We start from the raw sequence: 57,671 nt of genomic DNA, 5'->3' as shown, positions 1-57,671 counted from the left end.
ACCTCGTGCTCGCTACCGGTTCATCAGCTTTTGTGCCCGATATACCTGGGGTGGAGAAAGACGGCGTGTTCGTGTACCGCACCATTGAAGACCTTGACCTGATTCAGAATTATGCCAAAGCAGCCAGAAAAGGAGCTGTATTGGGTGGTGGCCTGCTAGGCCTCGAGGCGGCAAAAGCACTTATCGATCTGGGCCTGGAAGAAACACATGTGATAGAGTTCGCCCCACGCCTGATGCCCCGGCAAATAGACTCCGCCGGTAGCGCCATGCTGCAGGCTAAACTCGAGACGCTGGACCTGAAGGTGCACATGAACAAGAGCACCAGCAGCATTTTAGGAGACAGTAACATCAAAGGGCTTCAGTTCAATGATGACACCTCGCTGGAAGTGGATATGCTGGTGATTTCAGCAGGCATACGCCCGCGTGACGAACTGGCAAAACTGGCGGGCCTGGAAACCGGAACCCGTGGCGGCATTGTCGTGAACCAGAAAATGCAGACCAGCGACGACAGCATCTTTGCTATCGGTGAGTGCGCCCTCTACGACGGGATGATATATGGCCTGGTGGCGCCAGGCTATGAGATGGCCGAGGTAGTTGCCGCGCACCTGTGCGCTGGGGAGCGCACTTTCAACGGCTACGACATGAGCACCAAACTCAAACTGATCGGTGTGGATGTCGCCAGCTTCGGAGACCCTTTCGTGACGGAGCCAGACAGCAGATCCATCGTATTTGAAGACTCCCACAAAGGCGTATACAAGCGCATCAACATCAGCAACGATGGCAAATACCTGCTGGGTGGCGTGCTGATAGGCGATGCTGACGCTTATAACATCCTGCTGCAGACAGTAAACAACAACATCCTGCTGCCGCCAAACCCCGAAGACCTTATTTTGGGAGCCAGGGGAGGCGAAGCCAGTGCAGGAGCGGGTGTCGTGACGCTGCCGGACGAAGCCTTGATTTGTTCTTGCGAGGCAGTATCAAAAGGGGATATCTGCGGAGCCGTAACGGACCTAAATGTGACGACGGTGGAGGGAATGAAGAAGTGCAACAAAGCCGGTACCGGCTGTGGTGGCTGCGTTCCGCTTGTAAAAGACCTGATTCATGAGACGCTGAAAGCAAACGGTACTTACATCAAGAACGTTGTTTGCGAGCACTTCGACTACTCCCGTCAGGAGCTGTTCGACCTGATGAAGCTGAACAAGATTAAAACCTACGATGCTGCCTTAGACCATTTCGGGAAAGGCGATGGCTGTGAACTCTGTAAGCCTACCGTTGCCAGCATACTGGCCAGTTTATGGAACGACGTGATTGTGAAGCAGCATACTATCCAGGACAGCAACGACCGTTACCTGGCCAACATACAAAAAGGCGGTACTTATTCTGTTGTGCCGCGCATACCAGGCGGGGAGATTACACCAGATAAACTAATTGTGATTGGGCAGGTGGCGAAGAAGTATAACCTGTACACCAAAATTACCGGAGGCCAGCGCATCGACCTGTTCGGGGCGCACCTCTCGGAACTGCCCGACATCTGGAGCGAATTAATAGATGCCGGATTTGAAAGCGGCCATGCCTACGGAAAGGCGCTTCGCACAGTGAAGAGCTGTGTCGGCAGCACTTGGTGCCGCTTTGGCCTCCACGACAGCGTGTCTTTTGCCATTGAGATAGAAGAGCGCTACCGGGGCATCCGGGCACCGCACAAAATAAAAGGAGGCGTGAGTGGCTGCGTGCGGGAGTGTGCCGAGGCGCAGTCAAAAGACTTCGGTATCATCGCCACCGAAAAAGGCTGGAACCTGTACGTGGCCGGAAACGGCGGTTCCAAGCCCCAGCATGCACAGCTGTTGGCCACCGACATCGACAAGGAAACCTGCGTCAAATACCTCGACAGGTTCCTGATGTTCTACATCAATACTGCTGATTCCCTTACCCGCACCGCTACCTGGCTGAACAAAATGGAAGGTGGCCTGAGCTACTTGAAAAATGTGGTGATCAACGACAGCCTCGGCATCAACGCGCAACTGGAAGCAGAGATGCAAGGCTTGGTAGACAGCTATCACTGCGAGTGGAAAGAGGCAGTTGAAAACCCGGACCTGCGCAAGCAGTTCGCGCACTTCGTGAATGCCCCGAAAGAGAAAGATCCGCTGGTTGCTTTCGATACCATGCGCGAGCAGGTGAAAGCGAAGGAATGGTGATACCTGAATAACAAGCCTTAAATCAAACATTAACCGAAAATAAAGAAGCATATGGAAGCAGTAATAGACATAGCAGTTGAATGGGTGTTTGTTTGTAAAACAGATGATGTCCCTCAGAACGGGGGCGGATGCGTGAAAGTGGGAGATGAGCAGATTGCGCTCTATAACTTCAGCCGCCGCGGAGAGTGGTATGCCACACAGAACCTATGCCCGCACAAGCAGCAGATGGTGCTCTCAAGAGGTATGATTGGCAGCACCGGTGACACCTGTGAACCGAAAGTTGCCTGTCCTTTCCACAAGAAAACCTTCTCTCTTCTTTCCGGCGAATGCCTCACAGGCGAAGAATATCAACTAAAAACCTATCCTGTAAAAGTGGAGGGAGACAGGGTGTACGTGGGAATAGAGTAAGGGCACAGTTGGTATACCAAAATCCAGACCGTACGGAATTCATCCTCATCCCATACTACACTACCCCTTATATCCTGAATACTCACAGGTCAGATGACATCAGAAAGCTTACAATTCTGATGTAGTTCATAGCGGTTCTGAAAGTATGACAGCACTTGGCAGCAGAACAATTTCCTGTCAGCGCTTCTTCATTTCATGGAATACTCGTGAACTGTGGCTACTGAGATATTGTGCAGCAAACTCAAAGACCTCGCAGCGTGCGCAGCTCCTGCGAGCGTCTGAAGCAAAGGAAGCATGATGCGTCCTCAGTTGAAAAGAACGCCAAAATTTACACCATTTAATCAGCATACATGACAGGAAGCTTTACCCGCCTTATTTTACTTGCAACAAGTCTGCTGCTGGTCAGTGCACAGGCTTCCCTTGCACAGTTCTCTTTATCAGCGGAGGTAAGACCAAGGGCAGAATTCCGCGACGGCTTTAAAACAGTGCAGGCAGAAGGAGAGACCCCGGCTTTCTTTATTGAGCAGCGGTCCCGGCTCTACACGAACTACCAGACGGAGAAGCTGCGGTTGCAGCTGACGTTGCAGGATGTACGGGTATGGGGCAATACCAGTCAAATCTACAAAGCAGACCCAAGCCTGTTTAATGTGTATGAAGCCTACGGCGAATACCAGTTCACGCCGCGCTTGGCTGTAAGGGTGGGCCGGCAGGAGCTTAACTATGACAATACACGCTTTTTAGGCAACCTGGACTGGTCGCAGCAGGGCCGTAGCCACGATGCTACCCTGCTGCTATATGCCGACACTTCCGGCTTTGCCGTGCATGCAGGAGCAGCTTTCAACCAGCAGGTGCCTTTTGAGCCCGGTAAGCTGGAAGGCACCTTCTATGGCGGAGTGGATAACTATAAGACCATGCAGTATCTGTGGCTCCACAAAGAAATTGGAGGAGCTAAATTCTCAGGTCTGTTCTTTAACGACGGGCGCCAGCGAACTTCAGACTCCACCGTTTTCTTTCGCCAGACTTACGGCATACTGGGTGAGCAAAGTCTGGGAGCCATAAAACTGGGAGGAGAGTTCTACTACCAGGGCGGCAAAGATCCGGCAGGCAGAACAGTGCGTGCTTACCTGGCTGCGCTCAATGCTACGCTTTCGACCAAACTTACTCCGATAACAATAGGGGTCGACTATTTGTCAGGGTCCGATGCCAACGACACCCGCAACAGCGCCTTTATACCCTTGTATGGCACCAACCACGCCTTCTACGGTTTCATGGACTACTTTTATGTAGGAAACAACCACGGCCAGGCGGGGCGTACGGCAGGCCTGGCTGATATTTATCTTAAAACAAATTTCAAACTGGGAGAGAGAAGTTCACTCCTGGCACACCTGCATCACTTTGAATCTCCGGCAACAGTGTATGCTCCGGTAGAGGGTGCCGGTACGTTATCATCGCGGCTAGGCGAGGAGATTGACCTCATGTATAACCTGAATGTGAGATCTGATTTCAATCTCAAAATCGGTTACTCGCAACTATACGCCACAGAATCGATGGAGGCCCTGAAAGGCAAACCCGGAGAGACCTTCAACCAGTGGGCCTGGGTGATGCTGACTTTCAAGCCTGTCTTATTTAAGCAGTAAGACCCCCTACTTCACCCGAACTAACTTTCATTCATACATCTCACATTATATTTGACACATCATGAAAGCATCAAAAGGAAAAGCAACCTCCATTAACCTGTTTAGTCTGAAGTCGATACCAATGCGGACGTTTCACCTTTCGTGGCTCGCTTTCTTTCTTTGCTTCTTTGGGTGGTTCGGCATTGCGCCACTGATGGCGGTGGTGCGCGAAGAGCTCAATCTCACAAAAGACCAGATTGGCAATATCATCATCTCATCGGTGGCTATCACAGTGATTGCCCGCCTTGCCATCGGCTGGCTCTGCGATAAAATCGGGCCGCGTATTTCCTACACTGCCTTGCTGATTTTAGGTGCGTTCCCGGTCATGTTCATCGGGTTCAGCAACAGTTATGAGTCGTTCCTGCTTTTCAGACTGGCGATAGGTGTTATCGGAGCTTCTTTTGTGATTACGCAGTACCATACCACGGTGATGTTTGCGCCGAACGTAGTGGGTACGGCCAATGCCACGACAGCCGGTTGGGGTAACCTGGGTGGTGGCGTTACGCAAATGGTGATGCCGCTGATATTTGCCGCTTTTGTAGGGGCAGGCTATGCGCAAGGCTTTGCCTGGCGCTATGCCATGGTCGTGCCGGGCATAGCCATGATTCTGTGCGGTATTGCGTACTATTTTTATACCAAAGACACGCCTACGGGCAATGTGTCTGACTTATCAAAAGCAGCGGCAGCGGCGAAGAGGAATGACACGGTGTCTTTCTGGAAAGCAGCAGCTGACAAAAGAGTGTGGGCACTGTTCGTGCTTTACGGAGCGTGCTTCGGCATTGAACTTACCATCAATAACATTGCCGCCATTTATTACCACGACTATTTCTCCCTCGACTTGGCAACTGCTGGTCTGATTGCTGGTTTGTTCGGCCTGATGAACATTTTTGCCCGTACCCTTGGTGGCTTCTTCGGAGATAAAGCTGGCATACGCTGGGGCCTTTCCGGCAGAGTATGGTTCCTGGGTGCTGTGATATTGGTAGAGGGGCTTGCGCTGCTTTTATTTTCACGCATGACTGTTTTGCCGCTGTCTATTATCGCCATGATTGTCTTCAGCCTGTTCGTGCAGATGTCAGAAGGAGCTACTTTCTCGGTGGTGCCTTTCATCAACAAAAAAGGAATGGGTGCTGTGGCAGGCATCGTGGGTGCCGGTGGTAACGCGGGTGCCGTGGCAGCAGGCTTCCTGTTTAAGGTAGAGAACCTATCGTACCCGGACGCTTTGTTTATCATCGGTTTGGTGGTGGCCGGTACATCCGCTCTGACGCTGCTGGTAAGATTCTCACCAGAGATGGAGCGCGAAGCACAGGAAGAAATGGATTCGCTATTAGCGGAAAAAGAAAGTGACAGAGTAGCAGAGCCAGCTTATATGATGGAAGAAGCCAGAAAATAAGCGGACTATCCGAAAAAATGATGGACGATAAATAGTAGGTCGTGTGAAAAAGTTCCCCTTTGAAGGGGCAGGGGGATGATTTATTCATTCAGATACACAAAGTTTAATCTATGGCGCGAGGGTCCTCCCTCGTGTCTACTATTCCTGGGCCTCTGGCCCAGTTGAGTCAGAGACTCAACATTTACCCTACGTCACGAATCTGGAGATTCGCGCCAGTAAAAGAGCAGCGAATGATTATCCGCAGGTGTAATCATCCCCCCACCCCCTTCAAAGGGGGACTTTTTAGAACCTGCGCAGAAACAGTAAAAAAAGGAAACAATGCCAGTAGATACTCAACATAGGAATTCCTTTACCAGCACGTGTTGCTATTGTGGTGTGGGATGCGGTGTAGTGGTGAACAGGGAGAAGAACGGCACTGTTACCGTGGAAGGAGACAAAGCGCACCCTGTAAATAAAGGGATGTTGTGCAGCAAAGGCATGAACCTGCAGTACACGGTGAACGACAAAAGCGACCGGCTGCTTTACCCGGAGATGCGCTACAATAAAAACATGCCCCGGCAGCGCGTATCCTGGGATACAGCACTCGAGCGCACGGCCGCAGTTTTCAGCACTTTCATCAAGAAGTACGGCCCGGAGTCTGTGGCCTTCTATGCTTCAGGGCAGTGCCTGACGGAGGAGTATTATGTTATCAACAAACTGATAAAGGGCTTTATCGGGAGCAATAACATCGACACTAATTCGCGGCTGTGTATGAGCAGTGCGGTGGCCGGTTATAAAATGGCGCTCGGCGAAGACAGTGTGCCGATTTGCTATGATGACATTGAGCTGGCAGACTGTTTCTATGTAACTGGTGCCAACCCAGCCTGGTGCCACCCGATACTTTGGAGAAGAGTAGAGGCGCACAAGGCAGAAAATCCGGATGTGAAAATTATTGTGGTGGACCCGCGGGTAACCGATACCTGCGCCATCGCCGACCTGCACCTGCAACTCAACCCGGGTACTGATGTAACGCTGAACCACGCCATTGGCAGGGTACTGATTGAGAATGGCGATATTGACCTGGACTTCGTCCGGAATCATGCCCAGGGTTTTGAGCAGTACCGGGAAGTGGTGTTTCAGAAAACGCTGGCAAAGTCTGCCCAGATTTGCGGTGTAACAGAAGAGGACATTCGCCTGGCAGCGTCCTACATCGGAAACGCCAAAGGTTTTATCTCGATGTGGACGATGGGCCTGAACCAGAGTTCCAACGGAGTAAACAAGAACCTGAGCCTTTTGAACCTGAACCTGATTACGGGGCACATCGGCAAGTCTGGTTCTGGTCCCTTTTCCTTAACCGGCCAGCCCAACGCCATGGGAGGCAGGGAAGTGGGCGGCTTGTCGAACCTGCTGGCAGCGCACCGCAACCTGAATGACCCGGCACACCGCAAAGAGGTGCAGAAATTCTGGGGCGGTACAGTTATCTCAGAGAAACCCGGGCTGACGGCCACTGAAATGTTTGAGGCTCTAAACGACGGCCGCCTGAAAGCCATCTGGATTTTGTGCACTAACCCGCTCACTAGCTTGCCAAACGTGCGCATGGCCGAAGAAGGCCTGAAGAAAGCTAAGTTTGTGGTGGTGCAGGAAATAAGCAATAAGCCGGAGACGCTGCAATATGCGGATGTGGTACTTCCTGCCGCCGCCTGGGCAGAAAAGGAAGGCACCATGACAAACTCAGAACGGCGTGTGAGTTACCTGCACAAGGTCATAGACCCGCCGGGAGAAGCGCTGCCGGATGCCGAAATCATTTGCCGTTTCGCCCAGAAGATGGGCTACCGTGGTTTCGACTATCCCGGCTTTGCCGACATATATAAAGAGCATACGCAGTTAACTGCCGGCACTAACATTGATGTGAGCGGACTGAGCTACGAGTTGCTGAAAGGAAACAGAACAGTGCAGTGGCCTTATAAAGCCGGCGAAATTGGCGATGGCACCGCAAGGCTTTTCACTGATAAAGTATTTTATACCCCCTCCACCAAAGCCATCATCCATTCGCCTTCTGATGAAGTTAGCAGCGAACAACCGGATGAAGACTTTCCGCTAATACTCACCACCGGCCGTATCCGCGACCAGTGGCACACCATGAGCAAGACCGGCAAGGTAAATAAGCTGAAAAAGCATATCCCGCAGGCTTTCCTGGAGATAAACCCTGCCGATGCGGAGCGCCTGAAAATAGCAGATGGCGATATAGTAGAAGTGAAGTCGAGAAGGGGAGAAGTGCGCGTGAAATCGAAGCTGTCTCCTGGTATAAAAAAAGGCGTGGTATTTCTGCCGATGCACTGGGGCAAGATATTGGGCAGCGACCTGAACCGTGCCAACAACGTGACCAGCGATTTGCTCGACCCCATTTCAAAAGAGCCGGACTTTAAATTCTGTGCTGTAGAAGTGCAGAAGTACCAGAAGCCGTTCCAGCGCATCGTGGTGATAGGAGCGGGAGCGGGTGCCTATGGCTTTGTTAAGTCTTACCGAGAAATCAACGAGAACGACGAGATTACCATTTTCAGCAAAGAAGACTTTCCGTTCTATAACCGGGTAATGCTGCCCGACTATATCAGCGGCATGCAGAGCTGGCAGCAGCTGGTGAAGATGAAAGACTCTGAGGAGTCGGCTTATAATATCCAGTTGCTCAGAGGCGTGAGCGTGGAGCATATAGACCGCGAAAACAAGTTTGTCATCGACTCACGTGGTATCCAGACAGGCTATGATGTGCTGCTGATGGCTACCGGCAGCCGGGCAGCGGTGCCAAGGCATCTGCCGTCCTTGCCCGGCATCTTTACCATGCGCAGCCGCACCGATGCCGATAACTTCCGGAACCACGTGCCGGAAAACGCGCATGTAGTGATTGTGGGCGGTGGCTTATTAGGCCTGGAAATGGCGGCCTCCCTGCGTGAGATGGGCGTGAAGATTACTATTATCCAGCGGGTGTCGCGCTTCCTCGACCGGCAGTTGGACCCGCTGGGTAGCCAGCTGCTGCACGAGGAAATGATAGACCAGGGCTGTGACATTTATTATAACGATGAGGTGCAGCTATACTATGGCCGGTCGAAACTGACGGGGGTGGGCCTGAAGAGCGGCCACCGCATTGACTGCGATGCTATGATAATTGCCATCGGCACGGTGCCGAACCTGGAGCTGGCCAAGGCCTGCGGACTGGAATGCAAGCGCGGTGTGCTGGTAAATGAGCGGCTGGAAACAAGTGACCCTAACATTTATGCCATTGGTGAGATAGCTGAGTTCAACGGGGTGCTGTACGGCATCACCGCTGCCGCCGAGCAGCAGGCAGATGTGGTGGCGCAGCACCTGAACGGGAACATCGCCAGCTACTACGAAGGCAGCACCTTCATGAACATCATTAAAATACATGGCTTCGATTTGTGCAGCATCGGCCTGGCGGAGAGCCCGGATGAGGAGCACTATGAGGAGATTGTATTCATAGACAAGGCCAAACGTTATTACAAGAAGTGCATCATTCACCAGGACAGGCTGGTGGGCACGATCCTGATAGGTGATAAAACAGAGTTCCAGGAGTACAGGGAGTTAATCTCCAACAGAATTGAACTGAGTGAAAAGCGCCTGCAGCTTTTGCGAAGTGGCCAGAAGGCGGAACCGGTGCTGGGTAAACTGGTGTGCAGCTGCAACAACGTGGGCAGCGAAAATATCCGGCAGAAAATAGCAGAAGGGTGCAGCGATTTAAAACAGCTGTGTGCCCAGACAGGTGCCGGTACAGGTTGCGGCTCCTGCAGACCGGAGGTAAAACAGATTTTAGATGAAGCGCTGAAATTAGAGGTCCTGCAGGTACAGGAGATTGCCAGCTAAAACAATAAACAGATGATAGTGAAGAAGAACTTAGTGAAGATAAACCTGCCCGGTGGGATGGTGTCTGCCGGGGACTTATACCGTATGCTGGAAGCCGCCGAGAAAGCGGGTGTGGAAAACGTACGGTTTGGAAACAGGCAGCAGGTCATCTTCGATGTGGCGCAGGATAAGTTAGAAGTTCTGAAACAGGATTTGATGGCGGCTGCTATTATGTTTGAGCTGGATGCAGACATCCATCCGAACATCATCAGTTCTTATGCTATTGAGGATGTTTTTTACCATGCCGACTGGCTGCGGGAGGGGGTATATAAAGACATTCTGGACCTGTTTGATTACAGGCCCCAGCTAAAGATAAACCTGGTAGATAACAACCAGACTTTTTTCCCATTCTTTACCGGTAACCTCAACTTCATTGCCTCCGACACCAGTAATTACTGGTACCTGTACATCCGCTTTCCTAAAACTAACATCATCTATGCTTGGCCTTCGCTGGTGTACTCTGAGGATATCCCCAGCCTTAGCAGCGCCATTGAAAGCACCATCTTCGCAAACAAAGATCAGTTCTACGACCAGCCTGCTATAGATGGGAATGTGCTGCACGGGCTTGTGAATGCTAGTGGTAACTTTGTGGTGCAGCCGGTAACCAAGGCCCTGAAGTTGCCCGATTTCAAGCTTCCGTACTATGAAGGGTTTAACAGGTATGGCAATAAGCTGTGGCTCGGCATTTACCGCCGCGATGAACTATTTTCAGTGGCTTTTCTGAAGGATGTTTGCAGAATATGCCTCAAAACAAGGGTGGGGCAGCTGTATACCACACCATGGAAGTCCATCATTGTGAAAGGCATCGAATTAATAGATCGTGACTCTTGGGATGTTGTGTTGTGCAAACACCGCATTAATGTACGGCATGCCTCTAATGAGCTGAACTGGCAGGTGGAGGACCTGTGCGACTATGGCCTTGACCTAAAGAACTATCTTGTCAGGATATTCAATGAAGAGGACGTGCGAACATACCGCTTGTGCTTTGCCATAAAAACGCAGCCCAAAACTGGGCTGTTCGGCTCCATCATCATCCGCACACAGCAACAGGACTTGCAGGGCATAGACCCTGCCAACGAACGTTTCGAGGTTTTGCATACCCGGGAGTTTAACCCTAACTCTAAAGAATTCGTCAGTTACCGTAAAGATGTGACCAGGCAGGAGCTGAGTTCTTGCCTTATAGAGTTATGTAACCTTTTCTACGAGTTACAAAGTGAACCGGAGTTGATGGCAGGTGCTGTATACCTGGAAGAAGAAGTGCCAGGCGAGCCGGAGGAGCAGACCACGCATCAGGTGTATCAATGCAAAAACTGCTTTACGGTGTATGACGAAGCATTTGGCGATGAGTTAAATCAAGTAGTTGCAGGCACTCCCTTTGCAGCTGTTGCAAACTATAGCTGCCCAACCTGTGAGGCTCCGAAAGAAGATTTTATGCCGGTAGAGCTGCAGGCCTTAACCGTGGGTAGTTCCTGAAGTAGTGCTGTGCCTGTGTCACGGTATTCTGTTTCAGGCGAAGCTACAGTTTAGCTGCATTAAATAAAGTCAAAAGCCCCTGCCTGTGAGGTACACCGGAAGGGGCTTTTGCCTTTATGCTGTCTTTACTCAAAAATGATGGTCTTGTTCCGGTACACAAACACCTGCTCATTCAAAACAAGCTTTAAAGACTTCGCCAATACGTTTTTCTCCACATCACGTCCGGCCTGCGTCATTTCCCTGGCGCTGTGCGTGTGGTCCACCGGGATAACACTCTGGGCAATGATGGGGCCTTGGTCCAGGTCGTTGTTTACAAAATGTGCGGTGGCCCCGATAATCTTCACGCCACGCTCATAGGCTTGCGCATAGGGGTTAGCACCTACAAAGGCAGGTAGAAACGAGTGGTGAATGTTGACAATCCGGTTTGCGAACTGCGATACAAAATCGCCTGACAGGATGCGCATGTATTTGGCCAGCACCACAAATTCCGGGTCATACTGCTGCACTGTCTGCAGCACGGCTATCTCATGTGCTTCCCTGCTTATCCCTTCATGACTGATATAATGGAAGGGCACATCAAATTTTTTGGTCAGCTCTTCTAGCACATTATAGTTGCTGATAACACAGAGAATGTTTGCATTCAGCTCATTGAAAGCATGCCGTATGAGGAGGTCGCTCAGGCAGTGGTGTTCTTTCGTGGCCAGTAAGACAATGCTTTTCTTCCTTTTGTCTGTGAGTTTTAGCTCCACGCCTTCCGGTAACACTTCATACAAATCCTTCAGCAGCTCCTCCCGGTCAAATTCTCCTGAAAACTCTGTGCGCATAAAAAAATGATTGAAGTTTCTTTCCACGAATTCGCCATTGCGGATAATGTTCAAATCGTACTTGTTATACAAAATACTGGTGACCTTGAAGACAAGTCCGTTTTCGTCCGGGCAGTTGATCAGGAGGATGTTTGATGGCATGGGTAGTTGTTTTGTTGCTTTAGCCTTTCTGCTTTGTAGAGATTTCCCTTAAAGTATTCACGTTAATGCCCTTAGAAGCTTTTCGCCTCGCCGGCGGGGCCTCACTTTTCTCCTTGATGAGAAAAGTAAGCAAAAGAATCAAGACGAATTTGAACTCGCTGAACGCTCAAACAAAAATTCGTCAAAAATGCACCTGGCAAGCTTATCTGCTTTGTCGCTTTTCAAGGTCAACTAAATCTGTTTTTCATGTATTCAGGGCAATCTTTAACCGAAGTGCATCCTACTTCAAAGCATCATACAGTACCTCAATTGGATGCAGGGCTTTTCGGCCGGTGCCATCGTGGATTTGGTGGCGGCAGCTGGTGCCGGGGGCGGCGATGATCACCTCCTCCGGTTGTTGCCGTACGGTTGGAAATAACACTAACTCACCTACCTGCATAGAGATGTCATAGTGCTCGGCCTCATAGCCAAAAGAGCCTGCCATGCCGCAGCAGCCGGATGGAATGTTTTCCACTTTGTAGTTGGGAGGCAGGGTGAGCATCTGCTGGGTGTAGAGTACAGAAGAAAGCGCTTTCTGGTGGCAATGCCCGTGGAGCTTTATTTGCCGCGCCTCATCTTTAAACAAACTTTTGTCGATTTTGCCGCTGATGACTTCGCGCGCGATAAACTCATCGAACTGCAGGCAGTGGATAGACAGGCTCTTGGCATCCTCTTCCTGGGCAGCGTCTACCAAGTCGATGTATTCGTCGCGGAAGGAGAGGATGCAGGAAGGTTCTATACCCACCAGTGGGGTGTCGCTGGAGATGAGGTCTTTCAACATCGCCACATTTTTCTGTGCCAGCTTCTTTGCCTCCCGCAGCAGGCCTTTGGACATATAGGTGCGGCCGCTTTCCTCGTGCTTCGGAATCTCTACCTCATAGCCTAGGCGCTCCAGCAGCAGCACGGCTTTTTTTCCGATGTGCGTGTCGTTGTAATTGGTGAATTCGTCGCAGAAAAGGTATACTTTCTTTTTCACTTTTTGCTGCCCGTTGCTGTCTGTCTGCTTTTTGTGCTTTTTAAACCAGCTGCGCAGGGTAGTTTCCTGCAGCAACGGAATGGTGCGTTTTGGCGCAAAGCCCATCATTTTCTTGGCAATGTTAGCCGTTGTGTTATTCTTAAACAGGAAATTATATACACCAGGCGCCATAGCGGCCAGTTGATTGGCCTTGGTAAAATTGCCGACCATGCGGGTGCGGAAAGGTACGCCGTTAGCATCGTAGTAATGCTGCAGAAACTCCGCTTTCAGTTTGGCCACGTCCACGTTAGAGGGGCACTCCGACTTACAGCCTTTGCAGGAAAGGCAGGTGTGCATGGTGTCCATGATTTCTTCGTGGTCGAAACGGTTCGCCTTGTCAGAACGGGTCAGGAACTCACGCATCATGTTGGCCCTGCCGCGGGTAGTATCCTTTTCGTTGCGGGTCACCATATAGCTGGGGCACATGGTGCCGCCTGTCAGGTGCGTTTTGCGGCAGTCGCCGGAGCCGTTGCAAAGTTCTGCTGCCCGCAATACGCCCCCTTGCTGGCTGAAGCGGAAAACAGTGTCGAACTCCGGTGTCTCCTGCCCCGGGTCATAGCGCAGGAAAGTGTTCATGGAGGGCGTGTTTACAATTTTGCCGGGGTTGAAGATATTGCCTGGGTCCCACACGCGTTTCACTTCCTCCACTAACCTGTAATTATCCTCCCCGATCATGAAGGGTATGAACTCACCGCGCAGGCGGCCGTCGCCGTGCTCACCGCTCAGGGAGCCCCGGTACTTTTTCACGAGGTGTGCAATCTCTGTGGCTATGTCGCGGAAGAGCTTGTTGCCTTCTTCTGTTTTCAGGTTGATGATAGGGCGCAGGTGCAGTTCTCCGCTGCCCGCGTGGGCGTAGTGTACGCAGTATAGGTTATACTGCTCCAGCGTGAGGTTGAACTCCCGTATAAACTCCGGAAGGTCTGCTACGTCCACTGCAGTATCCTCAATCACGGCTACTGGTTTGGCATCGCCCGGCACATTGGAGAGCAGGCCGAGGCCAGCTTTGCGCAGGTTCCATACTTTTTTGGTGTCAGGGCCTGTTACCAGCGGGTAATGGTAGCCCAGGTTGTTTTTCTCCAGGTCGCGCACCAGCGCCTGTGCCCGTTCCTGCACTTCCTCCAAGGTTTCGGCTCCAAGTTCTACCACCAGAATGGCTCCAGGATCGCCTTTTACAAAGAAACGGTTCTGGCTGTGCTCAATATTCGTTTTAGTGCACTCCAGTATATAGTGGTCCATCAACTCACTGGCGCTGGGCTTGTAATGCAGCGCCACCAGGTTTGCCCGCAACGACTCATCAATCGTGTTGCAATGGATGCACAGCAAACCGGTTTCCTTTGGCGGAAGCGGGTTTACGTGCAGCTTTATTTCTGTCAGGAAAGCCAGCGTGCCCTCAGAGCCTGCCATCAGCTTGCAGAAGTTAAAGGCTTCAGCACCTGCGGTAAATGGTTCCGACTCCAGCAGCAGGTCGATGGCATAGCCGGTGTTGCGGCGCTGGATGCTGGGCTTCGGGAACTCCCGCCGGATATTCTCCTGCGAAGGCACATGCGACAGCATCGCCTTTGTAGCCTGATAGATGCGGGTTTCAAGTTCTCCGGACGTGTTTTCGCCTCTGCATTTTGCCTCAAACTCCTCCTGGCTCAGAACGCCGAATTCTGTTTCCGTGCCATCACTTAAAATGGCTTTCACCGAAATAGTATGCTCGCGGGTGCTGCCATATACCACTGAGTTGGAGCCACAAGAGTTATTGCCTACCATGCCGCCGACCATGGCCCGGTTTGCGGTGGATGTTTCCGGTCCGAAGTAAAGGCCGTGCTGTCGGAGGAAAAGGTTAAGCTCGTCCCGGATAACACCCGGCTGCACCCGTACCCAGTTTTCTTCCGGGTTTACCTCCAGAATTTGTGTAAAGGTGCGGGACACGTCCACTATAATACCGTTCCCTACTACCTGGCCAGCCAGCGATGTGCCGGCTGTGCGTGGTATAAGGGAGGTGCCTTCCTGACGTGCAAAGTGGATAAGCTTTTTTATATCCGATATCGACTTCGGGAAAGCAACAGCCTGGGGCATTTCACGGTAAGCCGAGGCATCTGTGGCGTACAGCGTACGCATAGTGTTATCGAAATAAAACTCTCCTTCTAACTGCCCGGAAAGTTGCTTCAGTTTTTCTGAATTCATATAGTTCACGTTGCCTGCTGCTGCTTAGAGAGCAGTGCAGACCGGTTAAGACGCTATTTTTTTAAGATGATAGAATATAAGATGTTAAACTTTAAAGCTATTCTTTGACGCTTTGTTTATGAAACAATAGGCGCTTTGCTTTTTTAACAAATATTCTATTCCCGAAGGTAAGCAGCGGTAAGCTAAAGTCAAAGAGAGAAGGACCAGCTTAAGAGAGTATGCGCCTGATTCTGTTTTAACACGCCTGCCACAGCAGCGAATTCAAATAATGTTTCAACGGATAGGAATGGGTGAAATTTGTAACAATGGGTTCTGATAACCTGTTTATTATAGACAACAACCGAATCGAAAGTATATGTTGCATCAGGTGAAGAAAGGTTAAGTTTGTTATGTTCAGACAATTCATATTACAGCTGCTTTCGATACTCCTCCTCCTTGTACTTCAGTTCACAGCGATACCGGCTACACATGCTTCCGGGCTTACCCAAAACCATGATACCTCACGCGTTGCTGTTACCATAGGCTTGCTTGGGCACTACGGTTTCATCATACCGCATTCCAGGGAAATCAGGGATGTGGCGGATGCTAACCCGTGGGGTACTGAAGTAGACATTGGGTTTCATTTTGCAGATGCCAAATCCTGGCAGTACCTGCAGGCATACCCCCGGTTGGGCGTTTCCCTGGCATATTATAACTTTGATAACCCGGAGGTGCTGGGCAATGGCTATGCGCTGATAGCATATGTTGAGCTTTTTTTCTCAGCCCACAAGGCCTTCAGCTTCTCTTTTCGACTTGGCGGCGGCTTAGCTTACCTTGATAACGTGTATGATCCGGAAACGAACCCTGAGAACCTGTTTTACAGCACAGCCATCAGCTTTCCGCTGGAGGCGAATGTAATGGCTAACTACAGGCTGAACAGGCACTTTATGCTGCGGGCTGGTGGCACTTATAAGCATATTTCTAACGCTGGTTTACGACAGCCAAATAAAGGTATCAACTTTCCGACGGCCACAGTAGGGGTACATTATGCCATACAGCCCGCCACTTTCCCGGAAAGGCAGCCATCAGAAAGCAACTTACAGGATCATAAGCGGCATTACCTGCTGGCACTGCTCGCGTCTTACCAGGACCGATCAGACGACCCCAGCAGGCAGCTCCCCCTTCTGGGGCTTACGGCTTATGTAAGCCAGCCTGTGGGCAGGCTCAGCGCACTTACCGCCGGTGCTGAATGGGTTGCCGATTTTACTATCCGGAAACAGCTGGAGCAGCGTGGCGAGGAAACAGACTTTCAGCGTGGCGCCTTGCTGGCAGGGCATGAGTTTCGCATCGGCAGGTTCCGGTTCAGCCAGCAACTGGGGGTTTATGTGTATGCTCCCCATGCAGCCCGCGATGCTGTGTACCAACGCTACGGGTTGGAGTATCATACCGGCAACAAAGCCTTCTTTGGTATTAACCTGAAGGCACACCGCCATGTGGCCGATTTCTTGGATGCGCGGATAGGGCTGCGGCTGTGATTAGTATTGCACCTGGGCCACAACCTCTATGTCTCTTGGCTGGCTCAGTTTCATTTCTCTGTCTACCCTGAAGCTACCTGCGGGCGTTTCTTCAACCGTTAACTGATCCAACAAAAACCGCTCATGGTCTTTACCCTCACTTGATACAGCGCCCCATACCCAGGCCCTTTCCTCCGTGTCTTTGCCATACACATAGGGTGATAGTGATACCTGTTCTTCATGGCCTTCCTCATCTCTGTACAGCACATTCAAAATCAACTGTTCTTCTATGGCTTTAATGATGGTTGTTATTTTCCTGTTCCCCTCCAGGTAGTACAAACCTTTCTCTGTCAGTCTGCCGGCAATTGGGTGAACTTCGTCTGTATCTTTAGAATTATCGAAGGCGGTGGGTTCCTGAATTTCTATAAATCCATCCAGATGCAGGTTGTAAATAAAGACCTCAGAAATTGCTGATGGGTCTTTTTTTATGAGCGGCGTCAGATCATGGAATTGTCCATCACCGTGAAAGTCGTGCAGGTAGGTTAATACCGTGTTTATCATCGCTTTTGTGTTTAAGTTTATGGAGCTCTTCAGGCATACTCACGACAAGTCCTTTCACTTTTCCCGGCAGTACACTTTTAAGGCCTGCGATGGGTGCTGAGGAAGTTTTTGTATGCTGTGCTGGCTCTACATACTTGTATGTTAAAAACAACAAAAGGTTCTGAGCGGGCATAAAAAAGGCCTCATACATGAATTGTACAAGGCCTTCAAAAAAGTCGGAGTGGCGGGATTCGAACCCACGACCTCCAGCACCCCATGCTGGCGCGATACCAGGCTACGCTACACCCCGAATCTGGAGACAAAATAAAAGCCCTGTACAACAAATGCAAGCCTTTTGAAAGGTAGGCGGGTATAAAGATTTTTTCTTTTTGAAGTATAAAGATGTACCAGCAGGCACCGTTTTGTTATGTCGCTGGAAATCAAAAGCAATATCAGTTTGCTGTTGCTACCCGCGCTTCTTTCCTGAAAAACAATTGTGAAATAGGGATGAGCATAAATCCGGCGCAGGCAAAGGCGATAAACGACACCCGCAAGTTGAAGGCATGTGCCAGATAGCCGATCATAGGCGGACCAATCAGCATGCCGAACATACCATAAGTGGCAATGATGGAAATGGCCATTCCCGGTGAGTATTTTTTGGAGGCACCCGCTAAGGTAAACGTCATCGGGATAATAGCAGCAGTGCCAAACCCTACCAGTGAAAACCCGATCATGGCAGGCCAGAAGCTTGGAAAGAGAATGGCCAGCCAGATACCTGAAAAGATGAACACGGCACTGAAGACATAAGTGGCTGGCATACCTATTCTTTCAATAATACGATCTGAAAGGAACCGCGAGAGCGCCATGCAAGTCATGAAAATCAGGTAACCGACGGTAAATATATCGACCTGCACGACTTCCTGAAAATAGATGCCACTCCAGTCAAACATGCCTCCTTCGCAGATGGCCGCAAAAAACACCATCACGCCAAGGTACAGGATGTATGGGTCAGGTTTACCGAAAGCTAGTTTATTTCCGGCAGTAGAACGGTCGTTTCGCAACAGAAACCGGTAGGTGAACAACGTTGCCAGAATAACTGCGGCTGTTACAGACATTAAATGAGGTGTGATGGAAATATCCATCGCCACCAACAGCGTGGTAAATCCTACGCCCACGATACCGCCTGTGCTCCAGAGCCCGTGAAAGGAGCCGTTTATTTTGCGGTCAAACTGCTTCTGCAGCGTAATAGCCTGTGTGTTCATGGAGATATTAAGTATGCGCATGCTAAAGGCAAACAGGAAAATGGCCATGACCAGTGTAAGCGTAGTAGTGGCAAAGCTGATGAGTGACAGACATAGTGCATGCACCACAAAAGCTGCTGTGAGGGGTATTCTGCTGTCGTATTTGGTGACGAGCCAGCCGGAGAAGGGGAGGCCAATCAGGGAACTGATAGGCATGGCGAGGAGAATGGTGCCCAACTCTGCCTCATTAAAACCGAAGGTGTTTTTGATGGTGGGTATTCTTGCTGCCCAACTAGAAAAGCAAAACCCTGAGAGAAAGAAAAATGCACTGAGGGAAACCCGCTGCCTGACTTTTAAATCCATACGAGACAATTTGAGCGAATGCAAATATCCTGACTTCGCAGTAATAAGAGGGTATGGTTTGAAATAAAATTAGGGAAGTGTGCGCCGGGCTCCTGTAAACAACCCGGAAAGAGAGGCATAAAAAGTCAGTTATGCTTTTTGGACTTCAATGAAAGCAAGCTATATAAGTATCAGAAATGCTCCTTGCAGTCCCTGTAACTTCACCTGTATAGGATAAACAAGAAAGGCATCTTTTAGTATAACAGTCTATTAGCAGGTTTTTTGCAGCCGTACTCTTGCTAATCCTTAGAGCAATTTTTTACCATTTCAAGACAATTAGACTTGGCGAACTTTATTCAGGACCTTCCATTGATATGGAATATCGTTATTTTTGTTTTAGCAGGTATGTTAGTCTGGGGAGCTGGTGTTAAACTTTCTAAGTATGCTGACGAAATCATTGATAAGACTGGTATTTCAGAGGTTTTTATCGGCACATTAGGACTTGCTGTCATTACTTCACTGCCCGAGGTTGCAACTACTATTTCAGCTACACTGGCTAACAATGTAAGCTTAGCCATTAATAATTTATTTGGAAGCATTGCCTTACAGGTTTTGGTCTTGGCTGTTGCAGATGCTTTTATTAAAGGAACTTCACTAAGCGGCTCGCTTGAAAATCCTGTGTCCCGGTTTCAAGCTATCTGCCTTTCATTTCTTCTTTCGGCTGCTGCAATTGCCATTTTATACGAAGACATTGCTATTTTCCATGTAGGCCTTTGGTCTGTGGTTCTTTTTTGTCTTTACCTGGCACTATTTTACCTCATTAATTACTTCAAAAGAATGAAATGGTGGCTGACGGAGCCGGAAGAGCGGGAAAGCATTGGTAAAGTGAAAGCTATTGTATCTAAAAGAATGGAAGAAATAAAGGAAGATGACACAGAAGAGGAAGGTGATAGTGGAGAGGAAAAGTTGTCAGATGTTGTTATGTCCAAACTTGGACTGTTCTTTTTGCTATCGGCGATGGGTATACTAGCGGGTGGCTACTTTGTAGCAAATTCTGCAGACGTAATTGCTGAAAGAACTGGTATCGGGTCCAGTTTTATGGGGTATTTCTTTGTAGGCCTCACCACTTCACTTCCCGAGTTAAGTACAACTATAAGTGCCGCAAAGCTAAAGAGGTATCGGATGGCCTTTAGCAACATCTTTGGTACTAACCTCTTAAATGTTGGCCTTGTTTTACTTGCCGACCTGTTATATTTAGAAGGGCCAGCCCTGGATGAAGTAGGAAATTTTGCCGCTGCCGGAGCTGTTTTGGGTATACTGCTGACAAGCCTTTACCAGATAGGACTTACCATCAAATACAAAAAAACGTTCTTCAGGCTGGGGTTCGATTCGATTCTGGTTATCATTTTTTATATAATAGGGGCGACTATTCTCTTTAACATGCGGCAGGGTTAAAAAAAGACATTCATGTTACAAGGGGAACTCCCGGAATCTATCATAATTGAGAAGTAGATTCCAGGAGCTCCCCTTGTAGGTATACAGCTACTAGCAAATATAAGGTAGCAGAGTTTCTCCTGGCAGGCGGTTCAAAGAGTAAAGTTATAAAATCTCCAATAAGGGTAAACAGGTTCTAAAGTTCTACTTAATGTACTTGTCAAAGCTTCCTCTTTTGTCTTGTACCTTTCCTTTAGGGAGACACAGGGGAATCAGTACTATTCCGCAAATTACGCCATTCCACATTGCAGCGTCATTATCTGTTCCCAATACCCAGGGAGCAGCGATTAGCCAAAGGCCGAAAAGCACCAGGATGTACCGGATGGGGCGGCCAACTTCAGACATGGATATAACGGTGAAGGTGATGATGAGGGCACCTGCAATATGACCGCTGTTGGCAATGGTGCCACTGTACCCTAAAACAGCTGGCGCCAGCATGATCCAGGCACCTAAAGCAAAAATAAGGAACAGGTTCCAGGGCCTGCTCAGGAAGTCTTTAGTGGCTTCTTTGAAGGTTTGTTCCAGGAGTGTTTCCGGGTTCTTCGTTTCTTCTGTTCTGCCGCCGTCCATGGTGCCGCCAAACCACAGGGACTTCCAGTAAGATGTGTTCCTTTGTTTTTTTTCATACTTCATCAGCTGTAAGGTAGCCACCACTTCGTCTATTGTAAACGGAATCATTATAAGGGAAACCATGGCACTGGTAAGGCACAACGTGCACCAGTATCCCACTGACACCGGTTGTAGAATGACAAGGGTAATACTCACCACTCCGAGCGGGAAAATCAGGATACCGAATATGATAACAACCCACGGCATCGTGCGCCAGCGGTGTGTGCCTCCTGCTAAACCGAACAGCACATCTACAATATAAGAGAAAGCCCCCAGCATGGCATCAGAAACCGGGAAAGATTCAGATACTTTGGAGGTGAGTACATTGCGGGTGCCGTCACCAAAAAATGGGTCCCAAACCGAGTTAATGTACTCCATCTGAAAGGCACCCATATATCGTGCAACGAAAAACCCAACCCAGGCAAAAAAGACCACTGGTACGCGCTGACTCCAGGAGGAGGGATTGTAACTCCAGCCAGGTGGTACATTGGGCCCTGGCTGAGCAAATAGCTTAATGCCTGGCTGCCTCGGAATGATAATACCAAAGACGACTACCAGCGTGCCAATCAGGTAATTGATCAGGAGGCCGGCACCTACCTTGGCTGCGAAAATCATGGGTGCAACTAAAAGCCAGCTCCCCAGAAAAATAATAGCCCACTGTGCCCATAGCTTATAAGGCTTCAGCGCAAAATAACTCAGCACAATCAGGAGGATTCCTGCCAAAATATCATTCCAAACCATTAACGGCGCCTTGTAGCCAAAAGTGGGAGGGTTGGCTATGAGCCAAAGTCCCAATGAAATAATGCAGTAATAAACCCAGCTTACTCTTTTATGATGTTCTTCATGTTTTTTCTGTTTCTCCTCAGAAAACATATCCTTTTTTACAAAGAAAAGATTGCTAAAAGTAAGGTTCATTTTTTTAGAATTTTACGTTCAAATCTGAAACTCTGGAAAGGCATAATAGCAGGAAGGCGCGTCTTTTTAAGATGTTCTTTTGAAAGCCTTACCGAGATTATGCCTAAATAAAACTCAAACAATATTGCAATGGGTGCATGTTAACAAGGGATACGGTAAATGAGGTGAAGGTGTACAGATATTTTTAATTGCTACAATTTAGGACAACCAACTAGCTGGTGCATTTAAGCTTCCAAAAGAGTGAGATCAGAAATTAGCATACACCGCATATAATATAACCTTGTTGCTGCAGAGATGGGAGAAGGCAATTAGTTAAAGTGGATAAATTACGTAGGTATAAAATCAGTGCAATTCACAAATTCAGTATATATCTTTTAAGACACCTACGTACAAAATAACTTATATCTCTTCAAGCCTATGGAACATAAGCCGATTACAACACAGGACAAATACGATAAAGTAGCTGCCCGCATAGAACAGCTAAAAGATGGCGAAGCAGGTTCGGAAGAAGCGGAAGAGATGAAGCTGCTAACGAAGCTAATAGTGGAGTACGAAAGTAAGAGGCAGCACCCGGAACAGCGGAATTCTGAAGATACTTAATGCAGGTCTCCCCGCACTTTGCCTCATTTTCAGAAGGGGGAAGGGCACCAGTGCTTTTGGATAAACAGAATGAACAGCCCTCTTTTTCAAAGTAGTCTTACAACTGGCATTTCACAAAATGCAGACGTGATGCCAGTTGTAAGACTAATCAATGCCTTGCATGTAGCAGGACCATATAATTTACAGCAGATTTAGCTTAATACCACCATTGATGACCCTGCCATCTACCGGCGCATATATCTCGTCAAAAACAGGATTCGTTATGCTGCCACTATAGATGCTGCCGAACCTGCTCTGCCTGGTGTCGAAGATGTTCTCGAAGTTGAGGAACAGGGAGAACTTCGTGAACATTTTCTCTATCATTATCCCATTAATCCAGTAGTCACGCCCTTTGCTGCCATCCGTCAGCCGCTGCGGACTGAAATAATATGCTTCCAGGCCTATTCTGAAATTATCCTCCTTCTCCAGCATCAGCACGTTATTGACTCTGTGCTTTGGGGTAAGCGGCATATCGGTTACGGTGCCGTTGTAATGTTGCCTGGCGTCAGTGTAGGTATATCCTAAAAACAGCTTCACCCATTCGTACCCAAACCTCATGTTTGTTTCAACACCTTTGGTGTCCACGTAGCCGCTGGCGTTCCGGAACTCATAGAGGTTGTCAGTTCGCTGTGAAAGGATGAGTGGGTCGTTCAGGTAAGTATAGAAAAACATGTGGTTGATACTGAAGGTCATTTTGTCTCCGATGATGGTGTTGAAGTTGACGTCAGCATTTCCACCAATGGATGTTTCCACCGCTGTTACCTGTGCGGTGAGCGGCAGAATGTTCTGGAAGGTGATGTTCTCTGCTTGCTGCGTAAAGATAGTCGGCGTTTTGTAGCCCAAGCCTCCACCAATACGGGAGGTGAGGCGGTCGCTTATTCTGAAGAGTGCCGAGACACGTGGCAGCACGAATAAACCCTCTATCTTTCTTGCGGGCGCAGGCATTACATAGTCGGTTCTGAGGCCTGTTTCCAGCACAAACCAGTCTACGGGTGTAAACGTGTTTTGTGCAAATGCTCCGATAATGGTGTTGTTGTAGTCTCTGGCTCCAACGGCATCCGCATTCTGCTCTGAGAATTTGTCGGTCCAAAGGTTTGCACCCATTACCCAGTCAGTTCTGTTGCTGTTCAGTCTATAGGCCACCTCGCTGAAACTGGAAAGCTGCTCTCCTGAAAAGTCATAGCCGGGAACAAAAACCTCCCTGTTGAAAAAGCTAAGGCTATTCTTCACAGAAAGCATAGACTGGTTTGAAAGCCTGTGTTCGAGGTTAAACTGCGTGGAGTAGCGCTTCGTGTTGTTCTGCTCGAAATAGAGGTTGCCTTCATCACCGTTGATGTAGCGTAAATCACCGCCCAGACGGTCTTCCTGTGTGGCGTTCAGCCCAAGGTATAGCTGCGTGCGTTCGCTTGGGTAGTAGTATACCCGTGGGTTCAGCGTATACCTCTCAAACTCCGGGATGGCAGAGAAACCGATGTCAGCCGGGTCATAGGCGTTGTTCGTATTTCTTGATGCAAAAACGGTGACACCGAACTTGCCATACCGCTTCCCATAGAAGCTGCTCAGGTCAAGTCCTTCCGCACTGGTGACATTGGCCATGAAGGAAAGCTCTCCCTCTTCTGTTGGTCTCTTAGTAATCAGGTTCACAAGTCCTGCTATGGCACCGCCCCCGTAGAGTGTGGAAGAACTTCCTTTGATTACCTCCACCTGGTACAGGTTAAGCGGCGGAATCTGCATGATGCTAAGGCCACTGGAAAAGCCGGAGTAAAGCGGGAAGCCGTCTTGTAGTATCTGCGTATAACGCCCGTCCAGCCCCTGAATCCGAATAGTGGCGCTTGCACTGGTAGCCGAAGTCTGCTGCGTTTGTATACCTGTGCTTTCACTCAACAGCATCCTGATGTCTCCCGGTTTCATGTTCGCTTTCTCTCCAAGTTCCTCCAGCGTAATGGCTTCGAGGCGTGTCGGGATGTCTTCAATGGTGCGGCTGCTGCGAGTGGTGGAAATTACCACTTCCTCCAGTTCCTCACCACCGGGCGCTAACTGCACCACAATGGGTGCTGACTGGGCAAGCGGGAATGTAAGCGTATCCAGCCTGTCTTCATACCCGACATAGCTGTACCGGATAACCTGCCTGCCATCTGGAATTCCTGACAATTGAAGCGAACCGTCCGCACCGGCACTTGCACCAATTCCTGTTCCGTTAACTGATGCCGTTGCGCCAATTAAAGGCGCACTTGTTTCGCTATCCCTGATGATAGCCTGAAGTGTATTTTGGCTATAGGCCATGGTATTGCCCAGCAAGAGGAGCAATACAAAAATGTATTTATTCATTTCTTTGAAAACTAATGCTATAAGATTTACAGGCGATACAGAGGTGTATCGCATTCCTGGTGACAGCGTGTCACGGCTATAACATTAGCTTAGTTTTGGGGGCTGCCAGATGGCATGGTGGAACTGGGTAAAGAAGCTTTGCCTGTAGGTTGCAAAGTGATGACCACTATGAGAAAGAAGGGGTGTTACAGGCGCTACTGAGAAATCGGACACTGTGAAACCGATGCAGGTGGAGCAACTGTAGAAAGGGGAGCAAGCGTCAGTGTCCTTCTCGTGGCTGTCGGCTTGTTCTGTCATCATCTCTTCACTGGCGCAGTTGTCGGTGAGGCAGCAAGGCATTACCGAGAGCGTGACTACTAACAGTGCGCATATGATCGTTAAGATTTTCACTGTGCAAAAGTAACAATTCTCTCTACAGTTTCAAAGATAATGGCATGTGCGGGCAGTTCACATGCTTTCAGAAGTAAACGTTCCACTGCACATGCCTACTCCACGGAATTAAATAAAAGAGTAAAAAAACAGTTCATAAAATGAAGCGAATCTACTGCTGCAGCAAAGAGGCACTGTAGGGGTTGGAGAGGAGTTCACGGAATACCTCCCAGCGCTTTTCCGGGTTTACTGCCGTACCGCCCTGTGCCTCTACATGCTGGCGCACCAGTTCCTGCCCCAGGTTATAGTTGATGACATAACTCCTATAGCGGTCGAAAAAGCGGGTGCGTTGCAGTGCTTTCTCTTTGTCATAGAAATTATATTGTACCAGCAGGTCGGCGGCTTCTTCGCGGCTGATCTGGCCGTCCAGGTACAGGCGTGCTGCTTCGTTTCCTGCAAAGTTCAATTGTGCTATTTTATTTAGAATAGCATAATACCCTTCTGCCTCTTCAGGATTCAGACCTGCCAGCGGGAAAAGTACTTCTTTCTCAAATTTAATACGTTCGGCAGCAGGAAAGGCAACCTCAACGCCATAGTTGGCGCTGCCTTCCGCTATCAGCGACTGTGGGCTGAACAGAGGGTAAACGGAATACTCTTTCCAGGCACGGTTGTTGACCAGTTCTTCCTCCAGCAGCACGTTGTACACATGGTGCCCCGGGTACCCCTCGTGCCCGGCCAGGTCTATGGCGCGCTCAATGTTGATCGGGAAATCTGTGTTTATCTGGATAAGGCTGTAACTGTTGTCTTTAAAGTAATTGTATCCTGACCACGGTTTGTCTGTGACATACTCTACCATGATGTTTTCATTTTCAGGCAAATTATAATGGGCTTTGGTTCTTCTGCGCGCCTCGGTGATGGCAGCCTGAAATACCGTGTCGAGTTTTTCTTTCGGAATCACAAAACGGGTGCGGTATGCAGCCCAACGATCTGCGATGCTGCCTTCGCCAGGAAGTGCTGTGTCCAATGTCTGCAGCAGCGAGTCGAAGTAGGAAAACTCATAGTGCGGTGGTACGGCATCATAGAGCAGCTTTGCCTCTTCATCAAAAGAAAGCTTTCTGCCCTGCATCATCTCTACCTTTGTAATGCTGGCCAGCACCTGTTTCTGCAGCATCACTATTCTTCTTTTCTCCAGCGCCGTCAGCCCGGCGGTGTCCTGGGCCGTAAGCCCTTGCTGTACCAGTTGTAACTCCTGAAGCAGCGTTTCTCCCGGAAAAGTATCAGCAGGCGTTGTGGTCGGCCTCCATTCTTCCGGACCATAATAAGCATCCACAAAGTCGCTGTCGTGTTGGCCAATCCGCAGCAGCGTTTTTACATACTGCTCTGCCAGTGCATCCATGGGTAGTACATTTGCTTCCTGCTGCTTTGCAGGCGCACAAGCTCCGAGCAAAGCCAGGCAAACGAGGGGTAAGAGGTTCTTCATGTAGTGGAACTTCATGTGGTATGGGTTTAGCTAGAGCGTAAATAGTAGTGTAAGCTAGTGTTTATAAAACTAAAAATCCTGGTATGCTCAGAATATGTTTGATGGCTTTGAGGCAGCACTTCCTCCGTAACCTTTTTATGAGTTGAAGTATACTGGGCCTTATTTTTTATCAACAGGCTGTCCCGCCGGGACTCTTGCGCAACGTCAGTTAATAAGTTCCTTGCTTAATCTCTATTTCATTTAAAAATAGGGAGGCGAGTATCTGATAACACAGGTGATAAAGCGTTTCAGAAGCGAATCAGTATTCCAGTATGGGCATCATCTAATTTGCATAGTATTTTTCGCTGTGCTGCGTCTTTGTTTCCGTAATTAGTTACCCTCTGCGACATACTTACTGGCTGCTCTGGACACCTGTTGCAGGATGTTCTTCAGCACGGGGCTGTTGTCGTTCTTGCGCCATGTCACGTAGAGGTTCATTTTGTAGGGCAGGGTGATGAAGCGCACATTAGGCAAAGCGCTGAAAGAGTAAGAGTACGGCAGGATGGACACGCCAAGCCCCTTGGAGACCAGCCCGAGAACCATTCCCCCAAAGTCCGTTTCGATGCGCACATCGGGCGTGAAGCTGTGGTCTTCGAGAATCTGCCGAAGGCTTGAGGTGTAGAATGTTGTCTGCGCCAGGTTTGACAGGATGAACTTCTCGTTTTCTAAATCGTGAAGCCCCGTAAAGTTCTGCTCGTTTAAGTGATGGTTAGAGGGCACGACAAGGGCAAACGGCTCGGAGTACAGACAGATTGACTGCAACGATGGGTTTTCAGCGGGGTCACGCCTGAATGCCATGTCCATCTGGTAGCTCAGCAGCAGCAGCTCAAAGCTGATGTCGGTCGGCTCCACCAACTCCACCTTCAACTCCGGTAGGGTGCGGGATATACTGGCAATTAAATCTGGCATAAAGCCATAGGCAATAGAACCGGGGTAACCGATTCTCACTGTGCCGAACGCTCCCTCATGTATCTTTCTCGCCTGCAGGTGGATGCGGTTTATCTCACCGAGCAGGGGCAGCCACTGGTCTCTGAGGAATGCACCAGCCTCGGTCAGTTTCACGCTCCGCTTACTTCTTTCAAAAAGCCGCACCCCCAGTTCATCCTCCAATGCTTTTATTTGCCTGCTAAGCGCAGACTGCGTGATGTACATGCGTTCGGCAGTGTTCCAGAAGTGCAGTTCCTGTGACAGTGTCAGAAAGTATTTTATCTGCTGAATCTCCATATACACTAATCTGATTTTCGCATTAGTCAAGCCAATATTAGCATTTTTATACCCATCCGCATACACTTACTTTGCAATAAACTATTAATGTGTAACGCAATGGTGTCACAACGAAAACATGTATGGGAAGGGATAGGATGGGTAGGAGCCCTCTTTTCGCTTTTGGCTTTCAGCCTGAACAGCCTTGGCGCTGTCAGCAGTCAGTCCATGGAGTATCTGGGGATGAATATCGTTGGCTGCTTCTTTATGATTCTATACGCGGTCTCGAAGAAGGCGCACGCGAGTTGGGTGCTTAACGCCATCTTTTTATTAGTGGCTGTTTTTGCTTTGGTTAGGGTCTATATGATGCAGTTATAACCGATATCTTGCAATTGTTAATTAACATTCTATCACATGTTGCATATTTCTAGAATTAGTGTGAGCGCATTACAGCACTCATATTGACCAACTTGCGCTACCAGATAGCACAATGAGTACCCGCAAATCGGCTAATGTGGACTATAAATCTACCAATAAATCACCTTTGGAAGTTAAACTAACATTTAAGGGAGTTAATTTATCAAATGGCGTGAATGTTAGATTAAGGGATGGCTTTTAAACAGGAACGCTGGCTATAAAATATATAGTCAGCGTTCCTGTTTAAGTAAATGTGCACCCGAGAGGATTCGAACCCCTAACCCTCGGAGCCGAAATCCGATATTCTATCCAGTTGAACTACGGGTGCTGGTGTGTGCAAAAATAGGAACTAAGCTGATAAAAGAAAACATTCAGCTGCAAAATTTATACTTGCTTTTCCTTTCTTGCCATAGGCTGTTCACTTACAGCCCTTTGCTTGTTTTCTAAAACATTCCGCTTTGCTCCCGAGTTAGATAAAGAATACAGAACACAATTAAACGTATAAAACACTATGGAGAAAATATATACGGCAGAGGTAACTGCCACAGGCGGCCGCAAAGGTCATGTAAAATCATCAGATGGCGTAATTGATATGGCCTTGACTGTGCCGGTAGGTATGAGCAGTGGAGGTAAAACAAATCCGGAGCAACTGTTTGCTGCAGGCTATGCCGCCTGTTTTCAGAGCGCTTTGATGGTGGTGTCTGCCAAGCATCATGAAGAACTGGACCCAAACTCAACCGTTACGGCGCATGTCGATTTAAATAAAAAGGATGATGGAGGGTATGCCTTGACTGTAAAGCTGGAGGTTGACCTAAAAGGTGTTGATAAAGATAAGGCTCAGAAAATGGTAGACGAGGCGCACCAAATCTGTCCATACTCTGTAGGTACTCGCGGCAACATAGAAGTGGACCTGCAAGTTGTTTGATAGTTTAGAAGTTAGAGGGTTAAATATTTGAAGATGGAGTGTGCTTCATCAATTTGCTGGTGTAGAGGTCTAGGTTAGACAAGCATAATTTATAACATATGTGATAATTAAAACCCCCTAACTTTTCCTGCTAGCACATAAAACAGAAAAGGCTGCCAATTATGGCAGCCTTTTCTGTTTTATGTGCTAGCAGGAAACTACGCTTCTGCTAATACTTGCTTTACTTTTTCAGCAGCCTCTTTCAAAACCACAGCGGAGTAAACTTTCAGGCCGGACTCATCGATAATGCGGGCGCCTTCTTCAGCGTTGGTACCTTGCAGGCGAACGATAATGGGAACACGGATGTCGCCGATGTTCTTGTATGCTTCCACCACACCGTTGGCAACACGATCGCAACGTACGATACCGCCAAAAATATTGATGAGGATAGCTTTTACGTTCGGGTCTTTCAGGATGATGCGGAAACCAGCTTCAACTGTCTGCGCGTTTGCCCCACCCCCTACGTCCAGGAAGTTAGCGGGCTCACCGCCGGAAAGCTTGATGATGTCCATTGTAGCCATCGCCAGACCAGCACCATTCACCATACAGCCCACGTTACCGTCCAGCTTTACATAGTTCAGGTTGTGCTCGCCAGCTTCAACTTCCAATGGATCTTCCTCAGTGATATCACGCAGCGCAGCCAGGTCTTTGTGGCGGAACAGGGCGTTATCGTCTAAATCAACCTTGGCGTCAACAGCCAGTATTTTATTGTCTGATGTTTTCAGTACCGGGTTAATTTCGAACATAGAAGAGTCCGTATCAACATAAGCCTTATAAAGGTTGGTCACAAACTTCACCATCTCTTTGAAAGCCGTTCCTTCCAAACCGAAGGCAAATGCAACCTTGCGGACCTGGAAGCCCTGCAGCCCCACTGCCGGGTCAATCCACTCTTTGATGATTTTCTCCGGAGTTTTCTCCGCTACCTCCTCAATGTCCATACCACCTTCGGTAGAGGCCATAATCACGTTCATACCTTTGGCGCGGTCCAGCAGGATGCTCAGGTAATACTCTTTTGGCTCAGACTCGCCTGGATAATAAACATCCTGTGCTATCAGCACCTTGCTTACTTTTTTGCCTTCAGGTCCGGTCTGGTGTGTTACCAGCTGCATGCCGATAATTTGCTCAGAAATTTCCTTTACCTGCTCCAGGTTCTTGGCCAGCTTTACACCGCCACCTTTACCACGGCCACCCGCATGGATTTGCGCCTTGATAACGTGCCAGCTGGTGCCAGTCTCTTCTGTCAGTTTTTTTGCAGCCTCTACAGCTTGCTCTGGCGTGTCAGCCACGATTCCTTCCTGGATGCGTACGCCGTAGCCTTTTAAAATCTCTTTAGCCTGATATTCGTGTATGTTCATGCTTTCAGTTTTAATGGACGCCACGAAATTAAGTTTTTATTCCCTGAGATTCAAGAAAAGCTTTTTTTAAATATAAGCACGATGGCCGCAGCTACTGCGCCTGCTATGCGTGTCTGGATACTCTTAAAACACTGCCATTGCAACGTGGAAGCTCCTGAAGGAGTAAGTAAGGGAGAAATAAATGAATAAACTTTGAATTTAGCAGACACTTATGCTTGATGTTTATACTTATGCCAAACGTGTAGCCATTGCTGCTCTTATTGTGCTTTTAATATTGATAGGCTTCTACATGCTGGGCTGGCACGGCTACTTCTTTTTGTTGGTGTTCGCCGGTATACTATTGGCTGTTCTCTTCTGCGGCATGACGGACTGGATTGTGAGCAAGGTGCATATGAAGCGGGCAATCGCACTGCTGCTGTCGGTGGTGGTGTTTTTCGGCATATTGGTCGGAGCCATCTGGCTGGTAGCGCCCACGGTAGGAGAGCAGTTTCAGCAAATGCGTGAGACAATACCTGAGTCACTAAACCAGGTGGAGCAGTGGCTCGGCCAGCAGAGTTGGGGAGAGCAGATAGTGGAGCAAATACCCGAAGACCCCAGCACGTTGCTTCCGGAGCAGGAAACAATTGTTTCACAGGCAGGAGGCGCCTTCTCTGCCACACTTGGTTTCCTGGCAGACTTTTTCATTGTCATCATCACGGCCTTGTTCTTTGCTTCCAGCCCTTCCTTGTACACCGAAGGCCTTGCCAAACTGTTCCCTGTCCGGACGCGGCCCCGCATCATGGAAGTGTTAGAAAAATGCTATCATGACCTGAAAATGTGGTTAATTGGTATGCTAGCGGCCATGAGCATTATTGGGGTAAGCTCCGCGATTGGCTATACTATTATTGGCTTGCCATTGGCATTTGCCCTAGGGCTGATTGCTTTCCTTTTTGCTTTTGTTCCCAACATCGGCCCCTGGATTGCGGGTATACCAGCAGTGCTGATTGGGCTGCTGGAAGGGCCTGATATGGCGCTATACGTTATTCTGGTGTATGGCGGTATACAGATAATAGAGAGTTATGTGGTTGCCCCCATCATCTTTCAGAAGACAGTAGACTTGCCGCCGGCACTGTTGCTTTTCTTCCAGGTATTACTTGGCCTGCTGCAGGGTGCCATGGGCCTTCTGATGGCAGCGCCCATACTGGCTGTGTTGATGGTGATAATAAAGGAGCTTTATGTTAAGGATGTACTGGAAGCAGCGCCTGAAGATGCCAGCGCATCAGATGTGCCGGAAAGCGCACGTGCGACTGCAAAGAGATGATTTGATTTACAATAGGTCGTGCTGCCACAAAAAAGATAGGGCGTTGCTGAAGTATAGCCGTTGTTTTGTAGCTTTGGCAGACTCTTTGTATCTATCATACGCGTACACAAATACCCTTCTATAGTGCTGCAGGTAACAAACATATATAAAAAATACGGTTCGCTGGAGGTGCTCAAGGGCATCGATTTGACAATTTCCGCTGGTGAGGTAGTCTCCATTGTAGGGGCTTCAGGAGCCGGCAAAAGCACCTTGCTACACATACTGGGCACTCTCGACACAACAGACAAGGGCGAGGTGCTTTTTGATGGCAAAAACATCGCGAAGATGAATGCCTCTGAAATGGCCCGTTTCCGGAACAGGCACGTTGGCTTTATCTTTCAGTTTCATAACCTTTTGCCGGAGTTCACAGCATTAGAAAATGCCTGCCTACCAGGCTTTCTGGCTGGTAGACCTGAAAAGGAAGTGCGGGAGCAGGCAGCGCAACTCCTGCAGATGCTTGGCCTGTCGCACCGCCTTGAACACAAACCCTCCGAAATGTCGGGAGGGGAGCAGCAGCGTACTGCCGTGGCCCGGGCGCTTATCAACTCTCCCCGCATCATTTTCGCTGATGAGCCGAGTGGTAACCTCGATTCTCAGAATGCACAGGAACTGCATGAGATATTTTTCCGCCTGCGGGAGGAGTTTAACCAGACTTTTGTAATTGTGACGCACAACGAGCAGCTAGCCGGCATGGCCGATCGCACGTTAGTTATGAAAGACGGTGTTATTGTCGATTAAGCTATTCCTCGCCGGTTCACGGAATCGAATGATTACCGGATGGTGCGGATTTTTTTACCCAATCCGAGTGAACCATTATTTTGCGTAATGGACAGTTTTAGGTTACAAACCTTTAATTGGCTGGCATAAAACTAAAAACCATGCTGAAAGTAATAAGTATCTTGTTTGCTGTAGTTGGTTTGGCCTACTTCTTATTTTACCCATTTTTAAAGAACTCCGTCAACAGGAAAAAACTCTTTAAATGGTTCCTTATTCTGTATATTATCTCTGTTCTTGTCTCTACTATAGGAACCTATTTTTTATAAGCAGGACGGCCTGAGTTAGAAATAAGTGAAGTTAAATCCTGCTAAGAACGTTTCAACGGCCACAGTTTTACAGTAGAGGCGAAGAAAACTACGCGGCTTTCTAGATGTCGTGCAATACGAAGTACTGTAACTGCATGAAAATGATTGTAGGAATAAATTGCCTTAAAAGTAGCGCACAAGGTATAAGTGAAAAGATATGGAGTATGTTGAATATACTTTAGTCCTGCATTATGGCATTACACGCTTGCTTCCTTTTCTGCCATAGGCATCAGTTGTTTTAGCATTTCATGGTGCCGGGTCAGCATGATGTGCAGCACAAAAGCCATGAGCCCATAATCCTCCATAGTACCGTATCTGAACGCCATGAAACTGCTAAAACTGGTAGCGTCATGCTCCCTGATGTACGCGGTGAGTCGGTAGTACAGGTTTAGCGCCTCCCTCTTGCCCAGAGAAATCTTTAAGTAATTGTAAGCGGCCTTTTCCAACTTTCATCTGAAGTTTCCCCTGCTCTCTGCGTACTACCATTTCGTGGTAGCTACCTGTAAGTTTTTCCTGTTTACAGTGCACAGGAAGAGCATGTATAGTATAAGTTTGTTTTGATAGCTTGAAAAGGCAGGAGAGTTTCTTCTGTGTTTGTTCGTGCCGTATGTCTCCTGATACAGGCAGATAGCATATCCAGCTGCTTTTGTTTAATTGCTCCGGTGGCGTTTCTTCTCTTATATTCCTTGCTTAGGTGCAAATCAAAGGCAATCAATGTTTCTTTTTAACTGACTCGTCTTTGTATAGTAAAACAGAATTAAACTTATTAATTATATTCATTATTAAATATTAAGTTTTAGATATTTTCAAATGCGACTGCACGTATAGCAGGGATCATTTACCATAGGTTCCTTTTCTTCGCATTAAAGGAAAGGTACTGAGTTTAACATGCGAGATTTACTGCTGCCTTCCAAGGCCTTCACAAGCCTTATTTCCCATTGAATAGAGGCAAACTCCCGGAAAATGTACCCTTGAAGCAAAAAAAAATTAAAGTCGGTGCTACAGGAAACGAGACAGCTTTTCTTTTGAAAGAGGTTTCTCGATACAACCAACCACAGGAAGCTTCTTTGCCCTCGCTAACTCCAGGTCGTGCAGCGAAGAACTGAGGATGACAATTTTCATGGAGACAGACTTCCAGTCAATGGACTTTTGCAACTCATCTAAAAACGCAAAGCCGTCCATTACTGGCATATTAATATCCAATAAGATCAGTTCCGGGTAACGGCCGCTGTGATACAATTCTCTGATTATGGCCAAAGCCTCCCGTCCGTGCTGCGCAGTCAGAATATCCGCCTCTATACCCGACATCTTCAGAACTCTTTTAGACAAAAATATCGACAGGTTGTCATCATCTACCAATAGAACTGTTTTGGGTTGTTTTAGTCCATTTTTACCTGGCCTTAATACTGGCATATGTAAAAACTGATTTACAGGCGCAATTGCCTGGTAAATAAACTGATAATACTTAGTTAATTGCATTTGTATTCTATAGTGATAATGTTCCCCATCAATCGCCTTCAATCTACTCAACAAGAACCCTCTATTTTAAAATCAACGCCGCAAGGGGCTTCATGATATTTCCGTTTTCTGCCATAGCCATTCCTATGCACTACCAGGTCGAAAATATTTCCACCTTTATGCTGCCATTGAAAGCAGGGTTTGATTTGCTATACATTCCTTCTGTAGAATACCTGATGGTATAATTTTGTGATTAAATATACATTGTCCGGGCAATAGAATGGTAAGGAATTGTTTGAACGTACTGATTAGGTTAGTAAACGGCTCTTTTACGAAGTATAATGGTGTTGAAGCGCCACCGTCTGGGAGGTGTAATGAGAAAACCCCCGTTTTATCTATCTACTTTTCTCTATCATGGCTTTCGCGCAAAGCCCTTTATTTGAGGGCCAAAGCATTAAATCACAGTTTCTGCAACAGGATTTCGAATCAATGTATCAGCAACTTCAGCTGAATCATTCATATGTTTTCAAACCGTAACAAAGCAGACAGTGAAATGCTTTTCATGGACGGACATATTGATGTGAGCCTAGGGGTTGGGGATAAAGATCTGAAGCAATATGCGCAGTCGGGCGGTATTTTTGAATCAGGTTGCGCCACTCAACCTTCTGGTTCTAAACATATACTTAACTCCTTGGGGAAAGGGTATATCAATATATCGGAACATTATAGAGGATGCCCCGTGCTTAATTCAGAATAAAGCTCCCTAGTACAGAGGTGCCCGAACTATGAATAGCTCCTGTTCCTAACAAAGTCAGTAATATTATTGGAATTATTATGATTAAAAGTTAAATTTTAAGCATGATTCAACCAGGTGCTTCTTCTCTTTGACTGTTTTTGAGACTGAGAATCCAGGCTCAAATGTAAGCATCTATAATGGAGCCGCGGCCTTAACCTGTTAAGGAATACGTTTCTTGCACTTTTCTTTTTTTTCTCTTTAAACCTTTATAAAAGCTTTCAGGCTGCTACACAGGGCTGTACTACAGCATGAGGTGTTGCTTTGGAGCGGACCAGTGCTGCTTCTTTTGTTTTAGCTGCTTCACTCTTGTCAGTATTCTCTAACAGGTTTCCTTCAACATTTAATCACACGATATGCGCATGGTTCTACACAAATCGGTCATACTGCTGTTGCTGACTCTAATTATACCGGGAGTAGAGGCGCTGGCACAGGCAGCAGTTACGGTGTCCGGGCAGGTGACGGATGCCAGCACAAGAGAGCCTCTGGTGGGTGTAAACGTTTATGTACGGGATAGGATGGTTGGTACCAGCACCGACAGCAGGGGCCGGTACAGTTTGACTACCAACACGCCTACACCTTTCACGCTCGTGTTTTCAATGGTAGGATTCACGCCACAGGTAATCAGCATTACGGAGAGCCGGTCTGAGTTAAATGTTGCCCTTTCGGAAGGGCAGGTGCTCGGTTCTGAAGTGGTGGTAACAGCTTCCCGGGTAGAAGAAAACATCATGCGTTCACCTGTGAGTGTGGAGAAAATGGATATGCGGGCTATACGTGAAACGCCAGCCGCCAGCTTTTACGAAGGTTTAGCGAATCTGAAGGCCGTGGACATCATCACTTCCAGCCTGGGTTTTAAGATAATTAATACCCGCGGTTTCATGAGTACATCCAACAACCGTTTTGTGCAGTTTATTGATGGGATGGATAACCAGGCACCGGGACTTAATATACCGGTAGGTAACATGGTGGGCATCTCCGAACTGGATGCCGAAAGCGTGGAGATTATTCCCGGAGCTGCATCAGCCCTTTACGGACCAAACGCTTTTAACGGCGTGATTAACATGACCAGCAAGAACCCGTTCGAGTACCAGGGCTTTAGTGCGATGGCAAAGCTGGGTGTGAACCATGTGGATGGCCGTGATGCATCGCCCAGCCCGTTGTACGAAGGCATGGTCCGGTATGCGAAGGCCATCAACAACCGTTTTGCCTTCAAAGTGAACCTGGCGTATATGACGGCGCACGACTGGCACGCCAACAGCACCGAAAACGTAGACCCTTTATCCTACGCCACGCAGGGCAACAACCCCAACAACCCGGCTTACAATGCCTTGAATGTGTATGGCGATGAAGCAGTTACCAGTTTGCCGATCGGTCCTTTTGGCCTGCCAGTGCGGGTGGCCCGTACCGGGTACCTGGAAGAAGACCTGGTGGATTACGATACCTATAGCCTGAAAGGCGATGCCGCCCTGCATTACCGGGTAACGGAGCGGCTGGAAGTAATTTACCATTATAAGTATGGTGCCGGTACCTCTGTTTACCAGGCGGCAAACCGTTATGCCATCAAGAATTTTACCCTGCAGCAGCACAAACTGGAGCTGAGAGGCACCAATTTCTTCGCCCGCACCTATTCCACTTTTGAAAACTCAGGCGACTCTTATGATTCCCGCTTCCTGGCCCTCAACCTGAACCGCACCTGGAAAAGTGACCAGCAGTGGTTTCAGGAATACGCCGCCGCCTACCTGGGTCTTGTGCCAACCCTGACGCCTGGCAATCATGACGCTGCCCGTAGTTTCGCTGACAGGGGGCGACTGGAGCCTGGCACACCTGAGTTTGAGCGGGAAAAAGAACGGCTACAGGGCCTGACAGATTTCAGGAGAGGAGCGAAGTTCGATGACCAAACAAAGATGTACCATACCGAAGGCCAGTACGACCTGAGCCGCTGGACGGGCAAAGTAGTGGATGTGCAGCTTGGTGGAAATTACAGACTCTATGACCTGAACTCCAACGGAACCATCTTCAGCGACACCACAGGCAATGATATCACCATCTACGAGTATGGCGCCTATGCCCAGGCCATCAAACGGCTCCTTTCTGACAGGTTAAAGGTTACTGCCTCCCTGCGATACGACAAAAACGAGAACTTCAAGGGGCGGTTCACGCCCAGAGCCTCTGCTGTGTTCACTGTAGCAGAAAACCATAATTTCAGGGCTTCTTTCCAGACTGGTTTCCGCAATCCCACTACACAGGACCAGTTTATATTCCTGAATGTAGGCCAGGCCATACTGGTAGGCGGCGTACCAGCCACCAGCCGTGGGCTTAACTTGTATGGCCCCGGCTCCAACACCATCACCCTGTCCTCTGTGCAGGCTTTCGGAAATGAGGTGCAGCTGGATGTAATTGGAGGGGCGAACAGTTCCCGGGCTGTCATAGAGAATGCCGGTATATTGCAGGCAGCAGAAGTGGACTATGTGAAGCCCGAGCAGGTGCGTGCGTACGAGGTAGGGTATAAGGGGCTGCTGCTGGAGAAATCGCTCATGTTCGATATCAATTACTACTACAGCTCTTACAGGGACTTTATTTTGGGCACAACAGTAGTCCAGACGGAAAGCGACATCCAGACAAACCCCCAGGCTGCTGCCTTCGATATTGCCTTAAGCCGTTTCCAGCCCTACCAGCTTTACACAAATGCCGACCAGCAGGTGGCGGCGCAGGGGGCAGCACTTGGCGTTACCTATATACTGAGTGGCTACACCTTCGGAGGAAACACGAACTGGAACAAACTGGACCTCGGAGAGGACACAAACCCGGACCAGATAGCTGGTTTTAATACACCAGAATGGAAATTCAACCTGACCGCAGGCAACCGTAATGTGTACCGAAACCTGGGCTTTAGTGCCGCCTTCCGCTGGTCAGATTCCTATATCTGGCAGTCGTCTTTTATAGCTGGTATAAACGATGCCCTTATACCTTCTTACTATACCCTGGATGCCCAGGTGAGTTACAAGGTGGCAGTCATCAAGTCCATCTTCAGAATCGGAGGTTCTAATGTAACCAACAACCGCATCCGGCAGGTGTATGGCGGCCCTTATATCGGAGGGCTTTACTATGTGTCGGTCACGTTTGACGAGCTGCTGAACTGATTGCCCCCACTTTGTATAGAAATATGTTCAAATCATAACCCATACGAACATGAAGTACTTCAAAATATTCTGCCTGTCGCTGTTTTTAGGGAGCACCTTGTTATCCTGCTCCTATACCCCGCCTGAGCCAGTTGAGGATCCAACCAACCCCCGCACAGCACCTGTAGCCGGAACAGCAGATTTCAGCAACTATGTAGCTATTGGCAACTCCATTACAGCCGGATTCATGGATAATGCGCTGTATGAGGAGGGGCAGCTGAATGCTTATCCTGTTATACTGGCAGAACGCATGAAGCTGGTGAATGGCGGTGCTGCATTCAATACCCCGGTATTTGCCTCTCCCACAGGAGCAGGTTTCAGCGGGTTTGTGCCGGGCACTGCCACGCCGGTGGGGCGCTTTCGTTTTATACTTCCCACCTGTGCATCTATTCCGGCAGCTACCAGCACACTTGGTTTAACACCGGCTCCGATAGTACCCGGAGATAACCTAACACCTTATGAAGGGGACCGGGCTGCGTTAAATAATTTCAGTGCTCCAGGCACCAAAAGTTTCCATGTACTGGTAAACGGCTATGGTGCCAGTCAGCAGCAGGGAAACCCTTTTTACTGGCGTTTTGCCTCGGCTCCTGCGGCCAGTGTATTGGGTGATGCCCTTGCGGCGCAGCCAACTTTTTTCTCCTATTGGCTGGGCTTCAGCGATGTGCTGTTTTACGCCATATCGGGCGGCTCGGGTAACGCGAACCCCGGTACAAACCCTGCCACTTACACTACGAACGATATGACGGACCCAGCCGTGTTTGAAGCGGCGCTGCATGCTTCGCTGAGTGCGCTGTTGGGCGGGGCGGATACAAAGGGTGTTGTGGCTACTGTTCCTGACCTTACAGAAGCACCTTTCTTCAGGATAATAAACGCTGCCCTTACAACAGGTGGTGCCAACTCACCTTTGCCTTTTGCCTTATCAGAAGAGCAGGCTGCTGCACTGAACGCAGGATACGCTCAGTTGGGGCCCGCTGCGGCTGCCGTTAACTTTAGGGGCGGCAAAGTAAACTACCCTGTCATTACCACAGCCACAGGCCTACGGCACATGGACCCCGGCAGTGACTTCCTGGTGCTGACCACTCCGCAGGATTCGCTGCTGGCAGGTTCTATCAGCGCCTGTAATCCAAGTCAGCGGGCAGGCTGGGGAATAACGAAGCCGATAGAAAGCAGGTATGTGCTGGACGAAACGGAGAAGAACCTGGTGAAAGCGCGGATAGAAGCTTTCAATACAGCCATCAGGGCAGCTGCAAATGCAGGAAACTATGCAGATCGCCTGGCTTTGGCGGATATTCATCAGCTGTATGAAGGGCTGGACAACAGCCGGAACAGCATTGCTCCGGGAGGTTATATTTCAGTAGACGGACTTCATCCGAACCCAATGGGGCAGGCCTTGATCGCGAATGGATTCATAAGGGCCATCAACGCTGAATTCGGCTCCACGCTGCCACCTGTTAACATCCGAAATTACCGGCAGAACATATTGCCGGAGAATTAGGGATGAAGCAGAGGGGATATAATGGTATTCTTGTATGGATTTATTAGATAGCTTAAGCGTGTGGAATACACTAGCAACTTGCTCCCATCAACATACACGAACGTTGTACTTCAAAAGGTGCTTTTTCTCCACTTTGTCATCTTATGCTCTAATTGTTTAAGGCGACGAAAGCAGAAATGGAATACCACCACAGGTTTGCCACCAGGCAGGAAGCCCGCTTGGCCATGATGGAGCACAACGAAGGTATCTATAACCGGAAAAGGAGGCATTCTTTATTTGCTACCTGCCCCCTTGCCAACACGAAAACCTACTGTGCAACCAAGCTGTGGCTGCCTGAAAAAGCCTCCCGTAAAATATCGCAATTCCAGTTACTGCACTACAAGCCGTTTATATGCCACCTTTCCAGACAAAGATTGTGCTCTGATAAAGTATACACCGCTCTGTAGGCTCTGCTCAATTTCTATCACCGTACTGGCTGCGCCATGTGAATCGGTTACAATTATCTCGGACTGAACTTGGCGTCCTGCCATATCCAGCATATTCAGCTCTACTTCCTCATGCACTTCAAATTTGTGCACGTTTACAACTATTTCGGTTCCGGGAACTGGATTAGGGTAAACCTCCAATGTAGCCGTTTCTTTCTCTTCCGGCACCTCAATGCCAGCGGGAACATTGGCTTTCAGTAAAGTTATCTGGGGCACACCTCTACCATTGCCCTCAAAGTATTCAGAGATGTAGAGGTTGCCGGTAAGCTCATCTTCTATTACATCCAACGGATTAGCATAAGGGCGGCGTAAACCCGGTACCTGTATGCCCTCTACAGCGCTGGCGATATCCAGCGACTTGCCTGGCTCTAATATGATCAGGTCATCACCTCCGCTGAAGCGGCATACCAGCAGGCGGCCCTTCAGCTTGCCTCCGAATGCGTTGCTCTTATACTCTATTACGCCATTAGGGGATATATTCAAACCAAAGTCATAGGACCAACCCCGGAAAGTGGGTTCTTTTGGAGTGCCTACCGGGTAGCCGAGCGTTTTGCCCTTAACTTCCCATTCTACCTCACCCGGGTCTTCGCCTTTTGTAGGGTTACCACCATTTAAAATATACTCGTTGCGCAAAGGGTTGGGGTGCCCGTAATATCCTCCTTTTTCAACACGGTACAGGTAATCGTTTTGTGTGTCGCGCACATCAATTAAGGCCGGAATGTCAGGGCCAGTATATTTCTTTCCGTTGGACCATACAGTCCCAGATTTAAGCGCAGGTGTGCTGCCTCCGGCTGCAGAGCCATTCGTTGGTACATACAACTGCCCGTTGCTATGCCATACCAGGTCATAGGCGTTTCTGACTCCGGTTGCATAGATGGTGAGTGGTGCATCTTTTGCATAAGGGTTATATGATCCACCACCATCCGGTGTTTTTGCATCAATTGGTAAGGCTTGTTTCTCAGCTTTCTTAATATCCAGGCGCAGTATGGCTGCTGACAATAATCTCTCCGGCCTGTTGTCCCAAAAAGTGCTCGGTCCGCCCATTGCGGTATTGCTTCCAATAGGCACATACAAGGCTCCATCAGGGCCAAAATCGATAGAGTTTATTGAGTGGTCTTTGTAGGAGCGGGGCAAGTTAGTTACGTAGGTTTGGCTTGTGGGGCTGGACGGGTCACTCAGGTCAACTTTTGTAATCATACTGCTCCAGTCCTGCGCATCCTGAAATTGGAAGACAGAATGGCTCATCCAGGCAATCAGTTTTGTTTCAGTAGCGGCAGGATCAAAATGGAGGCCGATCAGCAGCTGCCGTTTGTTTCCAAAAGGAGAGATAGTAACATGACCTGCAAGAGTGCCATCTTCTTTAATGTCCCAACGCTCTATTTTTCCGCCGGAAGTGGTGGCGTACAGGCGGTGGTCAGGACCAACAACCAGTGTGGTAAATCCATCTCTGCCAAAATCAGAAGAAACAAGAGTATGTGCGGTAAAAGCCACATACTCCAGGCCGGTTTTCGGGTTGTGATTAACGCTGGTAGTGGTAAACCGGGAAGTAAACGGTATCAGTGCATTTCCTTTAAGGTCTTTCACCTTTCCCGATATTTCAAATTCATAATTGGTGCCTAACGTCAGCGAGGCAGAGAGGGTAACAGCGTCGCCGGCAGCTGATGAGTTAACAGCCGTGCCTGCAACCAGCTGCTTCTGCGTACCCTTTACTTCGTAAAGCTTTACAGTGGAAGGGCTTACTGTGCTGCCATCAATGGAGCTGCCACTTGGAAACATCAGGTCAACGGAAACCGACATATCTAATGCCACATTTGTTGCGCCATTCGCCGGACGTACCGCTGATACATAAGGTTGTGAAGAACGAGCGATAACAGCCGCACTCATCTGTTTTCCGTTGATTGGGCTTGTGCTACCGTGATAAGTTGCTGGCAGGGCTTCGTTGATAAAACGTGCGTCAGCTGGCAAGCTTGCGTATGTGACTGTCAGGTCCTGATTGCGCTCTGTAATATTGGAAAAAGAATGTAGGCGAGAGAGGTAACCAACAGCCGCTAGAGCACAGAAGCAAATAATCACAAGCTGGCTCTCTAAACGCTTCGGCAATAAAGTAAAAGAGAAACGTAGTGGTAAGGTGGTAAAATTGTTTTTCATAAAATAGAGCACTGTTTGCTATCAATAATATATAACCTACCTATTGCCCTTGCTGGGCATGTGCCAAAAAGAGAGCGTGTAATAAGGTAAAGCAGCTACAAAAGAGGTACAACCTTTCTGTAAACTCATCTAAGGAAAAAAGGGGTAGTGCTAAAGTTAACTGCACTATGTGGTAGCATATCATAGTGCATATAGCAACTTTGTAATATTACCTGTCCTTGTTATAAAGTTGTGAAATATATAATATATTAGATATAATGTATGTTTCGCTAGTGTTTACTATTATTTGGTGTAAAGGTTATAGTTTGGCGAAGGTTTTTTTAAGTTCTGCTGTTTAATTTATTTGCAGTTCCGCACTTCTGTTTCATCACCTTGATGGCAGGGTGTATTTTGGCCTATACAGAGGTAAACGCGGGTGAGGCATCCCGAGTTGTTTAGGATGGCAGTCAAACACATAGCAGGAAAGGGGTTATTTTATCAGTAGTTTAAGTTGCGCTTTACCTGAAGGAGCAGCAACTTTTACTATATAGATTCCTTTTTGAAAGATAGTGGTGGCGATAGGGGTGGTTGCATTGCCTTGTGTATCAGTAAGAATGTTTGCGGAATAAACCTTTCTTCCTACCATGTCATGTAAACTGATGTACACTTCTTCGTGTGGGTCAAAGTGCTGCACAATTAGCTGTACTTTCTCTCCATCGCCTGGGTTAGGGTATACCAGTATGCGTTTCTTTTCTACCTCATTTTCAGGAGAAACACTCGTAACATTCTCATTACTTTCGAATATCTCCAGGCCTGCTATTGCGACCCTGTTCACAGAAGGAACGAAATTGATGTTGAGTACTCCGCCCGTTACGCTTACTTCAAAGTCTTTTACCAATGCGGCCCGGTAGCCAACTTCTTTGTAAATATCCAGGTTTGGCAGGTGTAACTGTTCTTCTATTATAATGCTGAACAGCCTTGCAGCCTCTGCCGACCAATAATTTTCCACGAAGTGCATGCGCACCAGGTAGTTGCCGTCTTCTATCGGAATCTCGTACATGGTTTCAGCAAGGTCTTTGGCAGCGGATAGGTACGTCTGGTACAGCAAATCATCGTCGGTAGCAGCAATAGGAGTTGGTACTACCTGTTTGTCTAATTTTATACTTCCTTTTCGGTAGCTTTTGTCTGCTTCCCATACCATTCCGCCAATCGTAACCTTCGCGTCAGCAGCACCCTTTATGCGCTTCGCAGCCGTTATGGCAGCAGCGTTGCCATTGCCTGCTATACCATACAGCGGGATACGGAGTGGCGAAGCGCCATTGGTGAAATATACCAGTAAGTCTGCACTTTTGAGGCCGTGGCTGCCAGGCATGAACTCAACAGGTATTTCAGTGGAGGCCTGTACAGCCAGTTGCGTGGCTGCAGGCATAGACGCTGCAAACTCGCTCCGGTTTGGGCCCACTATCTCAACTTTAGTGATTTGAGTAGATGGGTCGCTGCTTCCATCGGTATGCGTCTTGCCCATATTTTTCAGATTAACGGCACGCCCTGCTTTTCTGCCTGTTTGTGTGGGGTCAAAAGAAATTGCTGAAGGAGTGGCGACTAGGTCGGCATAATGGGTAGTTCCCGTTTCCGGTCTGGCGTTTCGCACAAAATACACATTGTCCTGGTAATCATAGTTTGTAAATTCAGAGCCGAGGTAGTCGGTGCCAATAATATAGGCGTTCGGGATCACGTTTCCGTTTGCATCAATGGCTTTCCAGATGCGCATCCCTATTTTGCCACCGTGATTTTGGGTTTTGTCGGAGTAGGCGCTGGAAACTCTGAAGCCAAAGGCCTGTGTGGGGTTAAAAGCACCTTGGGCAAGTACTGAAGAGGAGCCGTTCGTCATTGGAAGGAGTGACTGGCCATCCAAGCTGTTATGTGTAAAAAGTGATTTGGTGCTAGTGGAGCCTTTCTCATACCAACTGAAGGTTTCCCTCTGCGAGCAGCAGCCATGATAGGCAGCCATCTGAATCACTTCAACAGGCCTGCTGGCATCGGCCCGCACAAAGAAGGAGGACATGACTTCATCAGAACCTGCTATGACAGACGTGCCGTCATTAGAACCGTCGGTCTGCCCGTATCCGGTATTTGTTTTGAAGCCAAATGCGTTTATGATTTCCTGTGCATAGGGTTCGTTGTTGCCTTCCCCGGACCTTTGCCATAAGCCGTGCAACTTCACCTCCTTTTCAGGAGCTACATCATCATTTGATAAGATTTTAAGTGTACCATGGAATACTTTCACACGATCTCCCGGGCTTTTAGCAGTAAACTCGATGGTTAACATCACAGAGGCACCAGCTTTAATAGTAATGGGTAACGCTGTAGCTGCCTTATACTCCTGTTCCCCTAACTGTGTAATTTTCCAGGCGGTGGCGTCTGATAACTGCAGGTTGGATACGATGAGCTGACCTTCGCCTTTGTTGCTGACCTTGAGTTGTACCTTGTTGTGGTTTCGGTTAAGAGGCGTGCCCTCCCTGCTCCAGGGTATCTCAACCATAGAGAAGGTCAGGTGATCCGGAGCTGGAAATTTGTCCTGGTTTTCTACCACCAGGTAAGCATTGCTCTCTAAAGACTTTGAGGCGTCCTTTTCTGTCGAAGAAGATGAGCCATTAATGTTGTGTTTCACCTGCCCGGAGGTGGCTGGTTCTGCTGTTGTTTTTGTAGGATGCGCCCAACCTGTATTAGTTGCGTTCACGCCCATATGGAGCAGGAAACTGACCAGCAGCAAGACAGAGAATTTAGCCATAAGACAAGGTGAATAAATATAGCTTAAGTATTTATAGGATAAGTATTATTTATAATTAATTAGATGTAGTACGTAACCTTGCTAAATAAGGATGAGATAAGGTGTACCGCCCGAATTCTGTACGCTTCACCTTATCCCGCTAAGACTATATTAAGGTTCCATGACAGGCTAGGGAACAAGAACAGACAAACATTAAAAAATTCAAGCCCACAAGAAAATGCCAGTATCAAGAAATAGAAAAAAGAAGAACAACCAGAATAACAATTCTAAACCTAGAGCTGCTCGGCCTATGTGCATCCATGAACTGTTTAGATTGCAAACAAACCCTTGCAGAAAATGCGGTGGTACTAGAGATGAATTCTCTTTTGAAGAACTCCCGAAAGAGGAAAAGCCACACTGGGAAGAGGGTGAAATCTTAGCATCCATAGACTACTTCCTCTCCTGTCCCAGCTGCGAGGAGTACTCCGCTTTACATACAACAGAAGAGTTTTGAGCAGAAGAACCGGGTAACACCGGTTTTTTTTTAAGGATAGGTATATATAAGAATATAGAATCAACGTTGTTAGGAGCCTGAGCCAAGACTTCCTATATTGGTAGGAGGAAAAGGTTTACCACACGAATGGCTTCTGACACAGAGAATGCTTCAAAATAACCATAGAACAGGTGAAACCATCTCCATAAATAGTGCAGATAGCAGGAGTAGCACTCCTGCTATACAGTAGTTATAATGCATTCTCCACAACATGCAAGCAAGATTAAATACACTTGCTTACGTCAAGATGAAAGCGACTGATAGGATCGGAATTGATGGTTTTAATAGATTGCATATAGATGAGATTCAATAACAAAATTTGATGTTAGTCAGGATTATAAACCCGATATCATAAAAGTGATTGCTTAAGTAATAATTTTGATAAATAATTAAAAGTATGAAAAAACTAATTTTAATTCTCACGCTGATGATTTTTATTCAAAGTTGTGAGAAAGAGAATGATGATATAAAAGTTCATTTAAATGAAAACTGGAAACAATTAAATATTGGAACTGACGCCAATTTGACGAAAGCATTTTTTATTGATGATAAAACTGGCTTTGTTGCAAGTGTGCCTTCGATTGATTCTTTAAATGAAATTATTCACCAAGATTGGACTTATAAGGATCTCCTCGATTCGCCAACAATTATAAGAGATGCACATAAATTTTTTTCATACGATACAAAAATTGTTTTATCAAAAAATTATAAACCTTCTTTTTTTAAAACAACCAATGCCGGAAATACCTGGACCAGCATAGCTACCCCTTTTGCTTCACAGATTACTGACATTTTCTTTATTGATGAAAATTATGGATTTGTAACTACAGAATACGAGGGAGTATTTAAAACTACTGATGGAGGTAAGGTTTGGACGAAAGTTTTGGCAAGCTTTATTTTCCCTGGTAATCATACTTTAGTTTTTAATTCTGACTACATGATTCGATTTTTTAATAAAATGGAAGGTTTTGTTCAAATTAAAGGTAATGGTGGTGATAATCATATGCTCATCCAAACCCAGGACGGAGGTTTAAACTGGAACTTTTTTTCTAATAACGCCGATAATTCAAAACCAATCATTATTCCTGATAGAGCAAGAGTATTACCAGACAATAAAACCGGTTTTCTTATCAATAGACAAGGGAAAGTCTATAAAACAACAGATAGAGGAACAACCTGGAACCTGATAAGGCAAATGAACGAATTCTCAATCGATGCCTCTTTTCTTAATGAAGATATGGGATATTATCTCACTACACAGGACATTCTTAAAACTGGCGATGGCGGAAAGAACTGGGAAAAAATACAACCACAAATGCCTAATACACCTGACATTGATCCTGATAGCCAAATATTTGGATTTAATACGGGTGAAATTATTACAACTAATTTCTATTATGGTAGAATTTACTTATCAAAAAATGAAGGTGTAAATTTTGACTTAATATTAGATATAGGTGAACATCAATTGAATGACGTTTGTTTTCCAACCCACAACACAGGGTTTGCATTAGGGAATCATGGTCAAATTTATAGATATACAAAAAAATAACGCATTATAACAGTACATATAAGTAATGGCGGGGTTTATAGGTTATCCAAGCGCAGTAATTCTATTGTAGTTTCTACCTCATGGGACAATGATTTGCTTTGGAAACCCGCCACTACTCATATGCATATCGTTAGGCATTAACAAGTCTTTTATTCCGTCCCCTGCAATGTCCCCAATATGTTTAGATACTATATAATTCACTGTTATTTAGCGTATTAACATAAGTGTTGATACACGGCACCGCAATTCTTGAATTAGTTTTAGCAAAGTAATGCGTCTAATTCCGTCCCCTGAAATCAAAAAAGCCTTGTAAGTTATTATCTTACAAGGCTTTATATGTTGTTAACCGTACCCGGAGCCGGAGTCGAACCGGCACGAGTGTAACCTCATTGGTGTTTGAGACCAACGCGTCTACCAATTCCGCCATCCGGGCGTGTTCCCCTTTCAGGAATGTGCTGCAAACTTAGATAATGTTTCCTGAATTCGCAACAGATATTTTTTCTTCAGATAGTAGGTTTTTATCTGCTGCAGGGCCTCGTCTTTGGTAACCCCATGAAGCTCAGGGTATCGCTGCAAAACCGGCAGAATGTCGTTATTTAACTGCGCCACCACACCGCTGGTTTTCTCGCCTATTTCATGAAACTTATCGGCGTCAAAATCGAACTCCAGTTCCATTAGTTCCTCGTTTATATCCATCATCTCCATCAGGAAGTCAGCGGGGATTTCGTTTTTGCCTTCCTCCAGTATGCCATGCTCCTTCAGGATGTACTGCATGCGCAGGTCAGGGTCGGAGAGGGTGCGGTATGCGTTGGTGTTCTGGGTGGAGAACTGCAGAATCTCCTGCTGTTTCTCCTGTGGTTCGTTCGCATAAAAGTCAGGGTGGTACTCACGGCTCACTTTGTAGTACGTGTTTTTCAGCGCTTTTTCGTCCAGCAGGAAGCTTTCCGGTATATCGTAAAATTCAAAATATTTGCTCATATATCAGGTTTCATTAATCTTTAGCAGCAGCGGCGCGTATAAACTGCGCTACCTAGCAAAGGTACAGCAAAAGGGAGAGGAATGTTTAGTTGCTGCCAGCTGATATGCATAGCTTACCCAGGGGTATCTCTTAAAGATAGGGGCTGAAGTTGCAGCGCAAATAGGCTGCTAACCTATTGTTTTAACTTATTTATGAAAAAATGTAATCTTTTATTAGAACTTATACACTAATAATTAGTATAATGTGCCACTGTAACAACACCTGTTCTTCTACATACTGCTGCTTTTTGCTATGGTAACTATCAGTTACCTCGTTTAAACAGGTATGGCTGGAACAGAATTTAAAGGAACAGGAATTTACTTTTTATGGCGCTATAGCCTTGTGTTGTAGAGATTTGAGTTGATGATGTAGCTGTTTGCCGGACCTTTTTGAAAGTATATATGAAGATAAGTTTTACATAAAGTCATGTCTTTTCTATTGAAGGGTTAGCTAAGGTTTTATACCATAGGTTAGCTAATACTCATCTCACACCTTTCATAAGAATTTAACCCGCCTGAAATCAAATTTTGTTTTGGTTCCTGATTCTCGTTTTAAAATTGCCGCTTTAACAGGCAGAAGAGAAACATGCTGCTGGTGTGCTTGTCAAAGTACGAACAGCAACAGAGCCTGAATAGTAGCACCTACCGGCATTCTCTTGCTGGCAGATTATTAGCTGGAACAGGTATGAACGACAATAGAATGCAGCAAAAGTTTGTGTACAAGTGCGGAACCTTATGCTTCCTTATTGATACCAATAATACCAATTATAATGCCCCTAAATTTTGTTCGCTATGCAAAACATTTACAAACCCTTACTTCTAGTAGCTTTTTTGCTGGTATGGTTCATGCCACTCTCAGCCCAGACTCCAATCAATTTAGGCAAGTCAGCAGATGTAGGCGCCAAGTTTAAGGCCAAAGCAGCCAATGCTAAAAAAATAAATAAGACGCCGAACAGTAGCAAAATCAGCCAGTTTATACCTGGTCAGGATTCCCTGATACTCAACCTGAAGGTTAGTAAAAAAGAGGGCAAAGCGGACGTCTTTATCGGAGAGGTAGATAATAAAAAGAACAGCACCTTCTTTCTGAAAGTATCAGTAGAAGAACTGTCCGGCTTTATTATTCTGAAGGAACAAAAGAAATCATACAAATATTCCTCTAAGGCCAACGGTCAGGCTTTCCTGCAGGAAGTAGACATAGATAAAGTTGTCTGTATAGAATATCAGGAAGGGCCTGTAAAAAGCAGTGCTACTACAAGCGAGGCGACTGCAGCGGGAGCTACCGTGCCGGAGCTACAGAGTTTACCTGGTGCCGCTGCTGTTGTGTTGCTGGATTTTAATGGCCAGTATGTTAGCGGTACTTACTGGAACAGTGGCAACCCCATTGATGCTGCCCCGGCGAACTTAACCTCAGCTGAGATGCTGGAGGTATGGAAAATGATCAGCGAAGATTATGAGCCTTTTTCTGTTAATATAACTACCAGCGAGGCTGCTTACCTGAACGCACCTGCAAACCGCAGAATGAGAGTTGTTTTCACGCCTACAGACTTTTTTTACCCTGGATCAGGGGGTGTGGCGTATGTCAACTCCTTTACCTGGGGCAACGAAACTCCTTGCTGGGTGTTCAATACCGGCGCAAAGTTTGCTGGCGAGGCCGGTTCCCACGAAATCGGACATACGCTTGGTCTGTCTCATGATGGGAGAACTTCTCCTTCGGAAGCATACTATTACGGACAAGGCTCCTGGGCTCCGATTATGGGGGCAGGCTACTACAGCAGCCTGGTTCAGTGGAGCAAAGGGGAATATCTGAACGCGAATAACCTGGAAGATGACCTGAGCATTATCACTACCCAGAATGGGTTTAGTTATAAGCCTGATGACCACGCAAACACGAGTGCCGGTGCTACTGTTCTAAGAACAGATAATACAGGTAAAGTCACAGCCTCTGCTAACACTGGAATTATCAGTTCCGGGAGCGATGTGGACGTCTTTTCTTTCCAGACAGGTGGAGGTTCCGTAGCGCTGACGGCCAGCCCAAACTCAGCTTATGCCAACCTGGATATTTCGCTTACTTTGAAAAATTCTTCCAACAAGACCCTTGTTGTTTCAGAACCTGCCGAACTTTCAGCATCTATCAAGCAGTCTTTGGCAGCAGGCACCTACTATGTTTACATTCAGGGAGCCAAAGGGGCATCAGGAGCTGACTCTAATTACGGCTCCACCGGTCGATACTCAATTTCCGGAACCATTCCTGCTACTTTAACAGGCGGCTCTGTTCTGATTGCCTCCGGTGGCACACAGTATACCGACGGCCAGTCGCGCAGTTGGAGTGCTGATGCAAATTTTAGCGGTGGCGTTACCTCCTCCAAGTCCTTCGACGTGGCCGGCACCACCGACGATGGCCTGTACCTGAAGTACAGGTACGCCGCCTCCAAAGCCCCCTTCAGCTACAGCATCCCGGTGGGCGAGGCAGGCACTTACCGGGTGAAGCTCCACTTCCTGGAGCCGTACTTCGGGGCGCCCGGCGGCAGGACGAGCGGCCTGGCAGGTGCGCGCGTTTTCCACGTGGACCTGGAGGGCAAGCGGGTGCTGACCAACTATGACATCTATACACAAGACGGAGCGGGAAAGGCCGTGGTGAAGACGTTCGAGAACGTGACGGTGAGCGACGGGGTGGTCAATATCAACTTCACTTCTGTAGCTGACAATGCCATTATATCAGGCATAGAAATAGAGAAAGTTGTGGTGCCGTCGTATACTTTGGCAGTAAATACAACAGGTAGCGGTTCGGTGACAAAAAGTCCCAATCAGACAACCTATGTCAGTGGCACAAGCGTCACATTAACTGCCAAGGCAGCCACAGGATACCAGTTTTCTGGCTGGAGTGGCGACGCTACAGGAACGGTCAATCCACTGTCAGTAACCATGAACAGCAACAAAGCTATTACAGCTAATTTCAAGCAGCTTTCCGAATCATCAACTGGCCCTGTTCTGGTTGCCTCCGGTGGCACACAGTATACCGACGGCCAGTCGCGCAGCTGGGGTGCTGATGCAAATTTTAGCGGTGGCGTTACCTCCTCCAAGTCCTTCGACGTGGCCGGCACCACCGACGATGGCCTGTACCTGAAGTACAGGTACGCCGCCTCCAAAGCCCCCTTCAGCTACAGCATCCCGGTGGGCGAGGCAGGCACTTACCGGGTGAAGCTCCACTTCCTGGAGCCGTACTTCGGGGCGCCCGGCGGCAGGACGAGCGGCCTGGCAGGTGCGCGCGTTTTCCACGTGGACCTGGAGGGCAAGCGGGTGCTGACCAACTATGACATCTATACACAAGACGGAGCGGGAAAGGCCGTGGTGAAGACGTTCGAGAACGTGACGGTGAGCGACGGGGTGGTCAATATCAACTTCACTTCTGTAGCTGACAATGCCATCATATCAGGCATAGAAATAGAGAAAGTCGCTGCTTCAGATCCAGTGGCAGCAGCTTTAAGAATGGAAGCTGCAGAAAATTTAACCTCCGGTGAAAAGAACCTGGAACTATATCCTAACCCATTCTCAGATAGGGTCAAAGTCAGCTTTACGTCGGCACTAGCCCAACCAATGGAGCTGAAGATCTATGACAGTAAAGGTAGGGAAGTAGCAAATCTGTTTCAGGGAAATGCAGCGGCAGATCAGGCTTATGAGTTTGAATGGACTCCCGAAGCGGGTCAAGCCTCAGGTATGTATTTCCTGAGAATGCTAAGCCCGTCAGGCACAAGCTATAAAAAGATAATCTTCAATAGGTAAACTGTAATAGTCAGGATGTAAGCTGACATTCTCTGGCATTAAACAGTAGCTTACCTGACATTCCCCACTTAACATTTTTCTTTCGTAATCCCCTCTCACTAAACCATGGAGGGGTTGCGAAAGAAAAATGAACCTGTAAGCCTTTTGCTACAAAGATTAGCTGTAGTGTCAGGTCAAGTAGTGGCAATTACAGGTAAACATACAACTCCTCCAAAAGCCGAGTAGTCTGTTACTCGGCTTTTGGAGGAGCAAATTCTCTGGTGTTACTTTAGCAGAGAAGTGTTAAATATCAACTGAAATAAGAGACCAGGCCTGCGGTTTAGCTGCGAAAAGCTTTTTTGTTTTTGGCCATACCTGCCCAAACAGTTCTGAGTTGCGGTACTCGTTCAGGTGGCCCTCTGAATCCCACAGGCTGTAGGTGCTGTACACGTTCGGGGTGTTTACATCCTGCAGCAACTCCACATGCTTACACCCCTCAAAGCCGCGTATTTCCTCCTTTGAGCTCCGGAAAATCTCCAGGAACTCCTCCGTCTTCTCCGGGGTAAACGTCATCCTGACAATGCGAGTGATCATGTTTTAATTGTTAAATTGTTTTATGTTAAATGGTTAAACTAGTATGATTACGGTAGAAGCCTGAACTAACAGCCTGTTGCCTCACCCACCCAAAAAAACAACAATTTAACATTTAAACAATGTAGCAACCAAACTAACTCCCCGGGTAAAACCGAACATCCACCTGCGAATCGAAGTTGAGGCCCAATAGCTCTGCTGCGTGGCCTTTGTTGATGCCGATGCACAATTGGCCCTGGCTATTGTAGATGCAGCAGCAGTCGCCGTCGTCTACCTGGTTGTAAGTCGGGTAAATGCGGCCTATGGTTTCGCGGCCGAAGTGAATAGTGAAGGTGCGGCCATGGGCGATAGTTTCAATACTTTCGGCGGTGATGTCGGTGATCAGGTTGCCATAGCGGTCTACATGAATTACGTGGCCTGTGATAGAGTGGTCATTCAGGCGCAGCTGGCGGTTCAGTAGCTGCCTGTAACGGTCGGTGCGCTCACCCAGCACGTCTATGTCGCCACCTTTGGAAAGAAAAACGGCGGCGTTCGCGAGCAGATCCTTTGCCGGGAAAGGCATGAGCGGGCGGTCCGTTTTCAGTTCTACCACTACCTCTGGTTCCCCGTCTGTCAGGAGCGAGAGCAGGCCATTGTCAGCTAAAAGAAAATAGTGCCCTCTGTATTTTGCAGCATGAAATTTGCCCTGTCTGTTCCCGTGGGTGTCAATGGCGGCTAAATGCACCGTGCCCTCCGGGAACTCCCGGTAAACAGAGCCAAGCACGAATTCTGCATGAGCAATGTTATAAGGTTCGATGGCATGCGAGACATCCACGATGGTTGCCTGCGCTTCCTGAGAGAGAATTTTGGCTTTTACAGCGGCCACGTAGTGGTCGTTATACCCAAAATCTGATGTAAACGTAATTACAGCCATAGTAAGAACTATAATCTTTGTGAATTTGTACTAATATAAACCAAATTTACTTAATTTAAAGAACACATTACTCACAGGCTATATAGAGGAGCAATAATTTGGTAGAGAAAATCATAACCTTAGAGAATATTTCTCTAATTGACTTTCTGGGGACAGAGAATCAAAATATCAAGCAGTTGGCTGCTGCCTTCCCGAGCAGTAAAATCATCTCGAGAGGCAATGAAATTAAAATACAGGGCCAAACACCCGAAATAACAAAGATCCATGAAATACTGGGTTCTCTTATTGATCACTATCACAAGTTCGGAAAGATTACGCACAGCAGTGTAAATAGATACCTTTCTGCTGATTCTTTTACAGATGAGGAAGTAATAGTTACTTCCCCGGACGTGATTGTGTATGGCAGTAAGGGCGGTATTATAAAAGCCAGAACAGCTAACCAGCAGAAACTGGTGGATGCTGTGGAGAAAAACGACCTGGTATTTGCCCTGGGACCTGCCGGTACGGGTAAAACCTATGTTTCTGTGGCCATGGCGGTGCGGGCGCTCAAAAATAAAGAAGTAAAGAAAATCATTATTTCCAGGCCCGTGGTAGAGGCAGGCGAAAGCCTTGGTTTTTTGCCCGGCGACATGAAGGAGAAGGTAGATCCTTACCTGCGCCCCATTTATGACGCCCTGGAGGATATGATTCCGGTAGAAAAGCTCAAATATTACCAGGAAAACAAAATTATTGAGATTGCGCCCCTCGCTTACATGCGTGGACGTACCCTGAACAATGCTTTTGTGCTACTGGATGAGGCGCAGAACACGACCCCGGCGCAGATGAAAATGTTCCTGACGCGTATGGGACCGAACGCTAAAGTAATGGTGAACGGAGACTGGTCGCAGGTGGACCTTCCGCGTAACCAGCGTTCCGGATTAATGGAAGTGTTGAACATTCTGCGCGGTGTAAAAGGCATCGGTTTTGTGGAAATGAGTTCTGAGGACATTGTACGCCATAGACTGGTACGCGATATCGTAAACGCTTACACCAAGCTGGAAGAAGAACGACGTGCTTCCAGAGTCGAGGCAAAGTCAGCCGAAGATGACAGGAAAGAGCCTTCTTATGATCGGCGAAGAAAATTCAACACTGAATACTAAATTAAAACAACTGGTAGAGGCGCAACACGTTGCGCCTCTGTCTTTTTCAAATGATTGAGCTAAAACGAATAGACCAGGAGCAGGACCTGAAAGCCGCTTATAGTATCCGCGAAAAGGTTTTTGTGATAGAGCAGCAGGTGCCCGCCGACGCAGAGTACGACCAGTATGAAGGCACTGCCAGACATTACCTGGCCACTTATGATGGGGTGCCCTGCGGCGCAGCCCGCTGGCGCGTAACCGACAAGGGTATAAAGCTGGAGCGCTTTGCAGTGCTGCAGGAGTACCGCAATAAAAATGTGGGAGCGAAGGTGCTGGAGGCTGTGCTGCAGGATGTGCAAGAAGAACATGCAGATAAACAAATTTACTTGCACGCACAGTTGCCTGCTGTAAAGTTCTACAAGCGCCACGGCTTCGAAACAGAAGGTGATATGTTCAGCGAGTGCGACATACAACACTATAAAATGATATACAGAGGCTGATGCTGCGGTGGGCGCCATACCCCTTTATCCGCATCACGCTGAGTTTGATAGCAGGTATTCTGCTGTATTTTATTCTGGGCGAAGACCTCCGTTACAGTGCGGAGGTCTTCGCCTTTTTTGTAGCCGCTTTTGTTCTGGCGGCAGTATGGAGTTTAAGAGCGAAAGCTGCCGTAGCGACTAACATGGCCGGCATCGTGGGGCTGCTTTGCTTCATGGCGTTGGGCTTTTGGGCAACGCACCTGCATACGGTTAGAAACAACCCGCAGCACCTGTTGCACCTATCCGGCCAACCGGCTTATTATATTGGGGTGGTGGATGATTATATTCTCCAGAAGCCCGGCTACCAAAGCACCGTTGTGCGGGTGCAGCAGGTGCAGGTAAACGGAGAATGGCAGCAGGCCGAAGGCTACGTACAGCTTTCCATACCCCACGACTCGGAGAAAGCGTATGAACTGAATTATGGCGATGTGCTTCTCGTAAAAGGTGCTCCACAGGAAGTAGTACCGCCTGGTAACCCCAACCAGTTCGATTACCGGCAATACCTCGCGAACAAAGGCATTTATCACCGCCATTACCTGCAGGCGTTCCAGGCGCAGAAAATTGCTGCTGCGCCATCTAACCCCTTACTGGCAGCCAGTATGCACCTGCGCCGCAACCTCGACCAATTGCTGCGGGAGAGGGTGGAGGCGAGGCGGGAGTACGCTATTTCCTCTGCCTTGATTCTGGGCGTAAAGGACGAACTGGACAATTCTATCCGGAGCGCCTACGCCAGCACCGGCACCATGCATGTGCTGGCGGTGTCGGGGCTGCATGTCGGGCTGATTTACGTGGTGCTGGTATGGCTGTTTAGTTTCATGGCTCCAACTGTGCGGCAGCGGGCGCTCCAAGCGGTGCTGATACTGGCTCTTCTGTGGACTTATGCTTTCCTGACCGGCTTATCGCCTTCGGTGTTGCGGGCGGTGGTTATGTTCAGTTTTGTTACGGTGGGCACAGCCATCAAGCGGCAGACAAACATCTACAACACCATCGCCATTGCTGCGGCAGCCCTGCTCATGCTGAACCCTTACAACCTGAAGGAGGTAGGCTTTCAGCTATCGTTCCTGGCAGTGCTGGGTATTGTGTACCTGCAACCGAAGCTATATCAATTGCTGGAGGTAAACAATTGGCTCCTGGATAAAGTGTGGATGTATTTTACGGTGGCAGTAGCGGCACAAGTGGCTACGCTTCCGCTGGGGTTGTTCTACTTTCACCAGTTCCCGGTTTATTTCTGGTTCGCGAATCTGGTAGTGGTGCCTGCTGCCATGTTTGCTTTGTATACGGGTATCGCTGCTTTAGCCTTCAGTTGGGTACCGATGCTGAGCGGGCTGCTGTTTGCGTTACACTCCGGGATTGTCTGGGTGATGAACTGGTTTAACGAAGCAGTGCAGCGCCTCCCGTACGCCCTTCTTAACGGCATTGATATTACGACACTGCAGACCTGGCTGCTGTATGCGCTCTTCATTACCCTGATACTTTTCATGGCGCTCAAAAAGCTTCGCTATTTTGCTGTGGCTACCGCGGTAGTGGCAGTGCTGGCTGTGCAGGAGGTATGGGAAACAGTGCAGCAGAAAGAGCAGAAGCTGTTTACAATTTACAATGTGCGCGGGGCCACGGGCATGGCGCTGGTGCAAGGGCAGCAGGCTACTGTATTGGCTGATTTCGCTTTACTGCAAGATGCCAGTGACTATACCTTTAACGTTCAGCCACACCTCTGGCATATTGGAGTAGAGCAGCCACAGTTTGCTTCTCTGGGAGGAGGCGCTGCAATGGAAGCCTCTTTCACTATGCTGCCGGACAGTAACAGTATGCTGGTGTGGCAGGGGCAGCGCATGCTCCTGTTGTCGCATCCTCCGCAGCTAACTTCAAAACAGCCATTGCCCCTCGACTACTTGCTGCTACGCAACAACGTCCGTCTTAAGCCGCAGGATCTGCAAAGCTATGCTCCCGGTAAGGTGGTACTGGATGCCTCCAACAGTCCCTGGTACCGTCAGCGCCTGCACCAGCAGTTGGATACTCTTGGTATTGCGTATTATGATGTGGCGGACTCCGGAGCTTTAGTGGTGCGGTTGCGGTAGCGCCTTAGAGTTTTACCTTACCGTTTCCAACCACCCCTGCCCCTCCTCGGAGGCAGGGTCGTTAAGTTCTAATGTACTTAGTCATCAGCGTAATTTTATTAGCAAAGGCCATGGTAGCGTCTTTCATTGAAAGAAACCCGCTTCTTCGAGCGATGTTCAGGGCCATGCTTTTCAATA

General features: G+C 48.0%; 38 protein-coding genes and 3 tRNA genes (1 of these 41 running past the window's edge). 21 read left to right on the top strand and 20 right to left on the bottom strand.

Going from position 1 to position 57,671, the window contains the following annotated elements; translation table 11 throughout:
* The 6 genes from nirB to E1919_RS07290 form a co-directional block, all read left to right on the top strand.
* Positions 1-2,192: the 3' portion of a nitrite reductase large subunit NirB gene (gene nirB / locus E1919_RS07315; protein WP_162052703.1), read on the top strand. Its footprint begins 313 nt before the window's first position; 2,192 of the gene's 2,505 nt are visible here — the last part of the coding sequence; its start codon lies beyond the left edge, outside the window; it ends in the stop codon at positions 2,190-2,192.
* 51 nt (positions 2,193-2,243) lie between these two features.
* Positions 2,244-2,600, top strand: a complete 357-nt coding sequence (gene nirD / locus E1919_RS07310; protein WP_162052702.1) for a nitrite reductase small subunit NirD — start codon at positions 2,244-2,246, stop codon at positions 2,598-2,600.
* 350 nt (positions 2,601-2,950) lie between these two features.
* A complete protein-coding gene (locus E1919_RS07305) occupies positions 2,951-4,237 on the top strand; it encodes an alginate export family protein (protein ID WP_237144088.1) in 1,287 nt (428 codons plus the stop codon).
* Between the two features lie 61 nt (positions 4,238-4,298).
* Complete coding sequence (locus E1919_RS07300) at positions 4,299-5,666, top strand: MFS transporter (protein WP_202915874.1); 1,368 nt, start codon at positions 4,299-4,301, stop codon at positions 5,664-5,666.
* A 318-nt stretch (positions 5,667-5,984) separates the two neighbouring features.
* Entirely contained in the window at positions 5,985-9,518 is a 3,534-nt protein-coding gene (locus E1919_RS07295) for a nitrate reductase (RefSeq protein ID WP_162052701.1), read from the top strand.
* Between the two features lie 18 nt (positions 9,519-9,536).
* A complete protein-coding gene (locus E1919_RS07290; RefSeq protein WP_202915873.1) occupies positions 9,537-11,030 on the top strand; it encodes a rubredoxin in 1,494 nt (497 codons plus the stop codon).
* A 125-nt stretch (positions 11,031-11,155) separates the two neighbouring features.
* Here the strand turns inward: E1919_RS07290 and purU are convergent, their stop codons facing one another.
* Both purU and E1919_RS07280 read right to left on the bottom strand, forming a co-directional pair.
* On the bottom strand, positions 11,156-11,995 hold the full coding sequence (purU, locus tag E1919_RS07285; protein ID WP_162052699.1) for a formyltetrahydrofolate deformylase: 840 nt from the start codon (positions 11,993-11,995) through the stop codon (positions 11,156-11,158).
* Between the two features lie 280 nt (positions 11,996-12,275).
* Positions 12,276-15,221, bottom strand: coding sequence for an FAD-binding and (Fe-S)-binding domain-containing protein (locus tag E1919_RS07280; protein ID WP_162052698.1), 2,946 nt, complete (start codon positions 15,219-15,221; stop codon positions 12,276-12,278).
* A 389-nt stretch (positions 15,222-15,610) separates the two neighbouring features.
* Here E1919_RS07280 and E1919_RS07275 point away from each other — a divergent pair, with 389 nt between their 5' ends.
* On the top strand, positions 15,611-16,735 hold the full coding sequence (locus E1919_RS07275) for an acyloxyacyl hydrolase (RefSeq protein ID WP_162052697.1): 1,125 nt from the start codon (positions 15,611-15,613) through the stop codon (positions 16,733-16,735).
* Here the strand turns inward: E1919_RS07275 and E1919_RS07270 are convergent, their stop codons facing one another.
* The 3 genes from E1919_RS07270 to E1919_RS07260 all read right to left on the bottom strand — a co-directional run bounded on the left by E1919_RS07270 (position 16,736) and on the right by E1919_RS07260 (position 18,858).
* Positions 16,736-17,275 (bottom strand): hypothetical protein, encoded by a 540-nt coding sequence (locus tag E1919_RS07270; protein WP_162052696.1) that lies wholly within the window; start codon positions 17,273-17,275, stop codon positions 16,736-16,738.
* A 215-nt stretch (positions 17,276-17,490) separates the two neighbouring features.
* Positions 17,491-17,564: transfer RNA gene (locus E1919_RS07265), tRNA-Pro, on the bottom strand.
* Between the two features lie 142 nt (positions 17,565-17,706).
* The gene (locus tag E1919_RS07260; protein ID WP_162052695.1) at positions 17,707-18,858 is read right to left on the bottom strand and encodes an MFS transporter; all 1,152 of its coding nucleotides are present in this window, start codon (positions 18,856-18,858) and stop codon (positions 17,707-17,709) included.
* A gap of 321 nt (positions 18,859-19,179) precedes the next feature.
* Here E1919_RS07260 and E1919_RS07255 point away from each other — a divergent pair, with 321 nt between their 5' ends.
* Complete coding sequence (locus E1919_RS07255; RefSeq protein ID WP_162052694.1) at positions 19,180-20,292, top strand: sodium:calcium antiporter; 1,113 nt, start codon at positions 19,180-19,182, stop codon at positions 20,290-20,292.
* Between the two features lie 183 nt (positions 20,293-20,475).
* Here the strand turns inward: E1919_RS07255 and E1919_RS07250 are convergent, their stop codons facing one another.
* Positions 20,476-21,855 (bottom strand): SPW repeat domain-containing protein, encoded by a 1,380-nt coding sequence (locus E1919_RS07250; RefSeq protein WP_162052693.1) that lies wholly within the window; start codon positions 21,853-21,855, stop codon positions 20,476-20,478.
* A gap of 417 nt (positions 21,856-22,272) precedes the next feature.
* Between E1919_RS07250 and E1919_RS07245 the strand changes: the two genes are divergently transcribed.
* A complete protein-coding gene (locus E1919_RS07245; protein WP_162052692.1) occupies positions 22,273-22,455 on the top strand; it encodes a hypothetical protein in 183 nt (60 codons plus the stop codon).
* A 180-nt stretch (positions 22,456-22,635) separates the two neighbouring features.
* On the opposite strand, the gene E1919_RS07240 is transcribed toward E1919_RS07245, so the two are convergent.
* The 4 genes from E1919_RS07240 to E1919_RS07225 form a co-directional block, all read right to left on the bottom strand.
* Positions 22,636-24,822, bottom strand: a complete 2,187-nt coding sequence (locus E1919_RS07240) for a TonB-dependent receptor (protein ID WP_162052691.1) — start codon at positions 24,820-24,822, stop codon at positions 22,636-22,638.
* Positions 24,823-24,906: 84 nt separating this feature from the next.
* Positions 24,907-25,212, bottom strand: coding sequence for a DUF6660 family protein (locus E1919_RS07235; protein WP_317168203.1), 306 nt, complete (start codon positions 25,210-25,212; stop codon positions 24,907-24,909).
* 151 nt (positions 25,213-25,363) lie between these two features.
* Complete coding sequence (locus E1919_RS07230) at positions 25,364-26,686, bottom strand: DUF885 domain-containing protein (protein WP_237144085.1); 1,323 nt, start codon at positions 26,684-26,686, stop codon at positions 25,364-25,366.
* 354 nt (positions 26,687-27,040) lie between these two features.
* Positions 27,041-27,934 carry a LysR family transcriptional regulator gene (locus tag E1919_RS07225; RefSeq protein WP_162052689.1) on the bottom strand — a complete coding sequence of 298 codons (894 nt, stop codon included), beginning with the start codon at positions 27,932-27,934 and terminating at the stop codon, positions 27,041-27,043.
* Between the two features lie 99 nt (positions 27,935-28,033).
* Between E1919_RS07225 and E1919_RS07220 the strand changes: the two genes are divergently transcribed.
* Positions 28,034-28,291 (top strand): CBU_0592 family membrane protein, encoded by a 258-nt coding sequence (locus E1919_RS07220; protein ID WP_162052688.1) that lies wholly within the window; start codon positions 28,034-28,036, stop codon positions 28,289-28,291.
* 293 nt (positions 28,292-28,584) lie between these two features.
* Here the strand turns inward: E1919_RS07220 and E1919_RS07215 are convergent.
* Positions 28,585-28,658: transfer RNA gene (locus tag E1919_RS07215), tRNA-Arg, on the bottom strand.
* A gap of 183 nt (positions 28,659-28,841) precedes the next feature.
* Between E1919_RS07215 and E1919_RS07210 the strand changes: the two genes are divergently transcribed.
* A complete protein-coding gene (locus tag E1919_RS07210; RefSeq protein WP_162052687.1) occupies positions 28,842-29,255 on the top strand; it encodes an organic hydroperoxide resistance protein in 414 nt (137 codons plus the stop codon).
* Between the two features lie 197 nt (positions 29,256-29,452).
* Here E1919_RS07210 and sucC read toward each other — a convergent pair whose 3' ends face one another.
* Entirely contained in the window at positions 29,453-30,649 is a 1,197-nt protein-coding gene (gene sucC, locus E1919_RS07205) for an ADP-forming succinate--CoA ligase subunit beta (protein ID WP_162052686.1), read from the bottom strand.
* A gap of 211 nt (positions 30,650-30,860) precedes the next feature.
* On the opposite strand from sucC, the gene E1919_RS07200 reads away from it, so the two are divergent.
* Complete coding sequence (locus E1919_RS07200) at positions 30,861-31,949, top strand: AI-2E family transporter (RefSeq protein ID WP_162052685.1); 1,089 nt, start codon at positions 30,861-30,863, stop codon at positions 31,947-31,949.
* Between the two features lie 123 nt (positions 31,950-32,072).
* Entirely contained in the window at positions 32,073-32,726 is a 654-nt protein-coding gene (locus tag E1919_RS07195; protein WP_162052684.1) for an ABC transporter ATP-binding protein, read from the top strand.
* Between the two features lie 541 nt (positions 32,727-33,267).
* Here E1919_RS07195 and E1919_RS27910 read toward each other — a convergent pair.
* Both E1919_RS27910 and E1919_RS07190 read right to left on the bottom strand, forming a co-directional pair.
* Positions 33,268-33,396, bottom strand: a complete 129-nt coding sequence (locus E1919_RS27910) for a hypothetical protein (protein ID WP_262888703.1) — start codon at positions 33,394-33,396, stop codon at positions 33,268-33,270.
* A 673-nt stretch (positions 33,397-34,069) separates the two neighbouring features.
* A complete protein-coding gene (locus tag E1919_RS07190) occupies positions 34,070-34,483 on the bottom strand; it encodes a response regulator (RefSeq protein WP_162052683.1) in 414 nt (137 codons plus the stop codon).
* Between the two features lie 1,200 nt (positions 34,484-35,683).
* Here E1919_RS07190 and E1919_RS07185 point away from each other — a divergent pair.
* Both E1919_RS07185 and E1919_RS07180 read left to right on the top strand, forming a co-directional pair.
* Positions 35,684-38,461 carry a TonB-dependent receptor gene (locus E1919_RS07185; protein ID WP_237144083.1) on the top strand — a complete coding sequence of 926 codons (2,778 nt, stop codon included), beginning with the start codon at positions 35,684-35,686 and terminating at the stop codon, positions 38,459-38,461.
* Between the two features lie 49 nt (positions 38,462-38,510).
* On the top strand, positions 38,511-39,995 hold the full coding sequence (locus E1919_RS07180) for an SGNH/GDSL hydrolase family protein (protein ID WP_162052681.1): 1,485 nt from the start codon (positions 38,511-38,513) through the stop codon (positions 39,993-39,995).
* Between the two features lie 368 nt (positions 39,996-40,363).
* On the opposite strand, the gene E1919_RS07175 is transcribed toward E1919_RS07180, so the two are convergent.
* The gene (locus E1919_RS07175; RefSeq protein WP_162052680.1) at positions 40,364-42,628 is read right to left on the bottom strand and encodes an Ig-like domain-containing protein; all 2,265 of its coding nucleotides are present in this window, start codon (positions 42,626-42,628) and stop codon (positions 40,364-40,366) included.
* A gap of 469 nt (positions 42,629-43,097) precedes the next feature.
* Positions 43,098-45,398: a malectin domain-containing carbohydrate-binding protein gene (locus E1919_RS07170; RefSeq protein WP_162052679.1), complete on the bottom strand. Its 2,301-nt coding sequence runs from the start codon at positions 45,396-45,398 to the stop codon at positions 43,098-43,100.
* A 217-nt stretch (positions 45,399-45,615) separates the two neighbouring features.
* Here E1919_RS07170 and E1919_RS07165 point away from each other — a divergent pair, with 217 nt between their 5' ends.
* On the top strand, positions 45,616-45,891 hold the full coding sequence (locus tag E1919_RS07165; protein WP_162052678.1) for a hypothetical protein: 276 nt from the start codon (positions 45,616-45,618) through the stop codon (positions 45,889-45,891).
* 436 nt (positions 45,892-46,327) lie between these two features.
* Complete coding sequence (locus E1919_RS07160) at positions 46,328-47,482, top strand: WD40/YVTN/BNR-like repeat-containing protein (RefSeq protein WP_162052677.1); 1,155 nt, start codon at positions 46,328-46,330, stop codon at positions 47,480-47,482.
* A gap of 349 nt (positions 47,483-47,831) precedes the next feature.
* On the opposite strand, the gene E1919_RS07155 is transcribed toward E1919_RS07160, so the two are convergent.
* Positions 47,832-47,915: transfer RNA gene (locus E1919_RS07155), tRNA-Leu, on the bottom strand.
* 11 nt (positions 47,916-47,926) lie between these two features.
* On the bottom strand, positions 47,927-48,460 hold the full coding sequence (gene hscB, locus E1919_RS07150) for a Fe-S protein assembly co-chaperone HscB (RefSeq protein ID WP_162052676.1): 534 nt from the start codon (positions 48,458-48,460) through the stop codon (positions 47,927-47,929).
* A gap of 831 nt (positions 48,461-49,291) precedes the next feature.
* Between hscB and E1919_RS07145 the strand changes: the two genes are divergently transcribed.
* Positions 49,292-52,279 carry a malectin domain-containing carbohydrate-binding protein gene (locus tag E1919_RS07145; protein ID WP_162052675.1) on the top strand — a complete coding sequence of 996 codons (2,988 nt, stop codon included), beginning with the start codon at positions 49,292-49,294 and terminating at the stop codon, positions 52,277-52,279.
* Between the two features lie 282 nt (positions 52,280-52,561).
* On the opposite strand, the gene E1919_RS07140 is transcribed toward E1919_RS07145, so the two are convergent.
* The gene (locus tag E1919_RS07140) at positions 52,562-52,852 is read right to left on the bottom strand and encodes a putative quinol monooxygenase (RefSeq protein ID WP_162052674.1); all 291 of its coding nucleotides are present in this window, start codon (positions 52,850-52,852) and stop codon (positions 52,562-52,564) included.
* 133 nt (positions 52,853-52,985) lie between these two features.
* Positions 52,986-53,762: an SAM hydrolase/SAM-dependent halogenase family protein gene (locus E1919_RS07135; protein ID WP_162052673.1), complete on the bottom strand. Its 777-nt coding sequence runs from the start codon at positions 53,760-53,762 to the stop codon at positions 52,986-52,988.
* A gap of 98 nt (positions 53,763-53,860) precedes the next feature.
* Here E1919_RS07135 and E1919_RS07130 point away from each other — a divergent pair, with 98 nt between their 5' ends.
* The 3 genes from E1919_RS07130 to E1919_RS07120 are packed head-to-tail and all read left to right on the top strand — an operon-like array spanning position 53,861 to position 57,494.
* Positions 53,861-54,901 (top strand): PhoH family protein, encoded by a 1,041-nt coding sequence (locus tag E1919_RS07130; protein ID WP_162052672.1) that lies wholly within the window; start codon positions 53,861-53,863, stop codon positions 54,899-54,901.
* 50 nt (positions 54,902-54,951) lie between these two features.
* Complete coding sequence (locus E1919_RS07125; protein WP_162052671.1) at positions 54,952-55,380, top strand: GNAT family N-acetyltransferase; 429 nt, start codon at positions 54,952-54,954, stop codon at positions 55,378-55,380.
* Positions 55,380-57,494 carry a ComEC/Rec2 family competence protein gene (locus tag E1919_RS07120; protein ID WP_162052670.1) on the top strand — a complete coding sequence of 705 codons (2,115 nt, stop codon included), beginning with the start codon at positions 55,380-55,382 and terminating at the stop codon, positions 57,492-57,494. Before E1919_RS07125 ends, E1919_RS07120 begins: the two co-directional genes overlap by 1 nt.
* Positions 57,495-57,671 lie beyond the last annotated feature (177 nt).

The organism is Pontibacter pamirensis (assembly GCF_010015475.1).
Lineage (GTDB): Bacteria > Bacteroidota > Bacteroidia > Cytophagales > Hymenobacteraceae > Pontibacter > Pontibacter pamirensis.
This window is presented reverse-complemented; position numbering and strand designations above follow the sequence as displayed.

What these genes read in the sequence shown, in the direction of transcription:
- nirD (WP_162052702.1), top strand. Translation starts at nt 2,244, where the DNA reads ATGGAAGCAGTAATAGACATAGCAGTTGAATGGGTGTTTGTTTGTAAA.
- E1919_RS07305 (WP_237144088.1), top strand. Translation starts at nt 2,951, where the DNA reads ATGACAGGAAGCTTTACCCGCCTTATTTTACTTGCAACAAGTCTGCTG.
- E1919_RS07300 (WP_202915874.1), top strand. Translation starts at nt 4,299, where the DNA reads ATGAAAGCATCAAAAGGAAAAGCAACCTCCATTAACCTGTTTAGTCTG.
- E1919_RS07295 (WP_162052701.1), top strand. Translation starts at nt 5,985, where the DNA reads ATGCCAGTAGATACTCAACATAGGAATTCCTTTACCAGCACGTGTTGC.
- purU (WP_162052699.1), bottom strand. Translation starts at nt 11,995, where the DNA reads ATGCCATCAAACATCCTCCTGATCAACTGCCCGGACGAAAACGGACTT.
- E1919_RS07280 (WP_162052698.1), bottom strand. Translation starts at nt 15,221, where the DNA reads ATGAATTCAGAAAAACTGAAGCAACTTTCCGGGCAGTTAGAAGGAGAG.
- E1919_RS07275 (WP_162052697.1), top strand. Translation starts at nt 15,611, where the DNA reads ATGTTCAGACAATTCATATTACAGCTGCTTTCGATACTCCTCCTCCTT.
- E1919_RS07270 (WP_162052696.1), bottom strand. Translation starts at nt 17,275, where the DNA reads ATGATAAACACGGTATTAACCTACCTGCACGACTTTCACGGTGATGGA.
- E1919_RS07260 (WP_162052695.1), bottom strand. Translation starts at nt 18,858, where the DNA reads ATGGATTTAAAAGTCAGGCAGCGGGTTTCCCTCAGTGCATTTTTCTTT.
- E1919_RS07250 (WP_162052693.1), bottom strand. Translation starts at nt 21,855, where the DNA reads ATGAACCTTACTTTTAGCAATCTTTTCTTTGTAAAAAAGGATATGTTT.
- E1919_RS07245 (WP_162052692.1), top strand. Translation starts at nt 22,273, where the DNA reads ATGGAACATAAGCCGATTACAACACAGGACAAATACGATAAAGTAGCT.
- E1919_RS07240 (WP_162052691.1), bottom strand. Translation starts at nt 24,822, where the DNA reads ATGAATAAATACATTTTTGTATTGCTCCTCTTGCTGGGCAATACCATG.
- E1919_RS07230 (WP_237144085.1), bottom strand. Translation starts at nt 26,686, where the DNA reads ATGAAGTTCCACTACATGAAGAACCTCTTACCCCTCGTTTGCCTGGCT.
- E1919_RS07225 (WP_162052689.1), bottom strand. Translation starts at nt 27,934, where the DNA reads ATGGAGATTCAGCAGATAAAATACTTTCTGACACTGTCACAGGAACTG.
- E1919_RS07220 (WP_162052688.1), top strand. Translation starts at nt 28,034, where the DNA reads ATGGTGTCACAACGAAAACATGTATGGGAAGGGATAGGATGGGTAGGA.
- E1919_RS07210 (WP_162052687.1), top strand. Translation starts at nt 28,842, where the DNA reads ATGGAGAAAATATATACGGCAGAGGTAACTGCCACAGGCGGCCGCAAA.
- sucC (WP_162052686.1), bottom strand. Translation starts at nt 30,649, where the DNA reads ATGAACATACACGAATATCAGGCTAAAGAGATTTTAAAAGGCTACGGC.
- E1919_RS07200 (WP_162052685.1), top strand. Translation starts at nt 30,861, where the DNA reads ATGCTTGATGTTTATACTTATGCCAAACGTGTAGCCATTGCTGCTCTT.
- E1919_RS27910 (WP_262888703.1), bottom strand. Translation starts at nt 33,396, where the DNA reads ATGGCGTTCAGATACGGTACTATGGAGGATTATGGGCTCATGGCTTTT.
- E1919_RS07190 (WP_162052683.1), bottom strand. Translation starts at nt 34,483, where the DNA reads ATGCCAGTATTAAGGCCAGGTAAAAATGGACTAAAACAACCCAAAACA.
- E1919_RS07185 (WP_237144083.1), top strand. Translation starts at nt 35,684, where the DNA reads ATGGTTCTACACAAATCGGTCATACTGCTGTTGCTGACTCTAATTATA.
- E1919_RS07180 (WP_162052681.1), top strand. Translation starts at nt 38,511, where the DNA reads ATGAAGTACTTCAAAATATTCTGCCTGTCGCTGTTTTTAGGGAGCACC.
- E1919_RS07175 (WP_162052680.1), bottom strand. Translation starts at nt 42,628, where the DNA reads ATGAAAAACAATTTTACCACCTTACCACTACGTTTCTCTTTTACTTTA.
- E1919_RS07170 (WP_162052679.1), bottom strand. Translation starts at nt 45,398, where the DNA reads ATGGCTAAATTCTCTGTCTTGCTGCTGGTCAGTTTCCTGCTCCATATG.
- E1919_RS07165 (WP_162052678.1), top strand. Translation starts at nt 45,616, where the DNA reads ATGCCAGTATCAAGAAATAGAAAAAAGAAGAACAACCAGAATAACAAT.
- E1919_RS07160 (WP_162052677.1), top strand. Translation starts at nt 46,328, where the DNA reads ATGAAAAAACTAATTTTAATTCTCACGCTGATGATTTTTATTCAAAGT.
- hscB (WP_162052676.1), bottom strand. Translation starts at nt 48,460, where the DNA reads ATGAGCAAATATTTTGAATTTTACGATATACCGGAAAGCTTCCTGCTG.
- E1919_RS07145 (WP_162052675.1), top strand. Translation starts at nt 49,292, where the DNA reads ATGCAAAACATTTACAAACCCTTACTTCTAGTAGCTTTTTTGCTGGTA.
- E1919_RS07140 (WP_162052674.1), bottom strand. Translation starts at nt 52,852, where the DNA reads ATGATCACTCGCATTGTCAGGATGACGTTTACCCCGGAGAAGACGGAG.
- E1919_RS07135 (WP_162052673.1), bottom strand. Translation starts at nt 53,762, where the DNA reads ATGGCTGTAATTACGTTTACATCAGATTTTGGGTATAACGACCACTAC.
- E1919_RS07125 (WP_162052671.1), top strand. Translation starts at nt 54,952, where the DNA reads ATGATTGAGCTAAAACGAATAGACCAGGAGCAGGACCTGAAAGCCGCT.
- E1919_RS07120 (WP_162052670.1), top strand. Translation starts at nt 55,380, where the DNA reads ATGCTGCGGTGGGCGCCATACCCCTTTATCCGCATCACGCTGAGTTTG.